Origin of the sequence: Pseudomonas sp. RIT-PI-S, from assembly GCF_025642975.1 — a bacterium.
GTDB lineage: Bacteria > Pseudomonadota > Gammaproteobacteria > Pseudomonadales > Pseudomonadaceae > Aquipseudomonas.
This window is the reverse complement of the sequence record NZ_JANZKJ010000010.1, coordinates 112893-169564: the sequence shown is the minus strand read 5'-3', so window position 1 is coordinate 169564 and position 56672 is coordinate 112893. Positions and strand designations below refer to the sequence as shown.

The following is a 56672-nucleotide window of genomic DNA, read 5'->3' as shown; positions in this document are numbered from 1 at the left end:
GCAGAGGCCTGTCGAATTGATAAGGAATGGACTCCAGCCCCCGCCCGCCGTTGCGTTGAACCACGAAATGCAAGTGCGGGCCGGTGCTGTGCCCGGTATTTCCCGAACGTCCTAGCGGTTCGCCAAGCCTCACCTGCTCTCCCTCACGGACCACAATCGACCCCTGCATCAGGTGCAGGTAAACGCCCATGGTGCCGTCGTCATGCAGCACGCGCACGAAATTGCCCGAAGGCTCGGCGCCACCAGCACCCTGATTGTTCTCGACCTTGATCACGGTGCCGGCCCGCGCAGCGATGATGGGCGTGCCCTCAGGCATGGCAATGTCGATGGCATAACGCCCAAGGGCACCGGTATGGCTGAAGGTCCCGTTCGGACCTTGGCTGATCCGGAAGGGCCCTCCGAGCCAGGGGAAGGGGTATCGATATGTAGCTGGGCTGGCGGAAGGATCGCCCAAGGCGTAGCTGAAGCCAGGTGTGCCGGTCACCGGCGTGCCTGCCTTGGCTGCCACCAAGGTAGCGAGGGTGAGGGTGGAGCGCGGGGGGACGGTCCGAGTGATGCTGCGAGGGGCAGTACCGGCAGCGTTACGCAGGTGAGCCAGGCGAAGCTCTACCTGTACTGGCGCATAAAGGTCGTTCTGCGCTTCGTAGCTCACCTTCGTTCCCATACGCCGGGTATTCAAGCGCACCTGGGCGGCCAGCGACTCGACCATTCGATCTTCGAACACCAGCCGCCGCGCGCCCGGTGTTACCCGGTCCGTGTAATTGACCACGCCATTGGCATCGACGAATTTGTAGATCGCCACGGCCTGAGCGTGGCTGCAGGCAGCGGCGACCAGTGCGGAAAGCAGGTAGCGCCAGCGCATGGTGAGTTCACCCCAAACGATATAGCGACGTAGCCTAGCAGCGATCTGCCCTGCTACGCCGCTCCAGTGCCCTAGGCACCAGGCACGAAGTGTTTCTGCGTGGTGCCACGGGCGATCAGCCGCGAGAGGTAGTCCAGCTTTTGCGCGTCTTGGTCTACGAAGCGGAACGTCAGCTGCAGCCATTCGCTATCGGGCTTGGCCTCCACCGCAACCACCGCATGTAGGTAACCGTTGAGGCGGGCCACGTCGTTATCGCCCTGCTCCAGGTCCAGCACCGCTTGCTCAAGCACCTGCGGCAGGGGCTCGCCCCGCTTGACCACCAACAAGGCCTCCTTGAGGCTCAGCGCCTTGATCACGCAGGCCATGTTGCCACCACCGGCCAGCCGCAGCTGCCCTTGGCCTCGGCCACCACTCGCGGCAGCCGCCGGGCGTGGCGCCGGGGCCGCAGCGGCCGGCGCCGGGGCTGCGGGGCGAGGCGCCGCGGCAGGTGCTGCCGCTGCCACGCTCTCGGCCGGGCGGCTAGCCGTCAGGGCTGCGAGGGAATCGTTGGCGAAGGCAGCAGCGTTAGGCCGTGAGCCAGGTCCGCTCATCAAGGCCTCGAGCTTGCCAGCACGGTGCAGGGCTTTCTTGACCTTGGTCAGCAGCTGCTCGTTGGTGAAGGGCTTACCGACGAAGTCCGATACACCGGCCTGGATTGCCTGGATGACGTTTTCCTTGTCGCCCCGGCTGGTGACCATGATGAAGGGCACGGTTTTGGTGCTTTCCTGCTCACGACACCAGCTCAGTAGCTCCAGGCCGGTCATTTCCGGCATTTCCCAATCGCAGAGGATCAAGTCGAACGGGTCCTTGGCCAGCATGGCTTGAGCCTTGCGTCCGTTGACTGCGTCCTCGATCTGCATTCCAGGGAAGGCGTTACGCAAACATTTTTTAACCAGATCGCGGATGAAAGGCGCGTCATCCACCACCAGAACACTGACCTTGGCCATTAAGGACTCCTGAAATTGGTTCGAACAGCATAGCCTGCGTCACCGCCGCCATAAGCCGCCCGAACCTCACACCCGCCCTGCGGATGCCAAAAAAACTGCTCCCAGTATGAATGAAAACGCCCGGCGCGGGCCGGGCGTCGTTCCTTGGGTAAACTTACTTATCGTCAGGCTGGGCCGAAACATTAGCGCGCTGGGCGTTGCGGCGAACTTCTTCCTTCATGCGTTCCAGCCCCAGGTGCCTTACATCGGTGCCTTGAACCAGATAAATGACCAGCTCGGCGATATTGCGCGCATGGTCACCAATGCGCTCCAGCGAGCGCAGCGCCCAGATCACGTTGAGCACCCGCGAGATAGAACGCGGGTCTTCCATCATGTAGGTCACCAGTTCGCGCAGGGCAGTTTTATATTCCCGATCGATGGTCTTGTCGTACTGCGCCACGGCCAGGGCCAGGTCGGCGTCGAAGCGGGCGAAAGCATCCAGCGCATCACGGACCATCTTCAGCACCTGGTCGCCGATGTGGCGCACTTCCACATAGCCACGCGGCGCTTCGCCCTCCTCGCACAGCTGGATCGCCCGCCGGGCGATCTTGGTGGACTCGTCGCCAATCCGCTCCAGGTCGATGACGGACTTAGAAATGCTGATGATCAGCCGTAGGTCCGACGCGGCAGGCTGGCGGCGGGCCAAGATACGCAAGCACTCCTCGTCGATGCTGCGCTCCATCTGATTGATTTCATCATCGATGTCCCGCACTTGCTGAGCGAGGCCGGAATCTGCCTCGATCAGTGCGCTGACCGCATCGTTGACCTGCTTTTCCACCAGCCCGCCCATGGCCAGCAGGTGGCTGCGCACTTCTTCGAGCTCCACGTTGAACTGCTGGGAGATGTGATGATTGAGGCTATGTTTGTCGATCATGGGTCAGGTCCTTGGTGTGCCGAGGGTAGTTGGCGACAACGGTGGGCGCAGTGCTTCAGCAGCGCGGAACACCCATCAGCCGTAGCGGCCGGTGATGTAGTCTTCGGTCTGCCTTTTCTGGGGGTTGGTAAACATGCGGTCGGTATCGCCGAACTCGACCAGCTTGCCCATGTGCATGAACGCCGTGTAATCGGATACACGGGCGGCCTGCTGCATGTTGTGGGTCACGATCACTATGGTGAAGCGTGATTTCAGTTCGTAGATCAACTCCTCGACCTTGAGCGTAGAGATCGGGTCCAGTGCCGAACACGGCTCGTCGAGCAACAGCACCTCCGGCTCCACGGCGATGGTCCGGGCAATGACCAGCCGCTGCTGCTGGCCACCGGACAACCCCAGGGCGGACTCATGCAGCCGGTCCTTTACCTCATCCCACAGCGCGGCGCCGCGCAGTGCCCATTCCACGGCGTCATCGAGCACACGCTTCTTCTTAACGCCCTGGATGCGCAGCCCATACACCACGTTCTCGTAGATGGTCTTGGGGAAGGGGTTAGGCTTCTGGAACACCATGCCCACCCTCCGACGCAGCTCGGCGACATCTTCGCCCTTGCGATAGATATCGGCCCCGTACAGGTTGACGGCGCCTTCCACACGGCACTCATCGACCAGGTCGTTCATGCGGTTGAAGGTGCGTAGCAGGGTGGACTTGCCACAGCCAGACGGCCCGATGAACGAGGTGACCCGTCGCTGCGCAATGTTCAGCGCTACGTCGAACAACGCCTGCTGCTTGCCGTAATACAGGCTCAACCCGGCGACCTCGATAGCGATGTCCTCGGTAGCAATGTCCAGCCGCTGCTTCTTGCGGCCCAGCGCGGCCATGTCAAGGCGGCGGCCGGGTGTGTGTTGCTCCATCGGAAGCTCCATACCTATCAGTCGTCCAACGAGCAGCATGGGCCGCCCGCTACATCAAGTGTCGAGGGCACGGTATTTCTCCCGCAAATGGTTGCGGATCGCCACGGCCGACAGGTTAAGCAAGCCGATGACCACTACCAGCAGCAGGGCCGTGGCATACACCAGTGGCCGCGCCGCCTCCACATTCGGGCTCTGGAAGCCCACATCGTAGATGTGAAAGCCCAGGTGCATGATTTTCTGGTCCAGGTGCAGGTAGGGGTAGTTGCCATCGACGGGCAAGGCGGGTGCGAGCTTGACCACGCCGACCAGCATCAACGGTGCCACTTCTCCGGCTGCCCGGGCAATGGCGAGGATCAGCCCGGTCATCATGGCCGGGCTGGCCATGGGCAGCACGATTTTCCAGAGGGTTTGCGCCTTGGTCGCGCCCAGCGCCAGCGAGCCCTCGCGCAGTGACCGCGGTATGCGCGCCAAGCCCTCTTCGGTGGCAACGATCACCACGGGCACGGCCAACAACGACAGCGTCAGCGAAGCCCAGAGCAAGCCCGGCGTGCCGAGAGTGGGCGCGGGCAACGCTTGGGCGAAGAACAGCCGGTCCAGTGAACCGCCCAGCACATAGACGAAAAAGCCCAGGCCAAACACGCCGTAGACGATCGCCGGTACCCCAGCCAGGTTATTGACCGCGATGCGGATCAGCCGAGTCATCCAGCCTTGGCGCGCATACTCACGAAGATAGACAGCGGCCAGCACGCCAAAGGGCGTGACCACGACCGCCATGATCAGGGTCATCATCACAGTGCCGAAGATGGCCGGGAACACTCCGCCCTCGGTGTTCGCTTCACGCGGTTCGGTGCTTAGGAACTCCCACAGCTTGCTGAAGTAGAAAGCGGTTTTCTCCGCCCATCCCATGGCGTTGGGCCGATAGGCACGCAACACGTTCGCCAGGCTGACCTCTACCTGGCGGCCCTGGGCGTCGCTCAAGGTGACGCTGTCGCGCTCCGCTTGGCGACGTAGATCGTCCAGCTGGGCTTCCAAACCCTGGTAGCGAGCCGCCAAGGCACTGCGCTCAGCGGCGAAGTCAGCCTGTGCGGTAGCCGTCAGCTTACCGCTGAGTTCCAGCTGGCGGTTTTGCAGGCGCAGCCGCTCCAAGCTGTGATTGATGCCCCCGACGTCGTTCTTTTCAAGCTGTTCGAGCTGACGCGAGAGTTCTTCGGCCCTGGCCAGCCGGGCCTGAAGCGGCGCCCAGGCGCCCTCGCCTTCCGCGATCACCAGCCCTGCCTCCTTGAGGTTGATGAGGCTGCCGTAGAAGTTGCCCCACTCGCGGCGCTCCAGGGTGACCAGTTGGGGCGGGAACTGACGGTCCACCAGCCACTCATCGATGACCCAGTTGAAGTCATTGCCATTGAGGTCCCGGTTACCCAGTTTGATCAGCGCCCGGGTAGCGAGCGTGCTGCCATCATCGTTGAGCGGCAGGCCGGCGCCACGCAACCTGGCCCTGGGCGCCTGTTCTTGTTCGACTACCTCGCCAATCAGCGCAACGGGCGCCTGGCCGGGTACCTGATAAGTAGCCTGGAGCAGGTCCGCGGGCCAGAAATGGCCCAGGCCGCGGATCGCAATCAGCGCCAGCAGCCCAAGGGTCATGATGACTGCCACCGAAACCGCGCCGGCGCTCAGCCAAACCCCGGGGGCTCCACTGCGCAGCCATGCCAGAGGGGTCACCTTGCTCACTACCCTGCCCCTTCTCACAGCGAGGAATATTGCTTGCGTAACCGCTGGCGGATCAGCTCCGCCACGGTGTTCATCGCAAAGGTAAACAACAACAAGGCCAGCGCAGCCAGGAACAGCACTCGGTAATGGCTGCTGCCCACCTCGGATTCAGGCAACTCGATCGCCACATTGGCAGCCAGGGTGCGCATGCCCTCGAACAAGTTCATGTCCATGATCGGCGTATTACCCGTGGCCATGAGCACGATCATGGTTTCGCCGACGGCGCGGCCCATGCCGATCATCAGCGCCGAGAAGATCCCCGGGCTGGCAGTGAGCAGCACCCCCCGAATCAGCGTCTGCCAAGGGGTCGCGCCCAGCGCCAGCGAGCCGAATGTCAGGCTACGCGGCACGCTGAACACGGCGTCCTCGGCGATCGAGTAAATGGTGGGGATCACTGCAAAGCCCATGGCGATCCCCACCACCATCGCGTTGCGCTGATCGAAATCCAGGCCCAGGTTGGCGCTGAGCCACTGGCGCATGTCGCCATCGAACAGGGTGTGTTCCAGCCAGGGGCTCAGGTAAAGCGAGCCTGCGCCCAACAACAGGATCACCGGGATCAGCAAGGCGCTTTCCCAACCTTCTGGCACGCGCAGGCGCAGGCTCGCTGGCAAACGGCCCCACAGCAACCCGGCCAGCAGTATGCCGAGGGGAATCAGCAGCAACAGGCCGAAGATGCCCGGGAGATGGCTCTCTAGGAACGGGGCCAGCACCAACCCGGCGAAAAACCCGAGGATGACCGTGGGCAGCGCCTCCATCAGCTCGATCACCGGCTTGACCTTGCGGCGCATCGACGGGGCCATGAAGTAGGCCGTGTAGATCGCTGCGGCGACTGCCAGTGGCGCGGCCAGCAACATGGCGTAAAACGCCGCCTTGAACGTGCCGAATGCCAATGGCGCGAGGCTCAGCTTGGGTTCGAAGTCGGCATTCGAAGCGGTGGACTGCCACACGTATTCAGGGCTGTCGTAGTGCTCATACCAGACCTTGTCCCAGAGCGCGCTCCAGGACACCTCCGGGTGTGGGTTGCGCAAGGTCAGCTTGAGCAGTTTGCCCTGCTCCTCCAGCAGCAGGCGATTGGCTCGTGGCGACAACGCCAGTGCGCCACTGCCGGCGGCAACCTGTTCGATCAGCAAGGTGCGGTGGGCGGTGCTGTGAAACACCCCCAGTTGCCCGCGGTCATCCAGGGTCACGAAACCCTTTCGCCGCTGCTCGGGGTTGATGCGGCTGATAGGCGCGGTGCCAAGGCGGAAGTCACGGATGTGGCTCAGCCGCGGCTCGCCGTCCAGGTCCCTGCTCATGAACCATTGGCCAAGGCTGCCGTTGGAAGCGCCAATCAGCAGGGATACCCCGCCCACCAGCTGTGCGCTCGCGGTCACGCTGGCGCTGGCGTCTTCAAGGAGTTTATAGCGGCCATTGAGCAGTTTTTTGTGCAGGTCGAAGACGTCGGCCTGGGCGCGACCGTTTATCACATATAGCCAGCGCTGGCCGGGGTCGATGTAGACCGCCTGCACGGCTTCAGTCAGCTGTGGCAGCGCGACCTTCGCTTGAGCCGGCGGCGCATCGCCGTTGGTGGTAAGCGCCAGCACATTGAGCCTGCTGTTATCGGCGCCGGCCAGCAGCACACCGGTGTCGTTGGCACTGACGGCCAAGTGCTGCAATGCGCTGCCCGGTTCATTGATCGCGAACGGCACCCGCCCGTAGGGGTATTCCACCGAAGGCGTGATCGTTTTGCGGTTCTCCGGCCACGCGGTTTGATACAGGTGCCGAAATATCAGCGCCTGGCCGTTGGACAACCCCAACGCCACTAGGCCCCTGCTGGGCTGATCCTGAGCCACCGCGGTAACGCCAGCGCCGGCTGGCAAAGGCAGGGTCACGCGGCTAAGCACAGCACCGTCGGCAGTAGAGAAGAACACCACCTCGCCGCGGTCCGACACGCGCATCGCTACCCGGTTCTGCTCCTCGACGGTCAGCAGCACGGGCTGCCCAGCGCTTTGCAGCCAACTCGGTGCCAGGGTTGCACCGACCCTCAAGCTGGCACCTTGGAACAACGGCGCGACTACATACGTGAGGTAGAAAAAGATCAAGGTGATAGCAGCCAGCACGGCAAGCCCACCCACCAACACATACCAATGAGTGAAACGATCGACGAGCGCACGCAACCGGCGATGGCGCTGCATGGCCGGCGTGTTGAAATCGATGCGCGCCGGGGGCGTGCGTGAGGTTGCCTTGCTTACAGCCGGATCTTTCATCCGCACACCCTAGCGGCGATATATGACAGAAACGTGACATCACGGTGACAGCACCGTCGCGCTTCAAGGTTTTGATACGCCCTCGCCGCCGAGGCCTAACCCGGTGAGTATCTTGGCCACCACCGGCGCTGGCAGGGGAATATAACCGTCCCTGGCCACCAACTGCTGGCCGGTCTTGGACAATATCAACTTCACGAACTCAGCTTCCAGTGGCGGCAGCGGCTGGTTGGGCGCCTTGTTGACATACAGGTACAGGTAGCGCGCTAGCGGATAGCTGCCATTGACCGCGTTCGCTTCGGTGTCTTCGATAAACGGCCCGCCCTCACGCCGGGCCAAAGGCACCGTGCGTACGCTGGCCGTTTTATAACCGATCCCCGAATAGCCGATGCCGTTGAGTGAGCTGCTGATCGCCTGCACTACCGACGCCGAGCCGGGCTGTTCATTCACGTTGGCCTTGAAGTCACCCTTGCACAGGGCCTGCTCCTTGAAATAGCCATACGTGCCAGAAACCGAGTTGCGCCCGAACAGCTGCAACGGCTGGCCGGCCAGGTCTCCCATCAGCCCCAGGTCGCTCCAACGCCGCGCATCGGCACGGGCTCCGCACAGGCGAGTGGAGGAGAACACGGCGTCCAACTGCTCCAGGGTCAGCCCTTTGATGGGGTTGTCCTTGTGCACAAAAACCGCAAGGGCATCGATTGCCACCGCGATCGCCGTGGGCTTGTAGCCGTATTTTTGCTCGAAGGCCTGCAGTTCGACGTCCTTCATCTTGCGGCTCATCGGCCCCAGGCTGGCGGTCCCTTCCGTTAGCGCGGGTGGGGCTGTCGAGGAGCCGGCGGCTTGTATCTGGATATTGACGCTCGGATACACACGCTTATAAGCCTCGGCCCAGAGCGTCATCAGGTTGGCCAGGGTGTCCGAGCCTACGCTGGTGAGATTGCCCGACACCCCTGTGACCTTGCCGTACTCCGCCAAGGCAGGGTCTACGGTCGCGCATACCGGGGCCACCAGGCTCGCCGCGACTGTAAATACCGCCATCAGGCGCTTGAGGGTCATGGGTGCTCCGGGCGGCGAAAGCGCGCAGGCAAGAGGGGGCCTTGGCAGGCGAGGGGCAGCATTCTAGGAATGTTTTGTTACAGGTTGATGAAAGGCCGCCCTCGCGAGCGGCCAAAACACATCACTGCCGGCGCAAGAGCAGCCGCAGGCCGATGAAGAAGCCAAGCACACACAACCCGGCCACATACCAGGAAGCGCCCATCGGGTTGTTCTTGATCAGCATGGTGACCGCCAGCGGGGTGAGGCCGCCGAAGATCGCATAGGCGAGGTTGTAGGAGAACGACAGGCCCGAGAAGCGCACTACCGCCGGGAATGCCTTGACCATCACATAGGGCACGGCGCCAATCACGCCAACGCACAAGCCGGTGACCGCGTACAGCGGGAACAGCCAGTCGGGGTGGGCCTGCAAGCTGTGATACAGCGTCCAGGAGCTTACGCCCAGGGCAACGCTGCCCACGGTAAATACTTTGCCGGCACCGAAACGGTCGGCCAGAAAGCCAGCCAGGATGCAGCCCAGGCTGAGGAATACAATCGCCAGGCTGTTAGCCTGCAACGCGACCTTAGCCGGGAACCCATAGATGGTCTGCAATAGCGTGGGGGTCATGAGGATCACCACTACAATGCCCGCCGACAGCAGCCAAGTCAGCAACATGGACAGCACTACCGCCCCGCGGTGATCGCGCAATACCCGTTGCAGCGGCAGTTCGGCCGCCAGGGCCTTGCGTTGTTGTAGCTCGGCGAAGATAGGGGTCTCGTGCAACCAGCGCCGCAGGTAAACCGAAAGCAACCCGAACACGCCACCGAGAATGAACGGGATACGCCAGGCGTAAGCGACCACTTCTTCGGGGGCGAACAGACTGTTGATCACCGTTGCCACCAGCGACCCAAGCAGGATCCCCGTGGTCAGGCCGCACGTAAGGGTGCCGCAGGCATAGCCGATGTTGCGCGCCGGCACGTGCTCGGAAACGAACACCCACGCCCCGGGCACTTCACCGCCGATAGCCGCGCCTTGGATCACCCGCAGCAATAGCAGCAGTACGGGGGCCGCGATGCCGATCTGTGCGTACGTGGGCAGCAGGCCCATGCACAGCGTGGGCACGGCCATCATGAAAATACTCAGCGTGAACATCTTCTTGCGGCCCAGCAAATCGCCGAAATGGGCCATGACGATCCCGCCCAACGGGCGCGCCAGGTAACCGGCGGCGAAAATACCGAAAGACTGTACCTGCTTAAGCCATTCGGGCATGTCAGCCGGAAAGAACAACTTGCCGACTACAACCGCGAAGAACACAAAGATGACGAAATCGTAAAACTCCAGCGCGCCGCCGAGGGCCGACAGCGACAAGGTCTTGTAATCATTACGGTTAAGCGGGCGCGTAGACGGCGCGGCGCTGGATTGCGCGGTGCTCATGGGCAGACTCTCTTATTGATCGCATTCAGCAGCAGGCTCCGCCAGCGTCGGGGCGCCGGTCGGTTCTGGAAGATAGCAAATTGCTTGATAAAGCACATATATCTGTGTTTGAACGGTTATGCACGAACGTAGGGCTCTATATACTGGGCAACATTGGCCCTGGCGGCGCGCAGCGCCATCACTTCGAAGTCATGGGTCCGAGGCCCCCGGCATGATTGAACTCGAACAAGAAGACCCTATTCCGCAAGGCGACCTCGCCTTGCAAATCACCGCGCTCCCCCGCGAAACGAATGGCTTTGGCGACATCTTTGGCGGCTGGCTGGTGGCCCAGATGGACCTGGCCGGCACGGCCATGGCGAGCAAGGTCGCTGGAGGTCGCGTGGCGACTGTCGCCATCGACCGCATGGCCTTCCTGGTGCCAGTAGCGGTTGGCGCGCAATTGTCGTTCTACACCCAAACCCTGGAGATCGGCCGTAGCTCGATCCAGATGATGGTCGAAGTGTGGAGCGACGATCCGTTGTCCAGTGAATGGCGCAAGGTCACCGAAGCGGTGTTCGTGTTCGTCGCCATCGACGGTAGCGGCCGAACCCGCACTGTTCCGCCACGGCGCTGACCCAAGGTTTTCACCCTGCGCCTAAACTTGCCGGCAATGAGGCGGTCAACGTCACACTCTTACTTGGTATCGAGGAAGCGATATGTCGACCCCCACGGTGGAAAAGCTCAAGCAGGGTGAACTGGACATCTGGCAGATCAAGACCGCCGGGGCGGAACTGCTGGTGGCAGAACAAGGCGCTCAGGTATTGAGCTACACGCGCACGGGTGAGCAGCCGCTGATCTGGCTCAACGACCACGCCGAGTTCAAGCTAGGCAAAGCGATCCGCGCTGGAGTACCGGTGTGCTGGCCCTGGTTCGGTAGCCTGGCGCGTAACCCGCAAGCCATTCAGCAGATGCGTGAAGGCAACGATCCCGCCCCATCCCACGGGCTGGTGCGTACGCTGAAGTGGAACTTGGCCGCCCCGGAGATTGAAGACGACAAGGTCACGCTGACCTTTCTCCTGCCCGAAGCCGACGGCCGCTTGCCTGGTTGGCCACATGCCGCACGCCTGGAATTGAAAATCGTATTGGCCGATACGCTGAGCCTGTCACTGACCACGCTCAACCTTGGCGTCGACACGCTGCATCTGAGCCAAGCACTGCATACCTATTTCGCCGTCAGCGATGTGCGGCAGGTCGCGGTCGAGGAAGTCGCCGGGCTGCAATACGTCGAAACGCTGGAAGATTGGGAGCAACGCACGCAGAGTGGCCAGCTGGAAGTGACCGGCGAGACGGACCGGGTCTACTTGCAAACCCCTGCTCGCCTGAGCATTGCCGACAGCGGCTGGGACCGCCGCATCCTGATCGATACCCAGGGCTCGGCTAGCGCGGTGATCTGGAACCCCTGGATCGAGCGAGCCGCGGCGCTCCCGGATATGACCAACGACGGCTGGCAGCGGATGTTCTGCATCGAAACAGCCAATGTGCTGGCCGATGCTAGAGTCCTGGCTCCTGGGGAATCCCACACGATGACCGTGACCTTCTCCAGCGAAGCGCTGTAATTCGCTGCGCGCCGGTCGCGGCAAGCCGATTGCTACGAAATTAGAACCCTGATGCCTAGCAGCAAGGCTTGCCGACGACCCCTTCACCGCCCCACTGGGGCGCAGGTAGCCAGGCCGGCAAACGCCACTCCCTGATTCAAAGATCCTTGTCTTCCACCACCCTGACCTTGCTCGCGTCCATCGCATAGGCTGCATCGGCGAGGTCGTTGCTCACGTGTTCGACCTTCAGCGTGCCGATGGCCCAGAGCGGCGTATTGATGTCGCTTATCTTCAAGCCCTTGGGGTAGCGGACGAGGATCAACTGATTGGGCGGAGGTGGCGGCACATGGATGCATGCCCCCGGGTAAGGCACCAGGAAGAACAGCGTGCCACGGCCCTTGGCGTCGGTTTCCAGCGGTACCGGGTAGCCGCCGATGCGAATGGTCTTGCCATCCAATGCCGGCACGGTTTTGGTGGAATACATTACCGCCGGCAAGCCCTTGGGATTCTTCAAGCCGCCCTTGGCGGTGAAAGCCCCAGCGGATTCGGGAGTGTTATGGTCGATCTCCGGCATGGCCTCCAGGGCCTTTTGGTCCGACTTGGGCATCAATGCCAGCCAGTCGGTTTCCGGCGGTTCGGCCCAGGCGAGGGCGCAAAAGGACAGCAGGCAAGCAAGCAATACAGCGCGCATCGAGAAGGCTCCGAAAACGAGGGCGCCATTCTAGCCCTCGTTTTCGGTGGGCGGGTCAATCCTTTTTGATCATCCCGTAGATCACCAGCAGAACTACCGCGCCGACCAGCGCACCGAGGAAGCCCGCGCCCTCGCCTGCCTGATAGATGCCCAAGGCCTGGCCGCCGTAAGTAGCCGCCAGAGAGCCGCCGATGCCCAGCAGGATAGTCATGATCCAGCCCATGCTGTCATCGCCGGGTTTCAGAAAGCGTGCCAGCAAGCCGACAATGAAGCCGATTACGATTGTTCCGATGATGCCCATGAAGTACCCCCTATCTATCGCAGGGCCGGCAGCGTGGCTGCCGGCGTCTTGCAATGAGAGGGCCGGTTCCGGCGGAGGTTCCGCTTCGTTCAGTGGCCGATCAGTTGCTGTACCTGGTCGATACCCTGCCGCAAGGACGCCAGGTCGGCGCTGCGCAAGGTAGCATGGCCGACCTTGCGGCCCGGCTTGAAGGCTTTGCCGTAGTGGTGCAGGTGGCACCCGTCGATAGCTACCACTTGTTCCAGGGCCGGAACTTCACCAATGAAGTTCACCATGGCGCTCTCCCCCACCTTGGCCGTAGAGCCCAACGGCAGCCCGGCGATGGCACGTAGATGGTTCTCGAACTGGCTGCACTCGGCGCCTTCGATGGTCCAGTGGCCAGAGTTATGAACACGCGGGGCGATTTCGTTTGCCTTCAGGCCGCCATCCACTTCGAAAAATTCGAAAGCGAGAACGCCCACGTAGTCGAGCTTGTCCAGCACACGACCCAGGTAATCTTCGGCCAACGCCTGCAGCGGGTGGTCGCTGCTGGCCACGGACAGCTTGAGGATGCCCGCCTCGTGGGTGTTATGCGCCAAGGGATAGAAGCGGGTCTGGCCATCGCGCGCGCGTACCGCGACCAGCGACACCTCGCCGGTAAAGGGCACGAAGCCCTCGAGCAGGCAGGGCACGCTGCCCAGCTCGGCGAAAGTGCCGGCAACGTCTTCGGCGCTGCGCAGAACCTTCTGGCCCTTGCCGTCGTAGCCCAGGGTGCGGGTCTTGAGCACCGCGGGTAGGCCTATGCTCGCCACGGCAGTTTCTAGGTCAGCCTGGGACTGGATGTCGGCGAACTCCGGCGTGGGAATTCCCAGCTCGCGGAACAGGCTTTTCTCGAACCAGCGATCCCGTGCGATCCGCAGGGCCTGCGCGCTTGGATACACCGGCACGAAGCTCGACAGGAAGGCAACGGTTTCGGCCGGCACACTCTCGAATTCGAAGGTAACCAGGTCTACCGCATCCGCTAGCTGGCGCAGCTGTTGCTCGTCCGAGTAATCGGCTTGCAAGTGGTCCCCCAGCGCGGCGGCACAGGCGTCTGGCGCAGGGTCGAGAAAGGCGAAATCCATGCCCAGGGGCGTGCCAGCCAAGGCAAGCATGCGGCCAAGCTGGCCACCGCCGATTACACCGATTTTCATGTGCTTACGCCTCGCGAGGGTCCGGGTTGTCCAGCACGGTCGCTGTTTGCTCGGTACGGAAACGCACCAGCGCATCGTGGAACTGGGGGTATTTGCCGCCCAGAATGCTGGCGGCGAGCAGTGCGGCGTTGATGGCACCGGCCTTGCCGATCGCCAGGGTCGCCACCGGCACGCCAGCAGGCATTTGCACGATGGACAACAAGGAATCCACCCCTGAAAGCATCGAGGACTGGACCGGCACGCCCAGCACGGGCAAGTGAGTCTTGGCCGCGCACATGCCCGGTAGATGGGCAGCGCCACCGGCACCCGCGATGATCACTTCCAGGCCCCTGCCCTCGGCTTCTTCCGCATACTGGAACAGCAGGTCCGGCGTGCGGTGGGCGGAAACCACCTTCACCTCGTAGGAGATGCCGAGCTTTTCCAGCATATCGGCGGTGTGGCTGAGGGTGGACCAATCGGACTTGGAGCCCATGATCACGCCAACCAGTGCACTCATCGTCGAGCCTCTTCATTTCGGGCGCCCGCGGCGCGGCAGAAAACAACAAGCCACGCGGCAAAGCAGCGTGGCTTGACTTGGGTTCGCAGGCCGAATCACCCACCGGCCAGAGGCCGCGCAGTATACCTCAACAGCAACCGAAAGGGCGCATTTGCGGCGCCCGGCGGCTGCGCTTGGGCAAAGGCTTTCCTTCGCCGGCCAACGAACTTTCTTTCAGCCGGCCTTGCCTTGGCAGCCTCACGCCGACGCTTGCCGTTCTGCTCCGATAGCGGCGGGCATCGAGGCCCACTACCGGAGGATGGACCCCCATGAAACTTAGCTCGATCACGATGCTGGTTGCCGCCGTCGGCAGCCTGGGCAATTTCGCGCTTGGCAGCTCCACGGCGCTCGCCGCCTTGCCCATTCGCCTGCAGGTGGTGCTCCACAACGACATCCCCTCACCCCTGCGCGGCGACCTGGAAGAGCAATACCTGCGGCCCTGGATAAGGGAAATGGAATCGACATTTGGCCGCGCCGTACAGCTGCACATCCGTCATAACGTCCCTGGGCTATCGGACCTGGACTACAACACACCGGACCGGCGGTACTTGGTCACCACCCTGACCAAGCGTAACGAGGCGTTCTGGGCCGCGAAAGGCGACGGCAAGTGGAATTACCGCGTCGACAAAACGTTGTTGTTAGTGCATCAGTCCGTGATCCCGGATGACCCCTCCCAGAACGAGGTCGTCGGCGAGGCCCGCCATCAAGGCACCGCGGCCTGGGCCTCGCTCAAAACCTATTCCGCGCCAGGCCACGAGCTTGGCCATATGTTCGGTGCCACCCACGAAAACGCCGAAGTGCTGTTCAACGGCTGGTTTTGCGAGACCTATACCTACCCAACCAGGCAGAACGTGCGCTCCAACTGCTACCGCTACAGTGATCGCAACCGCGAGGCGATAAACGCTTACCTCTCGGAAGTCCCCTGAGGCTCACGCCCGCTGGGCTTCGAGCTTGCGCCACAGCAAGCGCACGCTGGCCTTGCGGACCAGCGAGCACCGATACAGGCGAATCTCCAGCGGCACGTGCCAATGGGGCGCACCACACACCACCAGCTCGCCGCGGTTGAGTTCTGCCGTTACGCTCAACCGCGGCACCCACGCCACCCCCAACCCTTGCAGCGCCATGGCCTTGAGGCTATCGGCCATCGCCGTTTCATACACCGTGGTATAGCGCAGCCCGCGCTGGCGCAGCAGCGCATTGACCGAACGCCCCAGGAAGGAGCCGGCGCCGTAAGCAAGCAGGGGCACGCTGGCGCCGCTGTCCAGGTTATAGAGCGCGCTGCCATCGGCGGCTACCGAGCAAATCGGCAGCATTTCGGTGGCACCCAGGTGCAGTGAGGGGAAGATTTCCGGGTCCATCTGCAGCGTGGCCTCGGGGTCATAGAAGGCCAGCATGATGTCGCAGCCCCCTTCCCTGAGCGCATGTATCGCATCGCCGACGTTAGTGGCCACCAGGCGAGTCGCCATCGGCAGGCCTTCATTGCGCAGGCGGGCGATCCATCCGGGGAAGAAGCCGAGCGCCAGCGAATGTGCTGCCGCCACCTGGACCACCTCCCCTGGCCCCCCTTCGAGGTGATGCAAGTGGCGCAATACTTCACCTACCTGATCCACCACATTGCGGGCAGTGACCAGAAACAACTGCCCGGCCTCGGTAAGTTCGATCGGTGTTTTGCTGCGGTTGACCAACGTAAGCCCCAATGCGGCCTCGAGGCTGCGAATGCGTCGGCTGAAGGCTGGCTGGGTGACGAAGCGGCGCTCGGCGGCTTGGGAAAAACTCCGGGTAGCGGCCAGGGCAGTGAGATCTTCCAGCCATTTCGTTTCAAGGTTCATTTTCTAGGCATTCCTTCCTACCGGCATACGCTCGGGAGCGACCATTCGTCACACCCACCGTTATGCCGTTTGTGCATGGGGCAGCGTGCAACAGCATTGGCCCGATTATCCTCTGAAAGCGCAGTATTAGCAGCATTCCGGTGCTTACCGGGTTCACTCAGAGCTGACTGCTATCATGTCCTCCGCTGCATCTCCACGCATCGAAAAAGACCTCCTTGGCACTTTGGAAGTCCCCGGTGACGCTTACTACGGTATCCAGACCCTTCGCGCCGTGAACAACTTCCGGCTGTCTGGCGTACCCCTGTCGCACTACCCCAAGCTCGTCGTCGCGCTGGCCATGGTCAAGCAGGCCGCGGCTGATGCCAACCGCGAGTTGGGCCACCTGAGCGACAGCAAGCATTCGGCGATCAGCGAAGCCTGCGCACGGCTGATCCGTGGTGATTTCCACGACCAGTTCGTGGTGGACATGATTCAAGGCGGCGCTGGCACCTCGACCAACATGAACGCTAACGAGGTGATCGCCAACATCGGCCTGGAGGCCATGGGCAAGCAGAAGGGCGAGTACCAGTATCTGCACCCGAACAACGACGTGAACATGGCGCAGTCCACTAACGACGCCTACCCCACGGCGATCCGCCTGGGCCTGCTGTTAGGTCACGACGCCCTGCTGGCCAGCCTGGACAGCCTGATCCAGGCCTTCGCCGGCAAAGCCAAGGAATTCGCCCATGTGTTGAAAATGGGCCGCACCCAGTTGCAGGACGCGGTGCCCATGACCCTGGGTCAGGAATTCCAGGCCTTCGCCACCACCTTGGGCGAAGACTTGCAGCGCTTGCGCAGCCTGGCGCCCGAGCTGCTGACCGAAGTGAACCTCGGCGGTACCGCCATCGGCACCGGCATCAACGCCGACCCGCGCTACCAGCACCTGGCGGTAGCACGCCTGGCGACCATCAGCGGCCAGCCATTGGTACCGGCCGCCGACCTGATCGAAGCGACCTCGGACATGGGTGCCTTCGTGCTGTTCTCCGGCATGCTCAAGCGCACCGCGGTCAAACTGTCGAAGATCTGCAACGACCTGCGCCTGCTGTCCAGCGGCCCACGCACCGGGATCAACGAGATCAACCTGCCGGCGCGCCAGCCTGGCAGCTCGATCATGCCCGGCAAGGTCAACCCGGTAATTCCGGAAGCCGTGAACATGGTCGCCTTCGAGATCATGGGCAATGACCTGGCGCTGACCATCGCGGCCGAAGGCGGCCAACTACAGCTCAACGTGATGGAGCCGCTGATCGCCTACAAGATTTTCGACTCCATCCGCACCTTGCAGCGTGCCATGGACATGCTCCGCGAGCATTGCGTAGTAGGCATCACCGCCAACGAACAACGTTGCCGCGAGCTGGTGGAGCATTCCATTGGCCTGGTTACTGCCCTGAACCCTTACATCGGTTACGAGAACGCCACTCGCATCGCCCGCACCGCACTGCAAACCGGCCGTGGTGTACTCGAGCTGGTACGTGAAGAAGCGCTGCTCGATGAAGCCATGCTCGCGGACATCCTGCGCCCGGAAAACATGATCGCGCCACGGCTGGTACCGCTCAAAGCCTGACCCCCCATATCACCAGGCTGAGGGACTAGACACCTCTCACCTTTTACGAGCCCCGAATGGGGCTCTTTTTTTTGCCCAATACCTGGCATTCAGCTAGCCGCTGAAGGAATTACGGAATCTTCCGCTTCGCTTTTGCACCAAGGTTGTGCAGACGCTCGCGCCATTCGCGGGTATAGTGCGCCCCTTTTTTGCCGACGCGGCCCGGACGCTGCCCGGCAGCACTACCAATACGAGGAAACAACATGCTTGGAGTCCTTAACGACTTCCTCTCCGGCAAAGTGCTGATCGTTCTGATAGTCGGGCTAGGTGGCTATTTCACGCTGCGCTCGCGCTTTGTTCAGCTGCGCCATTTTCCCCATATGTTCAGCGTGTTCGCCAACAGCCTGCGCAGCAGCTCCAGCCAATTGAGCTCCTTCCAGGCGCTGATGCTCAGCCTGGCCGGCCGTGTAGGCGCAGGGAACATCGCCGGGGTTGGCGTGGCGGTGACCCTCGGTGGCCCCGGGGCGGTGTTCTGGATGTGGGTTACGGCGCTGGTGGGCATGGCCAGCAGTTTCTTCGAATGTTCCCTGGCGCAGCTTTATAAGCGTTGCGATGAAGAAGGTCAGTACCGTGGCGGGCCGTCTTTCTATATCCAGCACGGGCTGGGCAAGCGCTGGCTTGGCATGGTCATGGCGGCACTGTTGCTGATCACCTTCGGCTTCGCCTTCAATGGCCTGCAGTCTCATGCAGTGACCACCTCGCTCAACGATGCTTTCGGTTTCGACGTGATGTACTCGGGGCTGGCGCTGGCCGTGCTAATGGGCCTGGTATTTGTCGGCGGGATCAAGCGTATCGCCAAGGTGGCGGACCTGCTGGTGCCGGTGAAGACCCTGGCGTATATCGCCGTCACCGTTTATGTGATCGTGCTGCAGTTCGAGCACGTTCCGCTCATGCTCGCCACCATCGTCAAAAGTGCGCTGGGCATCGACCAAGTGTTCGGCGGGCTGGTGGGCAGCGCCATCGTGCTGGGCGTCAAGCGCGGCGTATTCGCCAACGAAGCGGGCCTGGGCAGCGCGCCTAACGTTGCCGCCGTGGCCGAAGTGCGCCATCCGGTCGCCCAGGGCGTGGTGCAGGCATTCAGCGTGTTCCTCGACACCTTCGTGATCTGCACCTGCACGGCGCTGCTGATCCTGCTCTCCGGCGTGTACGGCACCAACTTCAATGGCAACGGCATCGTGCTCGCGCAGGACTCTCTCGCTGCGGTAGTGGGCCCATGGGGCAAAGTGTTCATCAGCGTGGCGTTGGCGCTCTTCGTGTTCACCTCGATGCTCTACAACTATTACCTGGGTGAAAACAACCTGCGCTTTTTGGGCGGTGGCAAGAAGCTGGTCTTCGTTTACCGGGTGATAGTTCTGGCCTTGGTAGTCTGGGGCGCGATCGAGAACCTTGAAACCGTGTTCGCCTTTGCCGACCTCACCATGACCTTGCTAGCCCTGGTGAACCTCACCGCGCTGTTCTTGCTGTTCAAGGTTGGCCTGCGCCTGCTGCACGATTACGATGCGCAACGGGCCGCGGGCGTGAAGACGCCCGTATTCGACGCCCGCCAGTATGCGGACCTGGACCTCGACCCGAGCGCCTGGCCCGTCAGCCCAGCGCCGCACAACCCCGACAGGACCTGACCATGACCGCCGCCCCGCCTGCCCGTCACATCCGCGTTCTCTATACCGGCGGTACCATCGGCATGCAGGCTACGGCGGCCGGGCTTGCCCCTGCCGGCGGCTTCGAGCAGCGGATGCAGGCTCAACTGAAAGCGTCCGGGCTGCGGACGGCAGCCTGGTCGTTCGAGGAAATGCAGCCGCTGATCGACAGCGCGAACATGTCGCCTGCCTATTGGCAGCAACTGCGTAACGCGATCGGCCGCGCCGTGGACGTCGATAGCTGCGACGCCGTGCTGGTGCTGCACGGCACTGATACCCTGGCCTATAGCGCCGCCGCCCTAAGCTTCCAGTTGATTGGCTTGCCGGCGCCGGTGGTATTCACCGGCTCCATGCTGCCGGCGGGCGTCGAGCACAGCGACGCCTGGGAGAACCTTGAAGGTGCCTTGAGTACGCTAAGCGCGGGCCTGGCTCCGGGCGTATGGCTGCACTTTCATGGGCAGCTGATGCTGCCCACCCGCTGCGCCAAGGTCCGCAGCAGTGGGCGCAACGCGTTCGCGCCCTTGCAGCGGGATAAGGCGCAGGCCTCGGCGGTCACTCTGCCGCCGCAGTTGCATTACCAGCAACCCAAGGCGCTGGCACGGGTAGCCGCGTTGCCCTTGGTGCCTGGCTTCGATCCAGCGTGGTTGACCGTGCTGGTGGCGAGCGGCGTACAGGGCCTGGTGCTCGAATGCTACGGCAGCGGCACCGGCCCCAGCGACGACCCGGCATTCCTCGAAGCCTTGCGTCAGGCTCGCAGCCAAGGCGTGGTCGTGGTTGCCGTCACCCAGTGCCAACAAGGTGGCGTGGAGCTGGACGTGTACGAGGCCGGAAGCCGCCTGCGCAGTGCTGGGGTGGTCGCCGGCGGCGGCATGACGCGCGAGGCCGCCTTGGGCAAACTCCATGGGTTGCTGGGAATCGGCCTAGCCGCCGAAGACATAGCTCGCCTGTTGGCCGTTGACCTTTGCGGTGAACTCACCGGGCGCCCCTGGCCCTTGTAAAAGGGGGCGAACCCCGCGGAACGGGGCGCAACTGTTTGTTCTAGCGGGCCCGGTTCCTGGGCATTGCCTGGGCCCGCAGCCCCCGGCTTGATATGACATCCACTGCCTCCGGCCTAAAGCTTGCAATCACCCCGGCAAGCCTGGAGGCCTTCGCATGTTGCACACCCACCTCACCACCCTCAATGCCGTTTCGCTGATCCTTGATACCTTCCGCGCTGAAGGCATAGGCGCCACCGCCGTGCTCAGGGGTAGTGGCATCGAAGAGGCTGACCTGGCGCGGCCGGACCTGCACATCACCACCGCACAGGAGATGCAGGTGTGCGCCAACGCCTTCGCCTGGCGCGAGAGCATCGGGCTGGAGCTAGGGCAGCGCATGCATGTGTCGTCCTACGGCATGCTCGGTTACGCCCTGCTGCTCAGTGCCACTTTCGGTGACGCGCTAACCTTTGCCCTGCGCTATCCGGCGTTACTGGGCACCCTCTTCCACCTGCGCCTGGAGCAGGACGGCGACCAGGTATGGCTGTGCGCTTCCGACTACACCGACCGGCCCGCACTGGCGGTTTTCAATGCCGAGCTATGCATGACCTCGTTACGGGTCATCTGTAATGACTTGCTCGGCCAGCCATTGCCTCTAACCGGGGCGCGCTTTACCCACGCGGCGCCTTCCTATGCGGCAGACTACCAGCAGGCGTTCGGGTGCCCGATCCGCTTTGGCGAAGCTGATAACGCCTTTGCGTTCGACCGCGGCTGGCTCGCCAGGGCGCTGCCGTTGGCCGACACGGTCACGCACAGTGCCATGGCTGAGCGCTGCCGCAGGCAGAACGCTGAATTCACCGGAAGCCAAGCGTGGCTGGGGCGTATTCGCCTGGCGCTGCGCCAACAATTGCACGCGCCGCCCGGCCTGGAGGGCCTGGCGCGGCAGATGAAATGCTCAGGCCGCACCTTGCGCCGACGGCTGCACAGCCTGGGCAGCAGCTACCAGGAGTTGTTGGATGAGCTTCGCTTCGAGCAGGCCAAGCACCTGCTGGTGGAAGCACGGCTGCCGGTATATCGCATCGCGGAATTGCTAGGTTTCAGCGAAACCGCAAGCTTTCGACATGCCTTTGTTCGCTGGAGTGGCGTTGCACCGCGGCAATTTCGCGCCTAACGGGTGCGCAGGGCTCCATTCAGGGGCGAAATCCGGACACACCCCTTGGCCGGATTTATCCCCTTTTGGCCGCTCCTGCCGTTCCCGCCGACCGCGCTGCGCTCAAAAATGGGAGCGCCAACAAGCCTGCGGAGAACAACAACATGCGTACGTTTTATTCAGACGACCACCATCTGCACCATGGCCGCTGTGAGCTGATCGACGGCAAGCTCATGCCCTGCTTCGAAATGCCCTCCCGTGCCGACCATGTGTTGGCCAGGGTCAAGGCGCGCGAGCTGGGCGAGGTGCTCGCGCCGCAGAATTTTGGCCTGGCGCCCCTGCAACGGGTGCACAGCGAAGCCTATTTGAGTTTCTTCCGGGGCGCATGGGAGCGCTGGGCGGCCATGGGCTCTGACGGCGACCTGCTGCCCTATACCTGGCCAGCGCGCACGCTTCGCCAGGTCAAGCCCACCAGCTTGCATGGCGAACTGGGCTATTACAGCTTCGATGGAGGCGCGCCGATCACCGCTGGCACTTGGCAAGCCGCCTATAGCGCAGCGCAGGTTGCCCTGAGCGGAGTGGATGATATCCAGCGCGGCGCTCACGGTGCGTTCTCCCTATGCCGGCCGCCAGGGCATCATGCCGCCGCCGAGCTCATGGGCGGCTATTGCTATCTCAACAACGCGGCCATCGCCGCGCAGGCCTTCCTCGACCAAGGCCGGGCGCGGGTGGCCATCCTTGACGTGGACTATCACCACGGGAACGGCACTCAGTCGATCTTCTATGACCGCAGCGATGTGTTGTTTGCCTCTATCCACGGCGATCCCGCCGAGGAGTTTCCGTTCTTCCTGGGCTATGCCGATGAAACCGGCGAAGGCGCGGGTGCCGGGCTGAACTTCAACTATCCACTGCCGGCTGGTAGCGACTGGCAGGCATGGGCCCGGGCGCTGGAACTGGCCTGCGGTGAGATCGATCGTTACCAAGCCGATGTGCTGGTGGTTTCACTGGGTGTGGACACCTTCAAGGAGGACCCGATCTCGCAGTTCAAGCTCGACAGCCCGGATTACCTGGTAATGGGTGAACGTATAGCCAGGCTCGGCAAGCCCACCCTCTTCGTGATGGAAGGCGGCTATGCCGTGGAAGAAATTGGCATCAACGCGGTTAACGTGCTCGAAGGTTTCCAACGCGCGCTCGAGGAAGCTCACCCATGAAAACCATCAAACGGCTGCTGTTACCCGCCTTCTGCGCCCTTGGCCTGGCGACTCTCGCTCAGGCCGATGAGCAGCGCACCCTGAAGGTCTACAACTGGTTCGACTACATCACGCCAGAGGCACTGGAGACCTTCAAAAAAGAGACCTCACTCAAGCTGGTGTACGACATCTTCGACACCAACGAAGCGCTGGAAGCGAAATTGCTGGCCGGGAAGTCTGGCTACGACCTGGTAGTGCCGTCCAACGTATTCCTGGCCAAGCAGATTGAGGCCCATGTATTCCAGCCGCTCGACCGCTCGAAGCTCAGCAATTGGCAACACCTGGACCCCAAGTTGATGAAGCTGCTGGAAGCTAACGATCCGGGCAATAAATATGCAGTGCCTTACATGTACGGCACCATCCTGATCGGCTTCAACCCGGCCAAGGTCAAGGCGGTGCTGGGCGATAACGCCCCGGTTGATAGCTGGGACCTAGTCTTCAACGAAGCGAACATGAAAAAGCTCCATGCGTGCGGGGTGGCCTTCCTCGATTCACCTTCGGAAATCATGCCGCTGGCGCTGCAACATCTGGGGCTGGACCCAAACAGCAGCAAGCCAGCCGACTACAAGAAGGCCGAGGACTTGATGGTCAAGATCAAGCCATACATCACCTACTTCCACTCCTCGAAGTACATGGCTGACATCGCCAATGGCGATATTTGCGTGGCCGTGGGCTATTCGGGCAGCTTCTCCCAAGCCGAGAACCGGGCCAAGGAAGCCAAGAACGGGGTGACGGTGGATATGCGCTTGCCCAAGGAAGGTGCGCCCATCTGGTTCGACATGCTGGCGATCCCGGCAGACGCCGCCAACCCAGATGATGCCCACGCCTTTATCAACTACTTGCTCCGCCCCGAAGTGATCGCACCGATCAGCGACTTCGTGGGTTACCCCAACCCCAACAAAGACGCCACCGACAAGGTTGACCCGGCTATCCGGACTAACCCCAACCTCTATCCCACCGAGCAGGCCATGACCACGCTTTACACGCTCAAGCCCCTGGATCAGGCAGGAGAGCGCATGCGCACGCGAACCTGGACGAGGATCAAATCAGGTAGTTGAGCTGCGCCTGGGCCCACTTGAGCGCATGCCACTCAGCACCAAGCGTCGCACAACCGCGCAACGGCATCGACGATGGCGGTTTCGTTAACGCCGGCAAACCCGAGCACCAGCCCAGCGCGATTATCCACAGGCGTTGCGCTGGTCTCGAGCCAGTAACTGGTCAACGGCTGGATATCCACAGCCACCTGCTGCGCAAGGCGGACCAGCTCGGCTTCCCGGCCAGCAGTGGCCACATCGACCTTCACATGAAGGCCCGCGCTGACCACCGGCATGTGCGCACACCCTTCGACGTGCTGCGGCCAAGCGCCCAGCAGGGCGTCACGGCGGCTCAGCGCTGCCTTGCGCATGCGCCTGATATGCCGCTGGAAATGACCGCGGGCCATGAACTGCGCCATCACCCACTGGCTGGCGACCTCCGAATGGCGCATGTCTACGGCCCGGCGGCGGGCAAACGCGCTGGCCAAAGCCTTGGGCAATACGAGGTAACCCAGGCGTAAGGCAGGGAACGCCACTTTGCCGAAGGTGCCCACGTAAAGCACCCGCCCAGCAGAGTCCAGCGCTGCGAGTGGTGCCAGCGGCGCGCCGCTGTAGCGGTATTCCCCGTCGTAATCGTCTTCGATGATCCAGGCCCCGCTGCGCTGCGCCCACTCCAGCAACTGCAGCCGCCGCGCCAGGCTCATCGTCACCCCGGTCGGATACTGGTGCGCAGGTGTGACATACACCACACGGCAGTCTTCTCCGTGGGGCAGCTCATTGCAGCGCAAGCCATCCTGATCCACGCCAATGCCCACCAAACGCGCCCCAGCACTGGCCAACGCATGACCCGCTGCGCGGTAGCCCGGATTCTCCACTGCTGCGAGGTCACCAGGCTGCAATAGCAACTGTGCACAAAGGCTTATCCCCTGTTGTGCACCGCAGGTGATCACTATCTGATCAGCGTCGCAGGGCAACCCGCGTGAGATACGCAGATAGGCAGCGACCATTTCGCGTAGCGATGGATCGCCAGCAGGGTCTTGGTAACCGAGCGCCGCGAGGTTCGGTGAACGCCAGAAAGCACTATAAAGCTTGCTCCAGACGTCGAAAGGGAACAGGTCGAAAGCCGGCAAGCCGACTTGAAACGCCCGCGGCGCACCGGCCGTTGGCCGCGTCATGCCGTGCGCTAATGCACGGGCCAACGCAGGCGTTGGGTGGCTGACACTGGATGGATTTACAGAAGATCCTGTGGATAAGGCTGTGGGTAAACCCCCCTCAAAAGCTGTGGATAAGCCTGTGGATGGTGATCTGCGAAGTTGGGGCTTCGCTGGCTCTATTCTGGAGAAAGCGATATAGGTCCCATCGCCTACCCGAGCCTCGGCAAACCCTTCTGCCAATAACTGCTCATAGGCGCGCATTACCGAGTTACGCGAAATGCTCAGGGTGTGGGCAAGGTCCCGGCTCGCCGGCAGGCGCACTCCGGCCCCGAGCCTGCCATCGAGAATACGCTCGCGCAGTTGCTGGTAGAGCTGGCGCACCAGCCCTCTGCCGCTGACAAAGTGCAATCCCGCAGGATCGAACGGCAAGGACGCAGGCATTAATTGGCCCCCTAAATATTGACAAAAATGGACCTTACAGTAGGCCAATGGCCGCCGTAGGATAGCGGCATTCCTACCGAGGCACACGCCATGTATCCACCTTCTGCCTTCCGCGAACCAAACGCTGAACTGAACCTTGAGTTCATCGAAGCCTGTGGTTTGGCCTTGTTGATCACCCACGACAGCAATGGCCTTCAGGCCAATCCCGTGCCGATGCTGCTGAGCCGCAACGGTAGCCGGGCCACGCTGCAGGGCCACTTGGCCAAGGCCAATCCGCAGTGGCACGCCCTAGCGGCGGGAGCTCCCGCACTGGTGGTGTTCAACGGGCCAGACGCCTACGTAAGCCCCGGCTATTATCCGAGCAAGGCCCAGAACCCAGCGGTGGTACCCACCTGGAATTACGTTTCGGTGCAGGCCCGAGGCACTCCGGAAGTCTTTCACGACCGTGACCGCCTGCTTGCGTTGGTTACCGCGCTCACCCAGCGCCACGAAGCGCCGCGGGCATGCCCTTGGGCGGTCAGCGATGCGCCAGCGGCATATCTAGAAGGCATGCTCAAGGCCATCGTCGGTTTTTCCATTCCTATCGACCACCTCGAAGGCAAGCGCAAACTCAGCCAGAACCGCACGCCAGTGGATCAGCAAGGCGTTATCGCGGCGCTCGCCGCTAACTCTCGCCCCGCGGACCAAGAACTGGCCCGCGCAATGGCGTTCCCCCTTCCCAAACCCAAGGAGCAGCTATGAGCAACATCGAGATCAAGCCGGTTCAGCCCAACGACCACGCCAACTGGCATCCGCTGTGGAAGGCCTATCAGCGGTTCTATAAGGTCGACATTCCGGAAGCAGTGAGCGAAGTCACCTGGCAACGGATAATGGATGCCAACGAGCCAATCAATGCCGCCCTGGCCTGGGCCGATGGGCAGCCGGTAGGCATGGTTCATTGGATCTTTCACCGTTCGTGCTGGACGGTAGAGAACTCCTGCTACCTTCAGGATCTAATCGTCGATGAGAATCATCGCGGCTCCGGTATCGGCCGCCAATTGATCGAGCATGTCTATGCCCAGGCCAAGGGCGCCGGTTGCGCTAAGGTCCACTGGCTGACCCATGAAACCAACGCCACCGCCATCGCGTTATATGAGCGGATCGCGGAGCGGCCAGGCTTCACTCAATTCCGCAAAGCTCTCTAGGAGCCATCATGGTAACCCCCGCAATGATCTGGAAACCGGTCAAGGCCCCCATCGCTCAAACCATCGAAGGGGAATATATTCGCCTGGAAAAACTCGTACCTGCCCGTCACAGCGAAGACCTGTGGGAGGTGCTCCAGGGGCCTGAGGCTGATCCGGTGTTCTGGGACTTCTTGCCCTACGGCCCCTTCAATAACCGCGAAACCTTCGATATTTGGCTCGATGGCTATGCCATCAGTAATGACCCACTGGGGTTTTGCGTGGTGGACAAACACACCGGCAAGGCCGAAGGCGTGCTGAGTTTAATGTCCATCGTGCCGGCACACGGGCGGCTCGAGGTTGGCCACGTGGCCTTCGGCGCCCCCATGCAACGCACCCCCAAGGGTACGGAGGCGATCTACCTTCTGGCGCGCCAAGTGTTCGACGCCGGTTATCGCCGTCTGGAGTGGAAATGCGATAACCGCAACCAACGCTCGCGGCGCGCGGCAGCCCGCTTCGGCTTCACCCCCGAAGGCGTGTTCCGCCAACACATGGTGGTCAAGAACCATAACCGCGATACCGCATGGTTTGCGATTCTCGACTCTGAATGGCCGCCCATCAAAGAGGCTTTCGAGGCGTGGCTTGCGCCGGAAAACTTCAAGGATGGCAAGCAGGTGAAAACGCTGGAACAGCTGCGCGGCGTTGCATAGGGCCAAGCGCCCGTGGAGTCCAGCAACAGTCGCATCCTTTTCATTTTGAAGGTATAAAGCCCCCCGCGTAACGTTTCCCCCTAGGCAGGCAGCCTGGGCGTGTTGCGCAGTCGTGCACGGACCTCCAGGTCTTTGTGAAAAGGAATTTGCGGTCGCATGGGCCTTCTTGTGGCCGCGCTGTTGCTGGGCTTGCCTCATGAAACACCTTAAGTTATTCGCGGTACTTGTTCTTCTTCCTCTCTGCCTGGGCGCGCTCGGCGCCTGGCAACTGCAACGCGGCATCGACGATAACCAGGAGCGGGCGGCCACACTGGCCTACCTCCAAAGCATCCTGCCGGAAATCGAAGCACTCGATGCCAAGCCAAGTGCGCAATTCATCGACATTGACGGGGTTTCTGTTTCCACAGGGATCGCGTTATCGCAGATTCGCGAAACCGAACACGACCTCCATACGCTGCAGCCAATAGGCGCGTCGAGGGTTTTGCTGGCCAAAGCCTCTATCGCCCTGGGCCTGCTTGCCGCGATAGTGGGTGCGGCTGGTCTGTTCGCCTTGGGGCTGGCGGCACGCCAAGCGCTCCGTTCACGGGATCAACTGCTCAGCGCCTTCGTGCTGGTTCGCAAAGCGTTACCCCTAGTGCTGGTGGGTCATATCACTGCCTTGACCGCCGCGGCTGCCTCGGCGGTTATCTTCGAAGGTCTAGGGGTGTGGCATGAGGGCCACATGGATGCGGGCGAATTCAAGCTGATGCTATGCATGTTCGTGGCAGCGTTTTGCCTCTTGTATACGATCTGGGAGTTGGCCAAGCAGCTCAAGGTCATGCTGGCCATGTTCGAACCCACGGCGATGGCGGTGCTAGGCGAAGCGGTGACGCTGGAGCAAGCGCCTGCCCTATGGGCTTATGTAGGAGGCCTGGCCGAGCGGCTGGGTGCGATCAAACCGACCCATATCATCGTGGGTATGGATGGCGGCTTTTACGTCACCTCCAGCGACATCGAATTGAAGCCCTCCGGTACCCTGATCCAAGGCTGCACCTTGCATGTGCCTATTGCCTACCTGGGCTTGCTTGACACGGCTGAAACCAGCGCGGTCATTGGCCATGAACTGGGGCATTTCGTGGGCGCCGACACGGCGTACAGCTTGAAATTCGTACCCATTCATGACGGCATCAGCCGCAGCCTGGGCGTGATCGCCGACAACATGGCCTACCTCGACAGGCTGCAGCGCTGGCTTATGCAGCCCGCCTTCATGCTGGGCCTGTATTTCATGGAGCGTTTCGAGCATGCGGTTGGCCATTGGAGCCGGGTTCGAGAGCTCGCCGCTGATGCCGCGGGCGCGCAACTGGTAAGCAATGCCGCCGCCGCCTCGGCGCTGATGCGTATCACCGCTATCGACCCCCTGCTGGAGCATTGCCTGGCCAGCCATCGTTCCCGCGCGGCCAACCTGGCCGAGGGGGAAGCTGCCACGCCGGACCTCCCCACCGCGGTGATCAAGGAGCTGGCCGAGAAGACCTTGACCCTGCCTAGCGAAGAAATGGCCATCCGCCTACCGCATCCGACGGATACCCATCCCAGCAACGGCGAACGCCTGGCGGCATTAGGGGTTGCCGCCGACGCCGTGACGAGCGAAGCCACTCGACCCGTAGGCGCGGTGCAGGCTCATGCCGCGTTGCAGGAGTACTTCGCCGATGCGGCGGCGTTGCAGGCGCGGTTGACCGAGGCGTACCTCGGCCACTACACCAGCCAGGATGCATCCATCGTGGCGCACTTGCGGGATACGGCCCAAGCCGTGACGGAGAATGTGGCGCTGCACGAAAGTGGCCGGATAAGAGGAAAGATCGTATTGGCCCTCAGCGGCTTATTCACGCTGCCAGCCATTGCGCTTCCACTGCTGCCCACCTTGTCACCGCAGGTAGCGGATCATGCCGCTACGTTCTATGGGGGCGGTGCGGTAATGGCGGCCATCGCAGCGGGCGCGGTACTGATGGCCATGCGCACATTGCGCAGGGCGAACGTAACCGCGCTGGTGCTCACGCCTACGCAGTTCATTTTTGCCAACCTCAAGGCGCCGGTGCCCACCGATCATATCGAGGACTTCAGCATCACCCTGGCTCGCGGGGTTTTCCTGACGCTGCTGATCACCAAGGATGCTCCGTTACCGGAACTCGCCTCACGCTCATTCTTTGCCCCTAACGCCGTCATTGATCCGAAGAAGCGCCTGGTTCGCTTGGCGCTCATGGATTTCTGCCGCAACGACAAAACTCAAGGTCAGCGACTTGGCGGAGTTGGTCGGGTCCTATGTCAATGCTGCCCAGGCGCGTAGCTTGTTGCGGCAACGTTTCGAGCGGCAGGAGCACGGCGAGGCTGCATGAACGGCTCTAGAGCCAGGTTAAAAAAAAGGGGAGCCGAAGCTCCCCAGAGGTAACCTTCAGTGCTGGTCAGGCTTCGATTTCGATCAGCACTTCGCCCGGCGTTACGCGATCACCCTTGGCAACGTGAATGGTGCGCACGGTCCCGGCGATAGGTGCCTGGATTTCGGTTTCCATTTTCATTGCCTCGGTGATCATCACAGCTTGCCCCGCCTTGACCTGATCGCCTTCCTTCACCAGCACTTCCACGATATTGCCGGGCATGGTGGTGCTTACGTCGCCCGGCGCGCTGGCCTGCTTGCGCTTGCCTACGCCGCCGCCGACGAATTCATTCAGCGGTTCGAACACGACCTCTTCGGGCATGCCATCGATGCTCAGGTAGAAATGCCGCTTGCCTTCGGCTTTCACGCCCACGCCGGTGATATCCACTCGGTAGGTTTCACCGTGCACGTCGATCACGAACTCGGTCGGCACGCCCTCGCCTTTTGCCGAAGCCACCGCGCCGGCTTCGGGGATCGGCAACAAGGCCTCTGGCTTGAGAGTGCCGGCCTTGCGCTCTTCCAGGTATTTGCGCCCGATGTCCGGGAACATCGCACAGGTGAGCACGTCTTCTTCGCTGTTCGCCAGTTCACCAACGTCCGCCCGCAGCCGAGCCATTTCTGGTTTCAAGAGGTCAGCCGGGCGCACGTCTATCACGTCTTCGCTGCCGATGGCCTGCCGGCGCAAGGTCTCGCTAACCGTGCCCGGTGCCTTGCCGTAGCCGCCTTGCAGGTAAAGCTTCACCTCGTTGGTGATGGTTTTGTAGCGCTCGCCGGCCAGCACATTGAAGAACGCCTGGGTACCGACAATCTGCGAGGTCGGAGTCACCAGCGGCGGGTAACCGAGGTCTTCGCGCACCCGCGGAATTTCAGCCAGCACTTCGTTCATGCGGTTGAGCGCGCCCTGCTCCTTGAGCTGGTTGGCCAGGTTGGAAATCATCCCGCCGGGAACCTGGTTGACCTGCACACGGGTGTCGACCGAGGTGAATTCGCTTTCGAACTGGTGGTACTTCTTGCGCACCGCATAGAAGTACAGGCCGATTTCCTGAAGCAGCTCCAAGTCCAGGCCGGTGTCGTATTCGCTGCCCTTGAGCGCAGCGACCATGGACTCGGTCCCCGGGTGGCTGGTGCCCCAGGCCAAGCTGGAAATGGCCGTATCGATATGGTCGGCGCCGTTTTCCACAGCCTTGAGCTGGCACATCGCAGCCAAGCCAGCGGTGTCATGGGAATGGATGAATACCGGCAGGCTCTGTTCGGCCTTGAGCGCGCGGACCAGCTCGCCAGTGGCATACGGGGTCAGCAGCCCGGCCATGTCCTTGATAGCGACCGAATCACAACCCATGGCTTCCATCTGCTTGGCCTGCTCGACAAAGGCCTTGACCGTATGCACCGGGCTAGTGGTGTAGGCAATGGTGCCTTGGGCATGCTTGCCCGCGGCCTTCACTGCTTCGATGGCCACGCGCAGGTTGCGGATGTCATTCATCGCATCAAAGATGCGGAACACGTCAATACCATTGGCCGCCGCACGTTCAACGAACGCCTGTACCACGTCGTCACTGTAGTGCCGGTAGCCGAGTAGGTTCTGCCCACGCAGCAGCATCTGCAAACGGGTATTGGGCAGGGCCGCGCGCAGCTGGCGCAGGCGCTCCCACGGGTCTTCCTTGAGGAAGCGTACGCAGGCATCGAAGGTCGCTCCCCCCCAGACTTCCAGCGACCAGTAGCCGACTTTGTCGAGCTTGTCGCAGATCGGCAGCATGTCTTCAGTGCGCATCCGCGTGGCCAGCAGAGACTGATGGGCGTCGCGCAGAATGGTGTCGGTTACAAAGATCTTCTTAGCCATTTCAAACTCCTTGGAGCGGCAAGTTCCAAGCTACAAGCTGCAAGTAAAAGCCCCTTCGCTTCTGCTTTAGCTTGCCGCTTACAGCTGCCGCTGCGTATTCATAGGCCGGCGTGGGCGGCGATCGCGGCGGCAATGGCCAGGGCCAACTCTTCGGGCTTGCGCTTGATCGAGTATTGGGTCAGTTCCGGGTGGCTTTCGACGAAGCTGGTGTTGAACTGCCCACTGCGAAACTCCGCATTGCGAAGAATTTCCTGGTAATAGGCGGCGGTGGTCTTTACCCCCTGCACGCGCATGTCATCCAGCGCCCGCAGGCCGCGGTCGAGCGCTTCCTCCCAGGTCAGCGCCCATACCACCAGCTTCAGGCACATGGAGTCGTAGAACGGCGGGATGGTATAACCGGTGTAGATCGCCGTGTCGGTTCGAACACCCGGGCCGCCTGGGGCGTAGTAACGGGTGATCTTGCCGAAACTGGGGAGGAAGTTGTTCTTCGGATCTTCGGCGTTGATCCGGAACTGCAAGGCGAAGCCGCGATGCTGGATGTCTTCCTGCTTCACCGACAAAGGTAAGCCGGAGGCGATGCGAATCTGCTCGCGGACGATATCCAGGCCGGTGATCTCCTCGGTGATGGTGTGTTCCACCTGCACCCGGGTGTTCATCTCCATGAAATACACCTCGCCCTCGGCGAGAAGAAATTCCACGGTGCCGGCGTTCTCGTAGTTGACCGCCTTGGCCGCACGCACGGCCAGGTCGCCAATATAGGCGCGCTGCTCAGGAGTTAGCTGTGGGCTAGGGGCGATCTCGATCAGCTTCTGGTTGCGCCGCTGGATCGAGCAGTCCCGCTCGAACAGGTGGACCACGTTACCGTTGCTGTCCCCCAACACCTGCGCCTCGATGTGCTTAGGGTTGACGATGCATTTTTCCAGGAACACTTCGGCCGAACCGAACGCCTTGGTCGCTTCGGAAATCACCCGCGGGAATGCTTGCTCCAGTTCCTCGCGGCTGTTGCAGCGGCGGATACCACGACCGCCTCCACCCGAGGTCGCCTTGAGCATCACCGGGTATCCGATCCGCTCGCCCTCACGCAGGGCCTCGGCCAGGTCGGCCACATTGCCCTCGGTGCCTGGGGTTACTGGCACCCCTGCCGCGATCATGGTGCGGCGCGCTTCGGTTTTATCGCCCATGCGGCGAATGACTTCTGCCGAGGGGCCAATGAACTTGATTCCGCGCTGGGCGCAAATTTCCGCGAGTTCGGCGTTTTCCGAAAGGAAACCGTAGCCCGGGTGCAGCGCGTCGCAGCCTGTTTCCACGGCCAGGTTCACCAGCTTGCGCGGGTTCAGATAGCCCGCCAGGGGCTCGGCGCCGATGTTATGGGCTTCGTCGGCCCGCTTTACGTGCAAGGCATGGCGGTCGGCATCGGCGTAGATCGCAACCGAACGAATACCCATCTCGGCACACGCCCGCACGATACGGACCGCGATTTCGCCTCGGTTGGCGATGAGGATCTTTTTTATCACTTGGCTTTCCCTCGTCCATTAAGGCAACGCAGTGCCTCAATGCTTGAGCAGGCACTCTGGCACCCTAACCGCGCCCAACGATAAAGAAAAATCAGAGTTTGTTGGGCTACCCATTAGTAAAACCTTATAGTACGGCCTTCGCCCTCAGGACCCTGGCCATGCGTAAATCCTTGATGCGCCTTACACTGCGCCAGCTGCGGGTGTTCAACGAGGTCTGCGACCTGCGCTCATTCAGCCGCGCCGCCGAGGAAATGGCCCTGACCCAGCCGGCGGTAAGCCTGCAAATTCGCCAACTCGAGGAGGTCATCGGCCAGCCCTTGTTCGAGTACGTCGGCAAAAAGCTTTATCTCACCGAGGCTGCCCAGGCCCTGCAGAGCGCCAGCCGCGACATCTTCGGATGCCTCGAAAGCTTCGATATGCAGCTCTCCGACCTGCAAGGCTCATTGCAGGGCCAGCTCAAGCTGGCAGTGGAATCGAGTGCCAAATATTTCCTCCCGCACCTGTTCGCCGCCTTCAAACGCAAGCATCCGGAAGTCAGCCTGGTACTTAGCGTAGTTAATAGGGCCCAAGCTTTGCGGCGTTTGGCGGACAATCGCGACGACCTGCTGATCATGTCTTTGGTGCCCTCGGACATGGACCTGGAGTTCGTGCCATTCCTGACCAACGAGATCATCGCCGTCGCCCCGTCGGAGCATCCGCTGTGCCAGGCAGAACAGCTGCGCTTGCAGGCCCTGGAGCCGTGGCCGCTACTGGTGAGAGAAGTGGGGTCCGGGACGCGAATGGCGTGCGAGGCCTTCCTCAAGGAGAAGCGTGTGCATTTTGGGCAAACCCTGGAGGTCGGGTCCGCCGAGGCTCAGCGCGAAGCAGTGGTGGCAGGGCTTGGGCTGGCACTGTTGAGCCGCCATGGCGTGGTGGGTGAACTGCGCAGTGGCACGCTGCGAGAGCTGCCAGTGGCTGAACTGCCATTGCGCCGCAGTTGGTGCCTGGTGCGAGCCAAAGCCAGGCGGCCGTCACCGGTGGCGGCAGCCTTCCTGGCGTTTATCGGCGAAGAACGGCAGCAGCTCAGTAGCCTGGCTGAACGCTTCGCCCGCTGTCCATAGCGCCTGCCTGCCAGGCGTGCAGCTCGGGATAGTCGAGAATCTGGGCTAGCAGCCGGCGTTCGTCGGTACGGCTTTCAATGGCCCGGCGAAATGCCATACGCCGCGCATCTTCTTCCTGGCGGCGGGTCTTGCTGTTGCCTTGCCCTTCATAGGAACGCGCCATGTTGCCTGTCTCCCAATGGGTTGCGAGAGCTACAGCATGGCCAGGCGGCATTAAACTTTGAGGGCACGACGATGACGGCCGTATGACACGGCGGCGCGGGTTATTCGTCCGGGTGCTTGATCGACTTTGGCGAAAGACGAAGGCTGCGCAAGCTGCGCTTGACGCTCTTGAGGTGGTTGACCAGCGTGGGCCCACGCGCCATGGCAACGCCCATGGCGAGCACGTCGATCACCACCAGGTGCGCAATGCGCGAGGTCAGCGGAGTGTAGATCTCAGTGTCTTCGTGCACGTCGATCGCCAGGTTGACCGTAGACAATTCGGCCAGGGGCGTCTGGCTCGGGCACAAGGTAATCAGCGAGGCACCGGTTTCGCGCACCAGGTTCGCGGTAATCAGCAGATCCTTCGAGCGCCCAGATTGAGAAATGCAGACCGCAACGTCACCCGGTTGCAGGGTTACCGCAGACATCGCCTGCATATGCGGGTCGGAATACGCCGCGGCGGTGAGCAGCAGGCGGAAGAACTTGTGCTGGGCGTCGGCCGCGACCGCCCCGGAAGCACCGAAGCCGTAGAACTCCACCCGACGTGCTTGCGCCATCGCCGTTACCGCGCGTTGCAAGGCCTGGGCGTCGAGGTGTTCGCGCACTTCCATCAGGGTATGCAAAGTGGTGTCGAAGATCTTCAGGCTGAAATCCGCTACCGAGTCGTCTTCGTGGATGGCGAATTGGCCGAAGCTGGCACCCGCAGCGAGGCTTTGCGCCAGTTTCAGCTTCAGGTCCTGGAACCCCGTGCAGCCGATGGCCCGGCAGAACCGCACAATGGTCGGCTCGCTGATGCCGACGTTGTGGGCTAGGTCCGCCATGGAGCTATGCATCACAGCCGCGGGATCGAGCAAAACGTGATCGGCGACCTTCAGCTCCGACTTGCGCAGGAGATGGCGGGATTGGGCGATGTGTTGCAGAAGGTTCAAAGGACAGGACTCATTTTGTGTCGGGCAGGGCCACGGTTTTTTGTAGTTATACTACAAGGGTTGCTGCAGGCCCAGTCAAACAAGGGGCACCCCCTCGTTGCCTCGGACTACCAACCATTGCTGGAACTCAGCCGCCGGCACGGGCCGGCCAACCAAATAACCTTGAACCTCGTCGCAGCCCTGGGCTTGCAACACCTGTAGCTGCGCGGCTGTTTCGACGCCTTCGGCAGTCACTTTCAGGCCAAGACCATGGGCCATGGTGATGACCGCCTGGGTGATGGCGGCATCCGCAGTGCTTTCTCCCAGCTCGCAAACGAAAGCCTGATCGAGTTTTACGTAGTCCACCGGCAGCCTTTTAAGGTAGCTGAGCGCGGAGTACCCGGTGCCGAAGTCGTCGATGGCGAGCTTCACGCCCAACTCCCGCAACTGGGCGAAGGTCGCATGTATGGCGCTGATATTATCCAGCCACTGGCTTTCGGTAAGCTCCAGCTCCAGCAGCGTGGGCGCCAACCCGCTCTCGGCCAGCACCTGCCGCACCAGGCTTACCAGGTTGCCGTAGCGCAACTGCTGCCCGGACAGGTTGACCGAAATGCGCAGGTCCCCCAGGCCGTTGCGCTGCCATTCCCGCGCCTGACGGCACGCCGTACGCAACACGAACTCGCCGATAGCCGTGATCTGGCCGGTTTCCTCGGCCAGTTCGATAAAGGCATCCGGGGCGATCAACCCGCGCTGTGGATGGCGCCAGCGCACCAGTGCTTCGACCCCGCCAAGGGTGTCGCTGGCGAGGTCCAGCTTCGGCTGATAGAACACTTCCAGCTGGCGCAGCTCCAGCGCGCGGCGCAACTGGTGTTCGAGCTGTAACCGGTCGTGGGCGTCGGCCTGCATCGACTCGGTATAGAACTGGAAGCCATCGCCGCCCAGGCGCTTGGCCTGCTGCATGGCGATGTCAGCCTGGTTGAGCAGTACCGCACCCTCCCGTGCCGTGTCCGGCAGCAGGCTGATGCCAATGGAAGCGGTGATGATCAGTTCGTGATCGTCCAGGCGCAGCGGCACTCGGATTTTCGCCAACAGCCGCGTAGTCACCCGGATAAGGCTCGACAGGCTGGTGTAGGCATCGAACAGCACCGCGAATTCATCGCCCGCCAGCCGCGCCACAGTGTCCGCTTCGGGCAAGGCCGCGCCAATGCGCTTGGCTATCTGGCGCAAGACAATGTCAGCGGCATCATGCCCGAAGCTGTCATTGAGCAATTTGAAGCGGTCCAGATCGATGTGCAGCAACGCCAGGCTGCGGCCATTGTGGCGCAGGCGCTGGCAGGCGTCGTGGAGGCGCTGGCGGAACAGCCCGCGGTTGCCGAGGCCGGTCAGTTCGTCGTGGTAGGTCAGGTAGTGCAGGCGCTCTTCGGAGGCCCGCCGCGAAGACAGGTCAGAACAGAACACCACTACCCGATTCAACGCACCCTGCTCGTCAATGATCGCGCTGACCTGCAACCACTGCGGGTAGAGCTCGCCGTTATGTCGTGCCTCAACCACCTCCCCCTGCCAGCCGCCACGTTCCAGCAGCGCTTGGTGGATCTGCGGGAACTGACGCCGCAGATCTCGGCTACACGGCAGCTCCAGCAGGGGCTCGCCCACACAAGCGGCGGGGGTATATCCGGTGATGTGAGTGAATGCCTGATTGATCGCCAGCACCACGAACTCGGGGTCGAGCACCACGATGCCTTCGCTCATTGCTTCGAACACGGTGGCGGCCAGGCGCTGCTGTTCTTCCTGGCGCTTGAACCGAGTGATGTCGCGGCGCGTACCCAACATGCGCAATACACGCCCGCCGGGGGTTCGCTCCACAGCCCGGCCACGGTCCTCGACCCAAAGCCAACGGCCGTCGCTGTGGCGGATCCGGTATTCAACGCGGTAATCGTCCGTACGGCCCTTGAGGTGTGCGATGAGGGTTTGCTTGAGGGCGGGAAGGTCGTCCGGATGTAGGCGAGGCCGCAGGTGCTTGAGTAAAATGGGCGTGTCTTGCTGGGGAATGCCGAACAGCCGTTCCAGCTCGGTGTGATGAACTTCATCGGTGCGCAGGTCCCAGTCCCACAACCCCAACTCGCTGGCTTCCAAGGCCAGCGCCAGGCGTGCCTGGCTCTTGCTCAGCGCCTGATTCGCCTGGTCGAGTTGCCGGCTCCGCTGGGCAACGTGTTCCTCCAGATGCGCCTGAATGGCTCGCAACTCTTGCTCAGCCGCACGCCGGCGCTCCATTTCTTCAGTCATTTCCCGGTTCAGGCGGGAAATGACTGCCTGTTCTTCACGCAAGCTGGCGATCAGCGCCTGATTCTGGAAGCGCCTGAGCAAGCTACGCTCTATCAACCGGTTCACCTGCCAGGCAACAACGCACAGCGACGCCAGCAATGCCAACCCGAGCCAGGCCCAGCCGCGCTGGTGCAACCCACCATTAAGAAAGAGCCAGGCAATGGGCGGCCCCAGGCAGGGCACTACAAAACTGAGAAAAGCAGTGAAGCTCACTGCATAGGCGATGCTTGCCGACAGCGCGGCGGCGCCAAGCAGGCCAAAAATCCACGCCTGCTGCAAGAAACTATCGAAAGGCGCCAGGAGGATGGCTGCCCCGGCAAGGGTAAGGCCGCTGGCGGCGGAGCCCAGCAGGAACATCCGACGCCAAATGAGCGCGGCTTGGCGGTTCGGCATGGCGGAATCGAACGCGGCGACCTGGATGACTCGCAAGGCGACCAGGGTCATCAGCCAGGTCAACCATGCACTGACTAACACATGATGCCCGGGTGTCCAGAGGATCCAGGAACATACGAGCCCGGTCAGCAACATCAGCAGCGTGGGAACCAGAGAGCCCTGGTACAGCAGGCGAGTGCGCTCCACCGCCAGGCTTGCGGAAAAATCGGTATCCAACGCGCGCCCTACAGGCGTCACCCGACCCGGCGAGCGGTGTTCAAGGGCCATAGGCTTATTCTTATTCAGACCTTAATCATGCATGGCAGCATACACAAGATTTGCCCGAATGCAGCCGATGGCTCTTTGCCTGCTATTCGGGGTTTCCGCCGTTGGCCAGCCGGTCGTAAGCGGCGTTTGCTCAAGGTTGTCCCCGCACCCTAGAATGCCGCCATGCATGACGACCTCTCCCTTCTGCTTAATTCGCTCAACGATGCCCAACGCCAGGCGGTAGCCGCCTCCGTGGGACGTCAGTTGGTTCTGGCCGGCGCTGGCTCCGGCAAAACCCGTGTGCTGGTGCATCGCATCGCCTGGCTGATGCAGGTGGAACATGCTTCCCCGCATTCCTTGCTGGCAGTGACCTTCACCAATAAGGCTGCGGCTGAGATGCGCCACCGCATCGAGCAGCTGATGGGCATCAGCCCTGCCGGAATGTGGGTGGGGACCTTCCACGGCCTTGCCCACCGCCTGCTGCGCGCCCATTGGCAGGAAGCCAAGCTGCAACAGAACTTCCAGATCCTTGATAGTGACGACCAGCAACGGCTGGTCAAGCGGGTCATCCGCGAGCTCGGCCTCGATGAGCAGAAATGGCCGGCGCGCCAGGCGCAGTGGTTCATCAATGGCCAAAAAGACGAGGGGTTGCGCCCTGCGCATATTCAGCCCAACGGCGATCTTTTCCTGGCGACCATGCGCGGTATCTACGAGGCTTACGAAGCGGCCTGCGAGCGAGCCGGGGTCATCGACTTTTCCGAACTGCTTTTGCGAGCGCTGGACCTGTGGCGGGACAACCCCAGCCTGTTGGAGCATTACCAGCGGCGCTTCCGCCACGTGCTCGTAGACGAATTCCAGGACACCAACGCGGTGCAGTACGCTTGGCTTCGCTTGCTGGCCAAGGGCGGCCAAAGCCTGATGGTGGTCGGCGACGACGACCAGTCCATCTATGGATGGCGCGGCGCGCGTATCGAGAACATCCGTCAGTACACCAGCGACTTCCCCGACGCCGAGCTGATCCGCCTGGAGCAGAATTACCGCTCTACTGCCGGCATCCTTAACGCTGCCAACGCGTTGATCGCCAATAACAGCGGCCGCCTGGGCAAGGAACTCTGGACCGACGGCGGAGACGGCGAACCCATCAGCCTCTATGCCGCATATAACGAGCACGACGAAGCCCGTTATGTGGTGGAAACCATCGAAAGCGCGCTCAAGACGGGCCTGGCCCGCAGTGAGATCGCTATTTTGTATCGCTCCAACGCCCAGTCCCGGGTACTTGAAGAAGCGTTGCTGCGCGAGCGTATCCCCTACCGTATCTATGGCGGCCAGCGGTTCTTCGAGCGCGCGGAAATCAAGAACGCCATGGCCTACCTGCGTTTGCTCGACGGCAGGGCCAACGACGCAGCACTCGAGCGCGTTATCAACGTGCCACCGCGCGGCATTGGGGAAAAGACCGTCGAAGCGATCCGCCAACATTCCCGCCAAGCGCAAGTGTCCATGTGGGAAGCCATGCGCCAGCTGGTTGCCAACAAAGGGCTGACAGGTCGCGCGGGCAATGCGCTGCAAGCTTTCATGGACCTGATCGAAGACCTGGTCGCGCGCACCGAGACCATGCCGCTGCATGTGATGACCCAAACGGTGATCGAACACGCTGGGCTGATCGTCTTCCACCAAGAAGAAAAAGGCGAAAAAGGCCAGGCTCGGGTAGAAAACCTTGAGGAGCTGGTCAGCGCTGCGCGTAACTTCGAAAACGCCGAGGGTGAGGAAGACCTGTCACCGCTGGCGGCGTTCCTCGGTCATGCATCGCTGGAAGCCGGCGATACCCAGGCCGAGGAGCATGAAGACAGCATTCAGCTGATGACGCTGCACAGCGCCAAGGGCCTTGAGTTCCCGTTCGTGTTCTTGGTGGGGATGGAAGAAGGGTTGTTCCCCCACAAGATGAGCCTGGAAGAGCCAGGCCGCCTGGAGGAAGAACGCCGGCTGGCTTATGTGGGCATCACCCGGGCCATGCAGCAGTTGGTGATGACCTACGCCGAAACCCGCCGCCTGTACGGCAGTGAAACCTACAACAAGGTTTCACGCTTCGTGCGTGAGATTCCCGCAGCCCTGCTTAAGGAAGTACGCCTGTCCAACAGCGTCAGCCGACCCTTCGGCGGGCCGGCCAAGCCCAATATCGGCAGCATCTTTGGCCAGGCCGGCATTCCGGATACGGTGTTCAACCTAGGCCAGCGGGTTCAGCATGCGGTGTTTGGCGAAGGGATCATTCTCAACTTCGAAGGCGCTGGCGCCCAGGCCCGGGTACAGGTCAACTTTGCCGAAGGCAGCAAATGGCTGATGCTCGGCTATGCCAAGCTGGTGCCTCTGGACTGATACTTGCGCCTTCTTTGGCTTTGGTAATGAAATGTCCTGCACGCTGGAATTGCCCTTCTTACAAAAGGGCATCCGACCTGTAGGAAATTTCCGTAAAAGCCGGAAACAATCTCCTGCTGGCTATCCCCCCTACCGGCGTGCACCATGCCCAACGCTATGTCCATTAAGGGATGGGAATGCCTCCATGCAACGTTTTCTAAGCATCGCCTTGGCGCTCTGCCTCAGCCTGTCGCTGAGCCTCGACGCCAATGCCGCCAAACGCTTCGGCGGCGGCAAGTCCTTTGGTGCCGCGCCGAGCCATCAAACCCGTCAGGCCGCGCCTTCGCAACCTAACGCAACCACCCCCGCACAGCCAGGTCGTGCGCCCGGCGCACCCAGCGGCGCATCTCGCTGGCTCGGCCCTTTGGCCGGTATCGCGGCCGGCGGATTGCTTGCCTCCATGTTCATGGGTGACGGGTTCGAAGGTTTCCAATTCCTGGACTTCCTCCTCCTGGCACTGGTCGCTTTCATCATTTTCCGCCTCGTCGCTTCGCGGCGCCGCAAACAACAGCCGCAGATGGCGATGGCAGGCCATCCGGCCTACGAGCGTGAAGCTCAGCCGGCGAGCCCATCCACCTCTCCCTTCGGCACTGCCAGCGCGGCGCCGGTACGGCAGGCCATCCAGGCGCCTGCCTGGTTCAACGAGCAGAATTTCCTAGGCGCCGCCCGTGAACATTTCCTGGCCCTGCAGCAACACTGGGACGCTAACGAAATGGGCAAGATAGCCGAGTTCGTGACCCCGCAAATGCTGCAATTCTTGCAACAGGAACGGGCGTCCTTGGGCGATGGCTACCAGTCCACCTACATCGATAACCTTCAAGTCCAGCTCGACGGCATCGATGACCGCCCTGATAGAACCATCGCTACCCTAACCTTTACCGGTGTGTCCAAAGATTCCCGCTTCGACCAAGGTGAAGCCTTCAGCGAGAGCTGGAACATGGAGCGGCAACAAGGTGAAAATCAGCCTTGGCTGATCGCAGGTATCCGCCAGAACAGCTAGCTGTCACCGCTCGGCGCTCAAAACCCCGGATTTTCACATCCGGGGTTTTGCTTTTTGGGGTATGGATTAATATCGTGGGAGCAAATACGCCCTCCGTTTCCAAGGCATAGGTCAGTCACCGTGGAAGAAGTCATTGAACAACTCCGAGAAGCCAACGAACCGGTACCGGTTCCGCTGGAGTTACCCGACGAAGATCTCCTGGTCGAGGTGGAAGAGCAGCTCTTCATCAACATTCCTTTCGTATTCAAGGAGTTCCTGCTCACCGTCAGTGACGTTGTGTACGGCAGCCTAGAGCCGGTCACCGTAACCGACCCGCAGTCGCATACTTACCTGCCGGAAGTAGCCGCTACCGCGTGGGACCAGGGTGTACCTCGGGAGCTTATCCCCATCTGTCAGCACGGCGAGGACTACTACTGCGTCGAAGAAGACGGCACGGTCGTGCTATGGAGCGCCGAGGAAGAACTGGTCACGGAAGAAAGCTGGGAGTCGGTGTGGCACTGGGCGCGGGACGTCTGGCTGGAAAGCTAAGCCAGCGCCCCTCTGGGTTCAATGCTCGCTATGGCTGCCCGGGCTGTCCAGCGTCTCTACCAACGCCGTTTGCATACGCGCATGTATGCGAATCAGCCAGCGCCAGAACAGCGCTGCGAAAACGACCATGGCTGCACCCACCAGCATAAGCATTTCGCGGGTTGGGAGGATGCTGGCCGATAGCGCGGCCAAGAGAAATAGAATCAACCCCAGGAACACCACAGGAATGACCTGCGCCATCAGCTGGCGCAGTCGTTCGGTATGTCGGCCCGCAAGGGGTGGCCTCACGCCAGCCTGCGCGAGTAAGAGGGACAGCGCCCCAAGCTTGCGATAGGCCGCGACCAAAAACGGCATGGAGAGCACCAGCGCCATGGCACAGAGCACACCTTTCTGGCCTTCCTCACCTGGTAACCAAGGTTGCAGCCACTGGCCGATATCCGGGGCGAAGTGAGCGCAAGTGAAGAATATGGCTACCACCAGGGCCAGGTTCACGCCCACATGCATCAAGATACGCCGCACTATTGCGGCGAATGCCGCCCGCTGGCCTTGCAGGCCAATCCCCCGCAGCCATTCCCCATAGGTCCCGAACACCTTGGCCAAAGGTGCTGGTATCCAGCGGGCCAGCTGTATGGCGAATGGGTCTGCGGCGCGTATCAGGTAGGGGGTAAGCAAAGTGGTGATCGCTGAAACCGCGACTGCCACCGGGTATAGGAAATCGCTAGTGACCTCCAAAGTCATGCCAAGCGCGGCAATGATGAAGGAGAACTCGCCGATCTGCGAAAGCCCCATGCCCACCCGTAAAGACGTCCGCCCATCATTACCTGCCAGGAACGCACCGAGGCTACATGAAATCACTTTACCTATGACCACCGCCGCAGTGATGGCCACGATTGGCACGGCGTATTCAACCAACACCCGCGGCTCGATCATCAGCCCAATCGCCACAAAGAAGATCGCGCTGAACATGTCTCGTAGAGGCTCCACCAGCCGCTCGACCTTCCGATGGTGAGTGGATTCGGCCATGATCGCGCCGATCAGGAATGCACCTAGAACCATGCTGTAGCCCAGTTTGACTACCAGCAGGCAGAACCCGAAGCACAGCCCCAGAACGACTACCAGCAACATTTCATCGCTTTCGCTTTTAGCTACATATGCCAGCAAGCGCGGCACCAGCAAGATGCCGACTACCAGCGCCACCACCATGAACAACCCCAGCTTGCCAACGGTGGCCAGCACCTCCCCGGAACTCACGGACCCACTCACGGCAATACCCGACAGCAGCGCGATGATGCCGATGCCAAGGATGTCTTCGACGATCAGTACACCAAAGATCAGCTGCGCAAAGCGCTGATGCTTCATGTTCAGATCGTTGAGTGCCTTGACGATGATGGTGGTTGAGGAGATGGCAAGGATCGCACCCAGGAACAATGCATCCATGGTGCCCCAGCCAAAGGCATGGCCAATCTCATAGCCCACCCAGATCATCAAGGTGATCTCCAGCAGGGCCGCGACGAAGGCCGTGGCGCCAACCTTGAATAGCTTGCGCAGGCTGAATTCCAATCCCAGACAGAACATCAGGAATACCACGCCCAGCTCCGCCAGGATCTTGATGGTATCTTCATCATGGATGAAGCCGAACGGTGGGGTATGCGGGCCGATGATGAAGCCTGCGGCGATGTAACCGAGCACGACAGGCTGTTTGAGACGATGGAAGATCACCGTGACGATCCCGGCAACCAGCATGATCACGGCCAGGTCCTGAATGAAGGCGATAGCGTGCACTTTGGTACACTCCGGTCGTAGGAAAAGTGCCCACCCTAACACCGCTTGGAAGGTACCCGACGGCTTGGCAATATGCCGAAACAGAGTTGCACTGAACAACGCTAGTAAAGTGTAAGGGGCAGTGACGGATCACCCGAACATCGCGTCAGCACTCTGTAGCCCGATAGGCCCTTTTACTCACGCGAGCACACTATGGAACCTGGAAACGCTCAGTTGACGATGACCGTACTGATGACCCCGGATATGGCAAATTTTTCCGGTAACGTTCATGGCGGCACACTGCTCAAGTACTTGGACGAGGTGGCCTACGCCTGCGCTAGCCGCTATGCCGGGCGTTATGTGGTCACGCTATCGGTCGATCAAGTGATTTTCCGCGAGCCTATCCACGTGGGAGAGCTGGTCACTTTCCTAGCCTCGGTGAACTACACGGGCAATACCTCGATGGAGGTGGGCATCAAGGTAGTGACGGAAAACATTCAGCAGCGCAGTGTGCGGCACACCAACAGCTGCTTCTTCACCATGGTGGCCATGGACGAGCAACGGCGGACCGCCCCGGTGCCACCGCTTACCCCACAGACCAGCGAAGAAAAGCGCCGCTTCGCCCAGGGCCGTCAGCGACGGCAGATCCGGCAGGAACTGGAGCAGCGTTATCAGGAGCTCAAAGCCGACGGCGTGTGAGGCTACAGCCGGGTCGCCTCGAAGATCACACGCGGATGAGCGATCCGGTCCTGCGCCCTTATCAGCTGCAGCTCGTAGCTGGCGCAGGCCTGGGTTTCCAGCATCACCTCATGCACCGCCGCCGCGGTGAACTCGAACGCGGCAACTGGCTCGTCTCCCAACAACAGGCGAGAAATGAACAGCCCAGAGGTCAGATCCCCAACGCCTACCGGCTGGCGTGGGAACGCCAGTAAGGGGCGGCGCAGATGCCAGCTGCCCGAGGCTGTTACCAGCAGCATCTCGAAATCCTGGGGCTGTTTGTCTCGATAGGAAAGGTGCTTGACCATTACCATTTTCGGGCCGCGTTCGAGCAATGAACGGGCCATGGCCACACAGTCCTGAAGCGTTTCGGCAGTGCGGCCTAGAAAGGTGTTTAGCTCTAGCTGGTTAGGGCAGAGCACGTCAGCCCGCGGCAGGGCGCCTGCGAGCAGAAAATCAGTGACCTCTGGCGCCACGACACAACCTTTTTCAGCGTGCCCCATCACGGGATCGCATATGTAAAGGGCTCGCGGGTTAGCGGCCTTTACCGCTGCCACAACTTCGAGAATCGCCTTGCCCTGTTCAGAGCTGCCTAGATAACCGGAAAGTACGGCATCGCAGTTGCCCAACTCGCCAATGGTCGCAATACCGCGTACCAGCTCAGGAATTTGCTGAGCGGGCAACACATCTCCAGTCCACTGACCATACTGTGTGTGGTTGGAAAACTGCACCGTGTTGAGTGGCCACACATTTACCCCAATGCGCTGCATTGCAAACACCGCCGCACTGTTGCCGGCGTGGCCAAATACCACGTGGGACTGAATGGCGAGCAGATGAGGGGTGCGTTTCATTGGATATTCCAGAGCATCAAAGGCGGTTTCGGATGTCCTATATTGCGTGAAAAGCGTGCTGTACGACAGACCGGGCAGGCAGTTAAGCTGAGCGAGTCCAGATGGAGCTTTTGTCGATGTTAACCCTCGAAAATCTTGCCGTGCTCTTGGTGTTGGCGTGTGCTGGGGCTTGGTTCTGGCACAACCATGGGCTGAGGGAAAAAGCCTTGGCGAAGGTGCGAACTCATTGCAGCAACCTCGACCTCGATCTGCTTGATGACAATGTCGCCTTCAAGCGTTTCGCACTCGTCCGTGACGCCAAGGGCCGCAAGCGTTTCGCCCGCGTGTACGGTTTTGAGTTCACCGTTACCGGCGAACAACGCCACCCTGGCACCATCACCCAGTTCGGCCCTCACTCGGCGCACATCGAACTGGCGCCCTACCCATTCGAGATCAAAAAGCACCCCACCGCCGAGATCATCGAGCTCAGCGAGTGGCGACAGACCCACAAGCGCACTCGGCCCTGACTAGAGCGCCAGCAGGCAGGCTTCCCACTCTCTGGCGAGCTGCTCGGCGTGCAACTCAGATTGCCGGGCGCTGAAAATCAACTCAAGCCGGCTATCACGACGCCATTCACTGGGCCGCCATTTGGGCTCATGCCCTGCAAGCACGTTTGCCGACTGCCACCCCTGCGGGCTGTGGATAATCATCTTTGCACGCGCCCACGGCCATCTTTTTAGAAAGGCCTCAACCCCTTCCAGGTCGATCAACTGCTCTGGCGCCGCGCACCAGCCGATGCTCCACGCTTGCTCGGGGGAAGATCCGCGTTCGAGCCCCAAAAGGGCCGTCGACGCGGGACGGAAGTGTGGTCGAGCTGGCGGCGTTGGGTCGGCCGGGCTTGTGGACATTTCTAGCCAGTCCAGTTGACCCTGGGTTATCCACAGCCCCGGGTGTCCAATACGGTGTTCAACGGCGGCTCGTTGATCCGCTGGAACCGCGTCGGCCTTGTTGATGACGAGGACATAAGCGCCTGTTAACGCTGCCTGTACCCTGCCAGGCAGCTCGCCGCCTTCACGAAGCGCCAGGCCATCGAGCACCACCACCAACGGCTGTAGGTCCAATACGCCAGCCCAAGGCGCGGCCTGTAATTGCTGAAACAGCATCTGCGGGTGGCTCAGGCCCGAAAGTTCTATAAGCAGGCGATCAGGCTTGGCGCTTCGAATAAGACGGCTCAATGCGACAGTAAAAGGCGCCCCATTGACACAGCACACGCAACCGCCCGTGATCTGCGCGACTGCGATACCATTCGTGTCAGCTTGCAAAAGCGCTGCGTCTAATCCGATGTCGCCGAATTCGTTAACCATGACGGCCCAATGTTCAGCGGCAGGACGCTGGCGCAGCCAGTGCTGAACTACCGTGGTTTTACCGGCGCCCAGCGGCCCAGCTAGCACATAGGTAGGAATATTTTTAAACATGCCTGTTTTACGCAGCGTTGCCCGGATGGGCGTCATCATCCTCTCGATGAGCGTATCCCTACAAGCCTTTGCCCAGGCCTGTGTAGTGCATAGCCAAGGTGATCATCTAGACGTCAAGGTGTGCCAGGAAAACCGCAATATTCCGGAGCATCTATTCACCGAGGGCTTCTGCAGGCCCCAATTGAAAGATCAGAAGGTCGAGGTCACCTATGTCGACCGCTGCCCTGCCGGTGCCTTTGGCATCTGCAACGATGCTCACGTCGACAATATGCCCTACCGGCAGGACGTTCATTATTACGGCGTCGCCAGCGACGCGCGCTTCCTGAAGCCGTTTTGTGAAACACGTAGCGCGGGGAAATGGACAACGCCTTGACGGATGTTCCACGTGGAACTATTGGCGAGGCTTTACCGTGCCGCAGTTAGCGCCTAACCAAACCGCTCGGGTTTGCATGCTTCCACGTTGATTGGTGCCGGTGGTATTAAAGGTTCCTGCCACCTGGGTTGTAAATTCTCGATCGTTAAGGAAAGTCGCTTCGCCCGCGCCTTGAGCTTTAGGGCAAGTAAAAGAGAACTTCCAGACGTTACCGTTCCGCTCAGTGATTCGTTGAGTACAACCGGACTGCGGATCTTGCAACGGTATGTCGTTCGCCTTGACCTGCTGTGGGGTGAGGCACGAACGAATGCCGTTACCACCTACGGTAATACCCTGTTTGGCGAGCATTTGCTCCATCATTGCCCGCTGTTCCGGCGGCAGGTTGCGCAACTGCCCAAGCATCAGCTGCATGTCCGGTAGGGGCTTGCCCTCGACTTCCATATTGCTAGTAGTCAATTCCCATAGCCCCGGCTGCAACATTTGCGCCTGAGCTTCTACCGCCACGCTCATCGCTGCCAACAGTGCAATCGCCCCAATTACCTTCATGTCCGGCTCCTCAATGTCCATCACTTGGACGTCATAGGGTGTCATATGTTGCAGCAAGCTGGGCTGCACATTTGAACTGCCCCATAGTCATAGACACATAACAAGCCAGGATGCATGGGCATTACATGGACACCCACAGCGCAGCGTTTTTCGGTTACCTGCTCGCAATTATCCACAGCGTTGGCGCTATCGCGGCCGTTCACGCTCTGCTAAGCGTGCGGACAGCGCAAGGCGCCATCGCCTGGGCGATGTCTTTGTTTTTCATTCCGTATTTCACCCTGTTGCCCTACCTGGTATTCGGCCGAAGCACCTTCGATGAATACATCGACGCGCGGCGCCAAGCGAATCGGGAGATGCAAGATGCCATTGCTCATCTGAATTGGCGCCCTTGGGTTGAGGAGGCACTGGCGGCCAAGGCATCGCCAGCGTATGCAGGCTTACGCGCCCTGCCGCGGCTTGGGCGGATGCCCTGCCTAGCGAACAATGCGGTGGGCCTGTTGATTAACGGAGAAGCCACCTTCCAGCACATTCTAGAGGCGATCCGGGAAGCAGAGCAGGTCATTCTCATCCAGTTCTTTATCATCCATGACGATCTGATCGGCCGACGCCTCCAGGCCGCACTGCTTGAAAAAGCCGGGCAAGGCGTAGCGATTCACCTGCTGTTCGACCGCATCGGCAGCCATGCCCTACCACGGCATTATGTGGATACGCTCAGGCGAGCCGGCATACAGGTTCATGCATTCTCGGCAGGAAGAGCGGGCTTGAATCGCTTTCAGGTCAACTTCCGCAACCATCGCAAGATTGTTGTTGTGGACGGTAAAATCGGCTTTCTGGGTGGCCATAATGTAGGCGACGAGTACCTAGGCGACCGCCCTCCACTGAGCCCATGGCGAGATACCCATGTGTGGGTTACCGGCCCCGCTGTAGCGTGCCTACAGGAAAGCTTTGCCGAAGATTGGTTTTGGGCCGCGCGTGAGCTTCCTCCCCTGCTGTTGCCTGAAGCCTATCCAGAAGAAGGCGCACTGTGCCAAGTGCTGCCCACCGGGCCAGCCGACCCGCAGGAGACCTGCGCGTTGTTCTTCATCGAAGCCATCAACAGCGCCCAGCGACGAGTGTGGATAACTTCACCGTATTTCGTCCCTGACGAGGCGGTATTCGCTGCCCTTAGGCTTGCAGTTATGAAAAACGTCGACGTACGGATATTGCTACCGTCTCGCCCCGACCACCGCGTGGTCTATGCGGCGTCCAGCCTGTATGCCAGCGAAGCCGTACGCGCCGGCATTCGTATCTTCCGATATCAGCCGGGGTTTCTGCATCAGAAGGTCGTGCTGGTGGACGACGACATCAGCGCGATTGGCAGCGCCAACTTGGACAACCGCTCCTTCCGCCTGAATTTCGAAGTTATGTTGCTGACCATTGATGCAGCGTTCACGGCAGAAGTCGCGGCCATGCTGGAAGAGGATTTCGCCCAGGCCAAGGAAATGACCGTGGCGGACAGTCGAAATACGCACCGGGTGTTAAAGCTTGGTATGAGAGTAGCTAGGTTGATTTCGCCGGTGTTATGAGCAGCCGACAGTATAGAAAAGAGTAACGGAGCCATTGGTGAATAGCCTTGGGAAATGAAGTCACATCCCCCAAAGCTCACCGAGATTACGCCGCCCTCCTCACTCCACCGTCACAGACTTCGCCAAATTCCGCGGCTGGTCCACATCCGTTCCCTTAAGCACAGCCACGTAATAGGACAGCAACTGCAGCGGCACGGTGTAAAGGATGGGTGCCAGTGCATCGATGATATGCGGCATTGCAACTACGGTAGTGCCCGGGCCGTTGCTCAGTTGTGCGTCGACGTCAGCAAACACCACCAGTTCACCACCGCGCGCACGCACTTCTTGCAGGTTGGATTTGAGCTTTTCCAGCAGCGCGTTGTTAGGCGCAACGGTGACTACCGGCATATCGGCGTCCACCAGTGCCAGTGGGCCGTGTTTGAGTTCGCCTGCCGGGTAGGCTTCGGCGTGAATGTAGGAGATTTCCTTAAGCTTTAACGCCCCTTCCATGGCCACCGGGAATTGCGCGCCGCGGCCGAGGAACAGGGTGTGGTGTTTTTCGGCGAACAGCTCGGCGACTTTTTCCACGGTGGTGTCCATGGCCAGCGCCTCGCCCAGGCGAACCGGCAACCGACGCAACTCCTCCACCAACAAGGCCTCGATGCCGTGCTCAAGCGAGCCCTGTACTTGCCCAAGGGCAAGAGTCATCAGCATCAGGCCCACCAGTTGAGTGGTGAACGCCTTCGTGGAGGCAACACCGATTTCCGGGCCCGCCTGGGTCAGCAGCGTAAGGTCGGATTCTCGCACCAAAGAGCTGATGCCGTTATTACAGATCGCCAGGCTCCCGACAAAGCCCATGGCCTTGCCATGCCGTAGCGCGGCCAGGGTGTCCGCGGTTTCGCCAGACTGGGAAATGGTCACGAACAGGGTGTCTTGCGGCACCACGACTTTGCGGTAGCGGAATTCGCTCGCCACTTCCACCTGGCAGGGAATCCCGGCCAGCCCTTCCAGCCAATACTTGGCAACCATGCCGGCGTGGTAGCTGGTGCCGCACGCCACGATCTGTACATTGCGCACCCGCTTGAACAGCGCCGGGGCGGTAGGGCCAAATGCTTCTACCAGCACTTGTTCATGACCCAGGCGCCCTTCCAGAGTGCGTTGCACGACCTTGGGCTGCTCATGAATTTCCTTGAGCATAAAGTGGCGGTATTCGCCCTTGTCTGCCGCTTCAGCGCCTTCATGGTACTGAACGACTTCGCGCTGGACTGGCTGGCCTTCCCGGGTCCACACCTGAATGGCGTTCTGGCGGATCTGAGCGATGTCGCCCTCCTCCAGGTACATGAACCGGTCGGTGACCTGCCGTAGTGCCAGCTGATCTGAAGCGAGGAAGTTTTCCCCGAGCCCCAGGCCGATCACGAGTGGGCTACCGCTACGAGCCGCCACGAGGGTGTCTGGCTCTGCCAGGCTGATCGCTGCCAGGCCATAGGCGCCATGAAGCTGGCTAACCGTAACGCCCAGCGCCTCGATCAGGCTGCCGGCGCTTTGCAGTTCGCGGTGCAGCAGGTGGGCGATGACTTCGGTGTCGGTTTCGGACTCGAACACATAGCCTTGGGAAGTGAGCGAGGCACGCAGGGGTTCGTGGTTTTCGATGATGCCGTTGTGCACCACGGCCAGGCCATTGGAAAAGTGCGGGTGGGCGTTGCGCTCATTAGGGGCGCCGTGGGTAGCCCAGCGAGTATGGGCGATACCCAAGCGCCCTATGAGCGGTTCCTCACGCAGCAGCGCTTCCAATTCACTGACCTTGCCGGAGCGGCGACCTCGCTCGAGGGTACCGGCGTTAGTGACCAACGCGACGCCGGCGCTGTCGTAGCCACGGTATTCCAGGCGCTTAAGGCCTTCGATCAAGATGGGCGAGACATTACGCTCTGCAATGGCGCCAACGATTCCGCACATAGGTTCACTCCTGGCTGGGGGGCGCGCAGATCAACCTGACTCCGCGCGCCTGAATTTGCTCGCGCGCCTCTGCAGGCAGGCGATCATCGGTAATAAGGGTATGAATGCTGCTCCAAGGCAGCTCGAGGTTCGGGATGCGCCGGCCAACCTTGTCGGCCTCCGCGAGCACGATTACCTCACGGGCAACTTCAGCCATAACGCGGCTAAGGCCCAACAACTCGTTGAAAGTGGTGGTACCGCGGGCCAAGTCCAGCCCATCCGCGCCGATGAACAACTGGTCGAAGTCATAAGAGCGCAGCACTTGCTCGGCGACCTGCCCCTGGAAAGATTCTGAATGCGGATCCCAGGTCCCACCTGTCATCAACAGGACCGGCTCGGGCTCCAATTCGCGGATGGCTGTGGCCACATGAAGGGAATTGGTCATGACCACCAAGCCGGGCTGCCGCCCAAGATGCGGGATCATCGCAGCGGTAGTGCTGCCGCTGTCGATAATAATCCGAGCGTGCTCTTTGATCCGCGAGACCGCAGCCTTGGCGATAGCCTGCTTATGAACCGAAACTTTTTGGCTCGGTCCAGTGATCATTTCCTGTGGCATTTGAACGGCGCCGCCGTAACGGCGCAATAGAAGGCCGTTCGCCTCCAAAGCGCCAAGGTCCTTGCGAACTGTCACTTCGGAAGTCTGGAAATGGCGCGCTAGCGCATCCACCGTTACCTCACCCTGCTCATTGAGCAAGGCGAGGATAGCGTGGCGCCGTTGAGGAGTATCGCGTTTCGTCATGTTGCGCAAGCTTTCGTTTCGAAAGTTAATGCGCGCATTCAACCCATCTGCAGGCGTGCTGTCAACCCTAGGTTCTTAGGGCTTCTTCTTTTCAGGGCGCTTCCAGCCCTCGATATTGCGTTGGCGTGCCCGAGCCACGCCAAGGTTAGCGGCAGGTACGTCGGTAGTGATGGTCGAACCCGCTGCAGTGGTCGCTCCATTGCCCACCATAACCGGGGCAACCAGTGCGTTGTTGGAGCCGATGAACACGTCTTCGCCCAGCTCAGTCCGAAACTTGTTGGCACCATCGTAGTTGCAGGTGATGGTACCAGCGCCGATGTTGGTACGGGCGCCGACGTCGGCGTCGCCCAGATAGCTGAGGTGGCCTGCCTTTGCGCCTGGGCCCATGCGAGTGTTTTTTAGCTCTACGAAATTACCCACATGGGCATTTTCTTCCAGCACAGTACCAGGGCGCAGGCGAGCGAAGGGGCCCGCGTCTGCGCCTGCGCCGACTGTGGCGCCTTCAAGGTGGGTAAACGGCTTGATCACTGCGCCGCGTTTTAGCACTGAATCGCGGATTACCACATTGGCGCCGATTTGCACGTCGTCCTCGATCACCACCCGGCCTTCGAGCACCACGTTTACGTCGATTAATACGTCACGGCCGGCAATGACCTCACCTCGTATATCCAGCCGTTTCGGATCGCGCAAGGTAACCCCGGCCGCCATCAGGCGCTCCGCTTCACGCTGCTGGTAGAAGCGTTCCAGTTCAGCAAGTTGGCGCCGATCATTGGCCCCCTGCACTTCCATCGGCTCTGCGGCTGTCTCAGTGGCAACCACCAGGCCATCGGCGACCGCCATGGCAATGATATCGGTGAGGTAGTACTCACCTTGGGCGTTGTTATTGGAAAGGCGCGCCATCCAACCTTCGAGCAGCGCAGTGGGCAAGGCGAGAATCCCGGTGTTGCCTTCGCGCACCTGCCGCTGTACCTCGGTAGCGTCTTTGTGCTCAACGATCGCCTCAACCCGGCCCTGGGCATCGCGGATGATCCGGCCATACCCGGTGGGGTCGGCAAGCTGCACGGTTAACAACGCTAGGCTTGTTTCGCTTGCTTTGGCGAGCAAGGCTTCCAGCGTAGCGGGTTGGATCAGTGGCACATCTCCATAGAGCACCAAGGTCGTAGCGGAGGCCAGCTGCGGCTGGGCCTGGGCAACGGCATGGCCGGTGCCCAATTGCTCGGCTTGCAGTACGAACCGAATATCGTCGGCCTGGAACGCTTCACGCACTTTCTCGGCGCCGTGACCAATCACTACGTGGATACCCACAGGCGTTAGTTGCCGTGCGCTGTGGATAACATGGCCAAGCATAGAACGGCCGGCGACTGGGTGCAGCACCTTGGGTAAAGCCGAACGCATACGCGTGCCTTGGCCAGCGGCGAGGATAACGATATCGAGAGACATGGATGCCCTGGGAAACGAAAAAGAAAAAGGGTAGCCGAGGCTACCCTTTTACTCAATCGCAGGAAGTGGCGGCGAGTTATCCACCGTACTTCTTGCGAATTTGCTGCACGGTACGAAGCTGAGCAGCGGCTTCGGCCAAGCGCGCCGCGGCGGCGCTGTAGTCGAAGTCCGAGCCCTTTTCGTTCAGAGCCTTCTCGGCAGCCCTTACGGCTTCCTGAGCGGACGCTTCGTCAAGGTCGGCGGCGCGCTGCACGGTATCGGCCAAGACCTTTACCACGTTCGGCTGCACTTCAAGGAAGCCGCCGGAGATGTAGAACACCTCGGCTGCGCCACCTTGCTTGATCAAGCGGATCGGACCGGGCTTGAGGTCCGTAAGCAAAGGCGCGTGGCCCGGGGCGATACCAAGATCACCCAGGTTGCCGTGCGCGATTACCATCTCTACCAGGCCGGAGAAGATTTCCCCTTCCGCGCTGACGATATCGCAATGGACAGTCATAGCCATCTACTTGCCTCAACCTGAAAGCGCCCGTTGCCGGGCGCCGGGATTACAGTTTCTTGGCCTTCTCGATCGCTTCTTCGATGCCGCCAACCATGTAGAACGCCTGTTCTGGCAGATGGTCGTAGTCACCGTTGAGGATGCCTTTGAAGCCTGCGATGGTGTCTTTCAGGGAAACGTATTTACCCGAGGCACCGGTGAAGACTTCGGCCACGAAGAACGGCTGGGACAGGAAGCGCTGGATTTTCCGAGCACGGGAAACCAGTTGTTTGTCGCTTTCCGACAGCTCGTCCATACCGAGGATGGCGATGATGTCCTTCAGCTCTTTGTAACGCTGCAGCACGTACTGAACGCCGCGAGCGGTGTCGTAGTGCTCCTGGCCGATAACCAGCGGGTCCAGCTGGCGAGACGTCGAGTCCAGCGGATCCACGGCAGGGTAGATACCCAGCGAGGCGATGTCACGGGACAGTACCACGGTCGCATCGAGGTGAGCGAAGGTGGTGGCTGGCGACGGGTCGGTGAGGTCGTCCGCGGGAACGTATACGGCCTGGATCGAGGTGATCGAACCATTCTTGGTGGAAGTGATGCGCTCTTGAAGCACGCCCATCTCTTCAGCCAGGGTCGGCTGATAACCTACCGCCGAAGGCATACGGCCCAGCAGTGCGGACACTTCGGTACCGGCCAGGGTGTAACGATAGATGTTGTCGACGAACAGCAGAACGTCGTTACCTTCGTCACGGAATTTCTCAGCCATGGTCAGGCCGGTCAGCGCCACGCGCAGGCGGTTTCCTGGTGGCTCGTTCATCTGGCCGTAGACCAGGGCTACCTTGTCGAGAACGTTGGAGTCCTTCATCTCGTGGTAGAAGTCGTTCCCTTCACGGGTACGCTCGCCCACACCGGCGAACACGGAGTAACCGCTGTGCTCGATGGCGATGTTACGGATGAGTTCCATCATGTTCACGGTCTTGCCCACGCCGGCACCGCCGAACAGGCCAACCTTGCCGCCTTTGGCGAACGGGCAAACCAGGTCGATAACCTTGATGCCGGTTTCCAGCAGCTCGTTGCCGCCAGCCTGGTCTGCGAACGATGGAGCAGCGCGGTGGATGGTCCAACGCTCTTCTTCACCGATAGGGCCAGCTTCGTCGATCGGGTTGCCCAGCACGTCCATGATACGGCCCAGGGTAGCTTTACCCACGGGTACCGCGATGGCCGCATTGGTGTCTACCACGTCCAGACCACGCTTGAGGCCTTCGGTGGAACCCATCGCAATGGTACGCACCACGCCGTCGCCCAGCTGCTGCTGGACTTCCAGAGTGGTCTCGGCGCCTTGAACCTTCAGCGCGTTGTAGATGCTCGGTACGCTGTCGCGTGGGAATTCCACGTCGATCACGGCGCCGATGATTTGAACGATACGTCCGCTACTCATAGCTGGATCCTCTGAATATTTGAACCGTTAAACCGCGGCAGCGCCGCCGACGATTTCCGAGATCTCTTGGGTGATCGCAGCCTGACGCGCCTTGTTGTAGACCAGCTGCAATTCGCTGATCAGATCACCGGCGTTATCGGTGGCATTCTTCATTGCGATCATCCGCGCCGCTTGCTCAGAAGCGTTGTTCTCCACCACTGCCTGGTAGACCTGCGACTCCACATAACGCACCATCAGGCCGTCGAGCAGCTCTTTGGCGTCGGGTTCGTACAGGTAATCCCAGTGATGCTTGAGCGCTTGATCCGGGGTTGCAACCAACGGTACCAACTGCTCTACCACGGGCTTTTGCACCATGGTGTTGACGAACTTGTTGGACGCTACGCACAGGCGGTCGATACGGCCTTCGAGGTAGGCATCCAGCATCACCTTGACGCTGCCGATCAGATCGTTGATCGATGGCTCTTCGCCCAGGTGGCTAATCGCAGCGACAACGTTACCGCCGAAGCTACGGAAGAACGAAGCGCCCTTGCTGCCCACCACGCACAGGTCGATTTCCACGCCCTTTTCGCGGTTGGCCGCCATGTCCTTGACCAGAGCCTTGAACAGGTTGGTGTTCAAGCCACCGCACAGGCCACGATCACTGCTCACCACGACGTAGCCGACACGCTTGACGTTGCGCTCGACCATGAAGGGATGACGATACTCGGGGTTGGCGTTGGCCAAGTGACCGATTACCTGGCGGATGTGGTCCGCATAGGGACGGCTAGCAGCCATGCGCAGTTGTGCCTTGCGCATTTTGCTGACCGCCACCTTTTCCATGGCGCTGGTAATTTTTTGCGTGCTTTTGATGCTCGCAATCTTGCCGCGAATCTCTTTTGCGCCTGCCATGTTTCACCTATCAGGTTAGCAAGCGGGGGCCGAAGCCCCCGCTGCGGCTTACCAGGTCTGGGTGGCCTTGAACTTCTCGATACCCGCCTTGATACCGGCGTCGATCTCGTCGTTGAAGTCGCCCTTCACGTTGATCTTCGCCAACAGCTCGGCGTGATCGCGGTTGAAGTAAGCAATGAGCGCCT

Annotated in this window: 52 protein-coding genes (2 of these 52 cut by a window edge); 21 read left to right on the top strand and 31 right to left on the bottom strand. The window is 61.1% G+C overall.

Translation table 11 applies throughout. The features are described from left to right. The 8 genes from OGL93_RS15490 to OGL93_RS15455 all read right to left on the bottom strand — a co-directional run. Positions 1-862, bottom strand: partial view of a M23 family metallopeptidase gene (locus OGL93_RS15490; protein WP_263263692.1) — the 5' portion only. Its footprint begins 35 nt before the window's first position; only the first 862 of its 897 coding nucleotides appear in the window; the start codon lies at positions 860-862; its stop codon lies beyond the left edge, outside the window. 71 nt (positions 863-933) lie between these two features. Then, positions 934-1848, bottom strand: a complete 915-nt coding sequence (locus OGL93_RS15485; RefSeq protein ID WP_263263691.1) for a response regulator — start codon at positions 1846-1848, stop codon at positions 934-936. Positions 1849-2002: 154 nt separating this feature from the next. Next, complete coding sequence (gene phoU, locus OGL93_RS15480; protein ID WP_263263690.1) at positions 2003-2761, bottom strand: phosphate signaling complex protein PhoU; 759 nt, start codon at positions 2759-2761, stop codon at positions 2003-2005. A 75-nt stretch (positions 2762-2836) separates the two neighbouring features. Then, a complete protein-coding gene (pstB, locus tag OGL93_RS15475) occupies positions 2837-3670 on the bottom strand; it encodes a phosphate ABC transporter ATP-binding protein PstB (RefSeq protein WP_263263689.1) in 834 nt (277 codons plus the stop codon). 54 nt (positions 3671-3724) lie between these two features. Further along, entirely contained in the window at positions 3725-5395 is a 1671-nt protein-coding gene (gene pstA, locus OGL93_RS15470; RefSeq protein WP_263263688.1) for a phosphate ABC transporter permease PstA, read from the bottom strand. A 14-nt stretch (positions 5396-5409) separates the two neighbouring features. After that, positions 5410-7680 (bottom strand): ABC transporter permease subunit, encoded by a 2271-nt coding sequence (locus tag OGL93_RS15465; RefSeq protein ID WP_263263687.1) that lies wholly within the window; start codon positions 7678-7680, stop codon positions 5410-5412. 63 nt (positions 7681-7743) lie between these two features. Further along, a complete protein-coding gene (locus OGL93_RS15460; RefSeq protein ID WP_263263686.1) occupies positions 7744-8733 on the bottom strand; it encodes a phosphate ABC transporter substrate-binding protein PstS family protein in 990 nt (329 codons plus the stop codon). A gap of 121 nt (positions 8734-8854) precedes the next feature. Beyond that, positions 8855-10144, bottom strand: coding sequence for an MFS transporter (locus OGL93_RS15455; protein ID WP_263263685.1), 1290 nt, complete (start codon positions 10142-10144; stop codon positions 8855-8857). A gap of 211 nt (positions 10145-10355) precedes the next feature. On the opposite strand from OGL93_RS15455, the gene OGL93_RS15450 reads away from it, so the two are divergent. Further along, the gene (locus tag OGL93_RS15450) at positions 10356-10757 is read left to right on the top strand and encodes an acyl-CoA thioesterase (protein ID WP_263263684.1); all 402 of its coding nucleotides are present in this window, start codon (positions 10356-10358) and stop codon (positions 10755-10757) included. An 82-nt stretch (positions 10758-10839) separates the two neighbouring features. Then, complete coding sequence (locus OGL93_RS15445) at positions 10840-11739, top strand: D-hexose-6-phosphate mutarotase (protein WP_263263683.1); 900 nt, start codon at positions 10840-10842, stop codon at positions 11737-11739. A 136-nt stretch (positions 11740-11875) separates the two neighbouring features. Here the strand turns inward: OGL93_RS15445 and OGL93_RS15440 are convergent, their stop codons facing one another. The 4 genes from OGL93_RS15440 to purE form a co-directional block, all read right to left on the bottom strand. Continuing rightward, a complete protein-coding gene (locus OGL93_RS15440) occupies positions 11876-12409 on the bottom strand; it encodes a DUF3299 domain-containing protein (RefSeq protein ID WP_263263682.1) in 534 nt (177 codons plus the stop codon). Positions 12410-12464: 55 nt separating this feature from the next. Further along, on the bottom strand, positions 12465-12710 hold the full coding sequence (locus OGL93_RS15435) for a GlsB/YeaQ/YmgE family stress response membrane protein (protein ID WP_263263681.1): 246 nt from the start codon (positions 12708-12710) through the stop codon (positions 12465-12467). Between the two features lie 89 nt (positions 12711-12799). Then, entirely contained in the window at positions 12800-13882 is a 1083-nt protein-coding gene (locus OGL93_RS15430) for a 5-(carboxyamino)imidazole ribonucleotide synthase (RefSeq protein ID WP_263263680.1), read from the bottom strand. A gap of 4 nt (positions 13883-13886) precedes the next feature. Beyond that, a complete protein-coding gene (purE, locus tag OGL93_RS15425) occupies positions 13887-14378 on the bottom strand; it encodes a 5-(carboxyamino)imidazole ribonucleotide mutase (RefSeq protein ID WP_263263679.1) in 492 nt (163 codons plus the stop codon). Positions 14379-14686: 308 nt separating this feature from the next. On the opposite strand from purE, the gene OGL93_RS15420 reads away from it, so the two are divergent. Continuing rightward, complete coding sequence (locus OGL93_RS15420) at positions 14687-15343, top strand: hypothetical protein (protein ID WP_263263678.1); 657 nt, start codon at positions 14687-14689, stop codon at positions 15341-15343. A 3-nt stretch (positions 15344-15346) separates the two neighbouring features. Here OGL93_RS15420 and OGL93_RS15415 read toward each other — a convergent pair whose 3' ends face one another. Next, the gene (locus tag OGL93_RS15415; protein ID WP_263263677.1) at positions 15347-16246 is read right to left on the bottom strand and encodes a LysR substrate-binding domain-containing protein; all 900 of its coding nucleotides are present in this window, start codon (positions 16244-16246) and stop codon (positions 15347-15349) included. Between the two features lie 175 nt (positions 16247-16421). Here OGL93_RS15415 and aspA point away from each other — a divergent pair, with 175 nt between their 5' ends. Then, a complete protein-coding gene (gene aspA / locus OGL93_RS15410) occupies positions 16422-17846 on the top strand; it encodes an aspartate ammonia-lyase (RefSeq protein WP_263263676.1) in 1425 nt (474 codons plus the stop codon). 109 nt (positions 17847-17955) lie between these two features. Here the strand turns inward: aspA and OGL93_RS15405 are convergent, their stop codons facing one another. Next, the gene (locus OGL93_RS15405; RefSeq protein WP_263263675.1) at positions 17956-18090 is read right to left on the bottom strand and encodes a hypothetical protein; all 135 of its coding nucleotides are present in this window, start codon (positions 18088-18090) and stop codon (positions 17956-17958) included. Here OGL93_RS15405 and OGL93_RS15400 point away from each other — a divergent pair. From OGL93_RS15400 to OGL93_RS15380, 5 genes are all read left to right on the top strand, one after another. Further along, positions 18089-19504: an alanine/glycine:cation symporter family protein gene (locus OGL93_RS15400; RefSeq protein ID WP_263263674.1), complete on the top strand. Its 1416-nt coding sequence runs from the start codon at positions 18089-18091 to the stop codon at positions 19502-19504. The genes OGL93_RS15405 and OGL93_RS15400 overlap by 2 nt on opposite strands. Before the next feature lie 2 nt (positions 19505-19506). Continuing rightward, complete coding sequence (locus OGL93_RS15395) at positions 19507-20520, top strand: asparaginase (RefSeq protein WP_263263673.1); 1014 nt, start codon at positions 19507-19509, stop codon at positions 20518-20520. 154 nt (positions 20521-20674) lie between these two features. Continuing rightward, positions 20675-21667: an AraC family transcriptional regulator gene (locus OGL93_RS15390; protein ID WP_263263672.1), complete on the top strand. Its 993-nt coding sequence runs from the start codon at positions 20675-20677 to the stop codon at positions 21665-21667. A 143-nt stretch (positions 21668-21810) separates the two neighbouring features. Next, the gene (locus tag OGL93_RS15385) at positions 21811-22857 is read left to right on the top strand and encodes a histone deacetylase family protein (protein ID WP_263263671.1); all 1047 of its coding nucleotides are present in this window, start codon (positions 21811-21813) and stop codon (positions 22855-22857) included. Beyond that, positions 22854-23954 (top strand): polyamine ABC transporter substrate-binding protein, encoded by a 1101-nt coding sequence (locus OGL93_RS15380; protein ID WP_263263670.1) that lies wholly within the window; start codon positions 22854-22856, stop codon positions 23952-23954. The genes OGL93_RS15385 and OGL93_RS15380 overlap by 4 nt, the downstream gene beginning before the upstream one ends. Before the next feature lie 32 nt (positions 23955-23986). Here OGL93_RS15380 and OGL93_RS15375 read toward each other — a convergent pair whose 3' ends face one another. Then, positions 23987-25525: a PLP-dependent aminotransferase family protein gene (locus OGL93_RS15375; RefSeq protein WP_263263669.1), complete on the bottom strand. Its 1539-nt coding sequence runs from the start codon at positions 25523-25525 to the stop codon at positions 23987-23989. A gap of 90 nt (positions 25526-25615) precedes the next feature. Between OGL93_RS15375 and OGL93_RS15370 the strand changes: the two genes are divergently transcribed. The 4 genes from OGL93_RS15370 (at position 25616) to OGL93_RS15355 (ending at position 29715) form a co-directional block, all read left to right on the top strand. Continuing rightward, the gene (locus OGL93_RS15370; protein WP_263263668.1) at positions 25616-26266 is read left to right on the top strand and encodes an FMN-binding negative transcriptional regulator; all 651 of its coding nucleotides are present in this window, start codon (positions 25616-25618) and stop codon (positions 26264-26266) included. Further along, positions 26263-26709: a GNAT family N-acetyltransferase gene (locus OGL93_RS15365; RefSeq protein WP_263263667.1), complete on the top strand. Its 447-nt coding sequence runs from the start codon at positions 26263-26265 to the stop codon at positions 26707-26709. The genes OGL93_RS15370 and OGL93_RS15365 overlap by 4 nt, the downstream gene beginning before the upstream one ends. An 8-nt stretch (positions 26710-26717) precedes the next feature. Next, on the top strand, positions 26718-27395 hold the full coding sequence (locus tag OGL93_RS15360) for a GNAT family protein (RefSeq protein ID WP_263263666.1): 678 nt from the start codon (positions 26718-26720) through the stop codon (positions 27393-27395). 196 nt (positions 27396-27591) lie between these two features. Next, on the top strand, positions 27592-29715 hold the full coding sequence (locus tag OGL93_RS15355; RefSeq protein WP_346659651.1) for a M48 family metallopeptidase: 2124 nt from the start codon (positions 27592-27594) through the stop codon (positions 29713-29715). A 115-nt stretch (positions 29716-29830) separates the two neighbouring features. Here OGL93_RS15355 and oadA read toward each other — a convergent pair whose 3' ends face one another. Both oadA and OGL93_RS15345 read right to left on the bottom strand, forming a co-directional pair. Then, positions 29831-31639: a sodium-extruding oxaloacetate decarboxylase subunit alpha gene (oadA, locus tag OGL93_RS15350; protein ID WP_263263665.1), complete on the bottom strand. Its 1809-nt coding sequence runs from the start codon at positions 31637-31639 to the stop codon at positions 29831-29833. Between the two features lie 98 nt (positions 31640-31737). Continuing rightward, positions 31738-33153: an acetyl-CoA carboxylase biotin carboxylase subunit gene (locus OGL93_RS15345; RefSeq protein WP_263263664.1), complete on the bottom strand. Its 1416-nt coding sequence runs from the start codon at positions 33151-33153 to the stop codon at positions 31738-31740. A 158-nt stretch (positions 33154-33311) separates the two neighbouring features. On the opposite strand from OGL93_RS15345, the gene OGL93_RS15340 reads away from it, so the two are divergent. Continuing rightward, positions 33312-34253: a LysR family transcriptional regulator gene (locus tag OGL93_RS15340; protein WP_276583551.1), complete on the top strand. Its 942-nt coding sequence runs from the start codon at positions 33312-33314 to the stop codon at positions 34251-34253. Here the strand turns inward: OGL93_RS15340 and OGL93_RS15335 are convergent. The 3 genes from OGL93_RS15335 to OGL93_RS15325 form a co-directional block, all read right to left on the bottom strand. Further along, a complete protein-coding gene (locus tag OGL93_RS15335; protein WP_263263663.1) occupies positions 34216-34416 on the bottom strand; it encodes a hypothetical protein in 201 nt (66 codons plus the stop codon). The genes OGL93_RS15340 and OGL93_RS15335 overlap by 38 nt on opposite strands. A gap of 100 nt (positions 34417-34516) precedes the next feature. Further along, positions 34517-35383: a transcriptional regulator HexR gene (gene hexR / locus OGL93_RS15330; RefSeq protein ID WP_181111152.1), complete on the bottom strand. Its 867-nt coding sequence runs from the start codon at positions 35381-35383 to the stop codon at positions 34517-34519. Positions 35384-35458: 75 nt separating this feature from the next. Next, entirely contained in the window at positions 35459-38344 is a 2886-nt protein-coding gene (locus OGL93_RS15325) for an EAL domain-containing protein (protein WP_263263662.1), read from the bottom strand. 162 nt (positions 38345-38506) lie between these two features. Between OGL93_RS15325 and uvrD the strand changes: the two genes are divergently transcribed. The 3 genes from uvrD (at position 38507) to OGL93_RS15310 (ending at position 42260) form a co-directional block, all read left to right on the top strand. Continuing rightward, positions 38507-40693, top strand: coding sequence for a DNA helicase II (gene uvrD, locus OGL93_RS15320; protein ID WP_263263661.1), 2187 nt, complete (start codon positions 38507-38509; stop codon positions 40691-40693). 184 nt (positions 40694-40877) lie between these two features. Then, positions 40878-41732 (top strand): Tim44 domain-containing protein, encoded by an 855-nt coding sequence (locus OGL93_RS15315; RefSeq protein WP_263263660.1) that lies wholly within the window; start codon positions 40878-40880, stop codon positions 41730-41732. 120 nt (positions 41733-41852) lie between these two features. Then, positions 41853-42260 (top strand): SMI1/KNR4 family protein, encoded by a 408-nt coding sequence (locus tag OGL93_RS15310; RefSeq protein ID WP_263263659.1) that lies wholly within the window; start codon positions 41853-41855, stop codon positions 42258-42260. A gap of 18 nt (positions 42261-42278) precedes the next feature. Here OGL93_RS15310 and OGL93_RS15305 read toward each other — a convergent pair whose 3' ends face one another. Then, entirely contained in the window at positions 42279-44042 is a 1764-nt protein-coding gene (locus OGL93_RS15305) for a cation:proton antiporter (protein ID WP_263263658.1), read from the bottom strand. Between the two features lie 192 nt (positions 44043-44234). Here OGL93_RS15305 and OGL93_RS15300 point away from each other — a divergent pair, with 192 nt between their 5' ends. Further along, positions 44235-44720 carry an acyl-CoA thioesterase gene (locus tag OGL93_RS15300; RefSeq protein ID WP_263263657.1) on the top strand — a complete coding sequence of 162 codons (486 nt, stop codon included), beginning with the start codon at positions 44235-44237 and terminating at the stop codon, positions 44718-44720. A gap of 2 nt (positions 44721-44722) precedes the next feature. On the opposite strand, the gene pdxY is transcribed toward OGL93_RS15300, so the two are convergent. After that, on the bottom strand, positions 44723-45589 hold the full coding sequence (gene pdxY, locus OGL93_RS15295; RefSeq protein ID WP_263263656.1) for a pyridoxal kinase PdxY: 867 nt from the start codon (positions 45587-45589) through the stop codon (positions 44723-44725). Between the two features lie 116 nt (positions 45590-45705). Here pdxY and OGL93_RS15290 point away from each other — a divergent pair, with 116 nt between their 5' ends. Then, positions 45706-46095: a DUF3301 domain-containing protein gene (locus OGL93_RS15290; RefSeq protein ID WP_263263655.1), complete on the top strand. Its 390-nt coding sequence runs from the start codon at positions 45706-45708 to the stop codon at positions 46093-46095. Here the strand turns inward: OGL93_RS15290 and OGL93_RS15285 are convergent, their stop codons facing one another. Beyond that, positions 46096-47043 (bottom strand): CobW-like GTP-binding protein, encoded by a 948-nt coding sequence (locus OGL93_RS15285; protein ID WP_263263709.1) that lies wholly within the window; start codon positions 47041-47043, stop codon positions 46096-46098. A gap of 25 nt (positions 47044-47068) precedes the next feature. Between OGL93_RS15285 and OGL93_RS15280 the strand changes: the two genes are divergently transcribed. Continuing rightward, positions 47069-47416 (top strand): NADH:ubiquinone oxidoreductase, encoded by a 348-nt coding sequence (locus OGL93_RS15280; RefSeq protein ID WP_263263654.1) that lies wholly within the window; start codon positions 47069-47071, stop codon positions 47414-47416. Positions 47417-47434: 18 nt separating this feature from the next. Here the strand turns inward: OGL93_RS15280 and OGL93_RS15275 are convergent, their stop codons facing one another. After that, positions 47435-47962: a DUF3617 domain-containing protein gene (locus OGL93_RS15275; protein ID WP_263263653.1), complete on the bottom strand. Its 528-nt coding sequence runs from the start codon at positions 47960-47962 to the stop codon at positions 47435-47437. 125 nt (positions 47963-48087) lie between these two features. On the opposite strand from OGL93_RS15275, the gene cls reads away from it, so the two are divergent. Beyond that, on the top strand, positions 48088-49527 hold the full coding sequence (cls, locus tag OGL93_RS15270; protein WP_263263652.1) for a cardiolipin synthase: 1440 nt from the start codon (positions 48088-48090) through the stop codon (positions 49525-49527). A gap of 99 nt (positions 49528-49626) precedes the next feature. On the opposite strand, the gene glmS is transcribed toward cls, so the two are convergent. The 7 genes from glmS to atpA all read right to left on the bottom strand — a co-directional run. Then, positions 49627-51459 carry a glutamine--fructose-6-phosphate transaminase (isomerizing) gene (glmS, locus tag OGL93_RS15265; RefSeq protein ID WP_263263651.1) on the bottom strand — a complete coding sequence of 611 codons (1833 nt, stop codon included), beginning with the start codon at positions 51457-51459 and terminating at the stop codon, positions 49627-49629. A gap of 4 nt (positions 51460-51463) precedes the next feature. Next, the gene (locus tag OGL93_RS15260; RefSeq protein WP_263263650.1) at positions 51464-52237 is read right to left on the bottom strand and encodes a DeoR family transcriptional regulator; all 774 of its coding nucleotides are present in this window, start codon (positions 52235-52237) and stop codon (positions 51464-51466) included. Between the two features lie 75 nt (positions 52238-52312). Continuing rightward, entirely contained in the window at positions 52313-53677 is a 1365-nt protein-coding gene (gene glmU, locus OGL93_RS15255; protein WP_263263649.1) for a bifunctional UDP-N-acetylglucosamine diphosphorylase/glucosamine-1-phosphate N-acetyltransferase GlmU, read from the bottom strand. A 76-nt stretch (positions 53678-53753) separates the two neighbouring features. Continuing rightward, positions 53754-54179, bottom strand: coding sequence for a F0F1 ATP synthase subunit epsilon (locus OGL93_RS15250; RefSeq protein ID WP_263263648.1), 426 nt, complete (start codon positions 54177-54179; stop codon positions 53754-53756). Positions 54180-54222: 43 nt separating this feature from the next. Continuing rightward, on the bottom strand, positions 54223-55599 hold the full coding sequence (gene atpD / locus OGL93_RS15245; RefSeq protein ID WP_263263647.1) for a F0F1 ATP synthase subunit beta: 1377 nt from the start codon (positions 55597-55599) through the stop codon (positions 54223-54225). 27 nt (positions 55600-55626) lie between these two features. Next, positions 55627-56487, bottom strand: coding sequence for a F0F1 ATP synthase subunit gamma (atpG, locus tag OGL93_RS15240; RefSeq protein ID WP_263263646.1), 861 nt, complete (start codon positions 56485-56487; stop codon positions 55627-55629). Positions 56488-56535: 48 nt separating this feature from the next. Further along, on the bottom strand, positions 56536-56672 hold the 3' portion of the coding sequence (gene atpA, locus OGL93_RS15235) for a F0F1 ATP synthase subunit alpha (RefSeq protein ID WP_263263645.1). The gene runs 1408 nt beyond the window's last position; the window shows 137 of its 1545 coding nt (coding positions 1409-1545); its start codon lies off the right edge, out of view; the stop codon is at positions 56536-56538.

Coding starts and splice junctions, on each gene's coding strand:
- OGL93_RS15485 (WP_263263691.1), bottom strand. CDS start 1,848: ATGGCCAAGGTCAGTGTTCTGGTGGTGGATGACGCGCCTTTCATCCGC.
- phoU (WP_263263690.1), bottom strand. CDS start 2,761: ATGATCGACAAACATAGCCTCAATCATCACATCTCCCAGCAGTTCAAC.
- pstB (WP_263263689.1), bottom strand. CDS start 3,670: ATGGAGCAACACACACCCGGCCGCCGCCTTGACATGGCCGCGCTGGGC.
- OGL93_RS15465 (WP_263263687.1), bottom strand. CDS start 7,680: ATGAAAGATCCGGCTGTAAGCAAGGCAACCTCACGCACGCCCCCGGCG.
- OGL93_RS15460 (WP_263263686.1), bottom strand. CDS start 8,733: ATGACCCTCAAGCGCCTGATGGCGGTATTTACAGTCGCGGCGAGCCTG.
- OGL93_RS15455 (WP_263263685.1), bottom strand. CDS start 10,144: ATGAGCACCGCGCAATCCAGCGCCGCGCCGTCTACGCGCCCGCTTAAC.
- OGL93_RS15450 (WP_263263684.1), top strand. CDS start 10,356: ATGATTGAACTCGAACAAGAAGACCCTATTCCGCAAGGCGACCTCGCC.
- OGL93_RS15445 (WP_263263683.1), top strand. CDS start 10,840: ATGTCGACCCCCACGGTGGAAAAGCTCAAGCAGGGTGAACTGGACATC.
- OGL93_RS15440 (WP_263263682.1), bottom strand. CDS start 12,409: ATGCGCGCTGTATTGCTTGCTTGCCTGCTGTCCTTTTGCGCCCTCGCC.
- OGL93_RS15435 (WP_263263681.1), bottom strand. CDS start 12,710: ATGGGCATCATCGGAACAATCGTAATCGGCTTCATTGTCGGCTTGCTG.
- OGL93_RS15430 (WP_263263680.1), bottom strand. CDS start 13,882: ATGAAAATCGGTGTAATCGGCGGTGGCCAGCTTGGCCGCATGCTTGCC.
- purE (WP_263263679.1), bottom strand. CDS start 14,378: ATGAGTGCACTGGTTGGCGTGATCATGGGCTCCAAGTCCGATTGGTCC.
- OGL93_RS15420 (WP_263263678.1), top strand. CDS start 14,687: ATGAAACTTAGCTCGATCACGATGCTGGTTGCCGCCGTCGGCAGCCTG.
- OGL93_RS15415 (WP_263263677.1), bottom strand. CDS start 16,246: ATGAACCTTGAAACGAAATGGCTGGAAGATCTCACTGCCCTGGCCGCT.
- aspA (WP_263263676.1), top strand. CDS start 16,422: ATGTCCTCCGCTGCATCTCCACGCATCGAAAAAGACCTCCTTGGCACT.
- OGL93_RS15400 (WP_263263674.1), top strand. CDS start 18,089: ATGCTTGGAGTCCTTAACGACTTCCTCTCCGGCAAAGTGCTGATCGTT.
- OGL93_RS15405 (WP_263263675.1), bottom strand. CDS start 18,090: ATGTTGTTTCCTCGTATTGGTAGTGCTGCCGGGCAGCGTCCGGGCCGC.
- OGL93_RS15395 (WP_263263673.1), top strand. CDS start 19,507: ATGACCGCCGCCCCGCCTGCCCGTCACATCCGCGTTCTCTATACCGGC.
- OGL93_RS15390 (WP_263263672.1), top strand. CDS start 20,675: ATGTTGCACACCCACCTCACCACCCTCAATGCCGTTTCGCTGATCCTT.
- OGL93_RS15385 (WP_263263671.1), top strand. CDS start 21,811: ATGCGTACGTTTTATTCAGACGACCACCATCTGCACCATGGCCGCTGT.
- OGL93_RS15380 (WP_263263670.1), top strand. CDS start 22,854: ATGAAAACCATCAAACGGCTGCTGTTACCCGCCTTCTGCGCCCTTGGC.
- OGL93_RS15375 (WP_263263669.1), bottom strand. CDS start 25,525: ATGCCTGCGTCCTTGCCGTTCGATCCTGCGGGATTGCACTTTGTCAGC.
- OGL93_RS15370 (WP_263263668.1), top strand. CDS start 25,616: ATGTATCCACCTTCTGCCTTCCGCGAACCAAACGCTGAACTGAACCTT.
- OGL93_RS15365 (WP_263263667.1), top strand. CDS start 26,263: ATGAGCAACATCGAGATCAAGCCGGTTCAGCCCAACGACCACGCCAAC.
- OGL93_RS15360 (WP_263263666.1), top strand. CDS start 26,718: ATGGTAACCCCCGCAATGATCTGGAAACCGGTCAAGGCCCCCATCGCT.
- OGL93_RS15355 (WP_346659651.1), top strand. CDS start 27,592: ATGAAACACCTTAAGTTATTCGCGGTACTTGTTCTTCTTCCTCTCTGC.
- oadA (WP_263263665.1), bottom strand. CDS start 31,639: ATGGCTAAGAAGATCTTTGTAACCGACACCATTCTGCGCGACGCCCAT.
- OGL93_RS15340 (WP_276583551.1), top strand. CDS start 33,312: ATGCGTAAATCCTTGATGCGCCTTACACTGCGCCAGCTGCGGGTGTTC.
- OGL93_RS15335 (WP_263263663.1), bottom strand. CDS start 34,416: ATGGCGCGTTCCTATGAAGGGCAAGGCAACAGCAAGACCCGCCGCCAG.
- OGL93_RS15325 (WP_263263662.1), bottom strand. CDS start 38,344: ATGGCCCTTGAACACCGCTCGCCGGGTCGGGTGACGCCTGTAGGGCGC.
- uvrD (WP_263263661.1), top strand. CDS start 38,507: ATGCATGACGACCTCTCCCTTCTGCTTAATTCGCTCAACGATGCCCAA.
- OGL93_RS15315 (WP_263263660.1), top strand. CDS start 40,878: ATGCAACGTTTTCTAAGCATCGCCTTGGCGCTCTGCCTCAGCCTGTCG.
- OGL93_RS15300 (WP_263263657.1), top strand. CDS start 44,235: ATGGAACCTGGAAACGCTCAGTTGACGATGACCGTACTGATGACCCCG.
- pdxY (WP_263263656.1), bottom strand. CDS start 45,589: ATGAAACGCACCCCTCATCTGCTCGCCATTCAGTCCCACGTGGTATTT.
- OGL93_RS15290 (WP_263263655.1), top strand. CDS start 45,706: ATGTTAACCCTCGAAAATCTTGCCGTGCTCTTGGTGTTGGCGTGTGCT.
- OGL93_RS15285 (WP_263263709.1), bottom strand. CDS start 47,043: ATGTTTAAAAATATTCCTACCTATGTGCTAGCTGGGCCGCTGGGCGCC.
- OGL93_RS15280 (WP_263263654.1), top strand. CDS start 47,069: ATGGGCGTCATCATCCTCTCGATGAGCGTATCCCTACAAGCCTTTGCC.
- OGL93_RS15275 (WP_263263653.1), bottom strand. CDS start 47,962: ATGAAGGTAATTGGGGCGATTGCACTGTTGGCAGCGATGAGCGTGGCG.
- cls (WP_263263652.1), top strand. CDS start 48,088: ATGGACACCCACAGCGCAGCGTTTTTCGGTTACCTGCTCGCAATTATC.
- glmS (WP_263263651.1), bottom strand. CDS start 51,459: ATGTGCGGAATCGTTGGCGCCATTGCAGAGCGTAATGTCTCGCCCATC.
- OGL93_RS15260 (WP_263263650.1), bottom strand. CDS start 52,237: ATGACGAAACGCGATACTCCTCAACGGCGCCACGCTATCCTCGCCTTG.
- glmU (WP_263263649.1), bottom strand. CDS start 53,677: ATGTCTCTCGATATCGTTATCCTCGCCGCTGGCCAAGGCACGCGTATG.
- OGL93_RS15250 (WP_263263648.1), bottom strand. CDS start 54,179: ATGGCTATGACTGTCCATTGCGATATCGTCAGCGCGGAAGGGGAAATC.
- atpD (WP_263263647.1), bottom strand. CDS start 55,599: ATGAGTAGCGGACGTATCGTTCAAATCATCGGCGCCGTGATCGACGTG.
- atpG (WP_263263646.1), bottom strand. CDS start 56,487: ATGGCAGGCGCAAAAGAGATTCGCGGCAAGATTGCGAGCATCAAAAGC.